This is a genomic window from Pseudomonas alkylphenolica (assembly GCF_000746525.1).
Lineage (GTDB): Bacteria > Pseudomonadota > Gammaproteobacteria > Pseudomonadales > Pseudomonadaceae > Aquipseudomonas > Aquipseudomonas alkylphenolica.
In genome coordinates this window covers 4975035-5030695 of sequence record NZ_CP009048.1, presented here as the reverse complement: position 1 = coordinate 5030695, position 55661 = coordinate 4975035, and the positions used below count along the sequence as shown (strand labels likewise).

The following is a 55661-nucleotide window of genomic DNA, read 5'->3' as shown; positions in this document are numbered from 1 at the left end:
AGTGACGAGTAGCCGGTACCGAAGTCGTCGACCGCAATGCTCAAGCCGAGCTTCTTCAGGCTGTCGAGGATCACCATCGCCTCGTTGACTTCACGCATCAGAATACTTTCGGTCAGCTCCAGCTCCAGGCATGCCGGTGGCAAGCCAGTATCCTTGAGGATGGTGGCAATCCGCGTGCCGAGCTGGCCGTCGGAGAACTGCCGCGCCGAGATGTTCACCGAGACCTTGGGCACCCGCACCTTGTCCTGGTGCCAGACCTTGAGCTGGCGGCAGGCCTCCTTGAGCACCCAGTCGCCGACATCCACGACCAGCCCCAGCTCTTCGATCACCGGAATGAAATCGCCTGGTGGCACCAGCCCGCGACGCGGATGACGCCAGCGCAGCAGAGCCTCGGCACCGGTCAGGCGCTTGCCGTCACCGCTGAACTGCGGTTGGTAATAAAGAATGAATTCATTCTGCTCCAGGGCATGGCGCAGGTCGCTTTCCAGTTCCAGACGCTCGAGGGCGCTGGCGTTCATGTCGGCCTGGTAGAACTGGAAGTTGTTCTTGCCACGCTCCTTGGCGTGGTACATGGCCGTGTCGGCGTTTTTCATCAGCTGGCTGAGCTCGCTGCCGTCCTGCGGGCTCAGGGCGATGCCGATACTGGCGGTGACGAAGAACTCGCGGTTTTCCAGGACGAACGGTCGTATCAGGCTGCCAAGGATCTGCTCGGCGACGTTGATGGCGCGGTTCAGGGCCATTTCCCGGGTCGCCCGCGGTTGCAGCAACAGGGTGAACTCGTCACCGCCCATACGCGCCACGGTGTCATCATCATCGACACAGTCGAGCAGGCGCTCGGCCATGTCCTTGAGCATGCGATCGCCAGCGGCATGGCCGAGGGAGTCGTTGATCGGCTTGAAGCGGTCGAGGTCGAGGAACATCAACACCACCCAGGCTTTTTGCCGGTCAGCCTGCTGCAGGGCCGTGTGCAGACGGTCCTGGAACAGGGTGCGGTTGGGCAGGTGAGTCAGGGCGTCGTAGTAGGCCAGGCGGTGAATGCGCTGCTCACTGGCTTTGCGTTCGCTGATGTCGGTGAAGAAGCACACGTAGCTGGCCAGGTCGCCTTCGTCGTCGAGCACTGCGGTGATGCCGACCCAGGCCGGGTAATGCTCGCCATTGCGACGCTTGAGCCACACTTCACCTTCCCAGGTGCCGCGCTGGTTGAGCTGCTTGAGCACATAGCGCAGGTGCGCTTCCTGGTGTTCGTCCACCGTCAGCATGCTCGGCAATTGATCGAGCACATCGGCCACGGCATGGCCGCTGACCCGGCTGAACGCTTCGTTGGCCTGGACGATATAACCGGCCGGGTCGGTGATCAGGATCGCCGATGTCGAGTGTTCGAATACCGTGGCGGCCATGCGCAGGTCTTTCTCGGCGCGGCGCTGCTGGCTGATGTCGCGGCCGACCCCGAGGATCCCTTCGAAACGCTCCTGATCGTCCCAGACCAGCACCAGACGCAATTCGATCGGAATCTTGCGGCCATCGGCGCGCAGGCAATCGAACAGGAACAGCTGGTTGGGCAGTTGAGTGCGCAGTTGCTCCAGTTGCTCTGGGTTGCTCAAGGCCCGATTGACGCGTTCGACCAGATTATAAATGCCGGTCAGCTGCGCCGGGTTGGCGATGGTCGAATGCCAGCCGTTGTCGAAGATCCAGTCGACCTCATAGCCCAGCACAGCCTGTACCGATGGGCTGACATAGTTGAGCTGCAACCGGTTGTCGGTGGAGAAGATCACATCGCTGATGCTTTCGGCGAGCATGCGATAACGCTGTTCACTGTCGCGCAGCGACTCGCTGGCCTCGATCTGATCGGTCACGTCCTTGCCAACGCCGATGATGCGGGTGACAACGCCGTTGCCATCGCGGGTCAGGGCTTGCTCACGAATGTCGAAGCGCCGCCAGCGTTGATCGTAATGACGAAAACGCAGTTGGCAATGCAATTGCTCGACACCACCTGTGTCGAGCAATTGCTGGCGAATTCGCCAATACAGCTGGGCATCGTCCGGGTGCAGGAGGATCTCCCAGAAGCGTTCGCCCATCTGTGCCAGTTGGCTACGGTCGTAACCCAGGGTCTGGCCGAGGTTGCGGTTGCTGAAGATCATTTGCTGGCTTTGTACATCTTGTACGTACAACTGGTCAGGCACCGTACGCACAACGTCCGACCAGAAACTTTCGCGCTCGAGCAATGACAGCTCGACCTGCTTGCGGCTGGTGATGTCGCTGATGCTGAGGATCACCGCCTCATAGTCGCGGCGCTGCTCGGGGAATTTCACCATCAGCCAGAGGTGCAGGTCCTGGCCGTTGGCGATCGGCAGGTGGACTTCCAGTTCCAGTTGCTGCTGGTTGTCCAGCAGCGCTTCAACCAGCTGCACACCGATGCCTTCGATACCGGCTTGCGTGCCCTCGATCAGGCAGTTCCAGGCAGCATCGCAGCAGTTGACCCCCAGCAATTGCAGGGCCTCCTGGTTGACCTCGGTGACCTTGAGTTCCTGCAGCAAGACCCGCCGCAGTGCCCGGTCGAAGGCCAGGCGTTGCTGTAAGGCCTGGCGGCTGCGCAGACGATGACGCTCCAGCTGCACAGGCAAGCCGGAGAGGTCGAGCACGCACAGGGCAACGCCAGTGCCTTCGAAAATATCGTGATAGCGCCGACGGCTTTCCTGCAGCATGCGGTGCCGGCGACGCATATTGATCAGGGCAAGCAAGGGCAGCAGGGCGCAGAACAGGCCGAGCAGACACTTGCCGATCAGTGCCGGCAGCAGTTGTTCGCGGGCCAGTCCTGCGTCGAACAGGCCGCGTAGTTGCCAGGTACTGTTGTCGAGGAACGCGAGCATTACGCTTTGCAGCGGCTCGTCACTGCCCGGTGCCGGTTGATGGCGATTGATGATCTCGCCGGTGCGGCTGTTTTCCAGGAGCCACAACGGGTGGTTGGGGCGGTCCAGGTGTGAAGTCAGTTCGCTGTAGTAGGCCGGGCCCAGGCGCAGCAGCCAGTAACCCGGGGTATCGCCCGGCTGGCGCAGCAACAGGTAGATCAGACGATTGTCCGCGCTGTTGCTGTAGTAATGGTCGTGGCCCTGATTGAGTCGCAGCAGCTCATCCACAACATGACGATCCGGGGTGTCGCCGAGGCTGTCGCTGAGCACCTTGCCTTGGGAATCGATCCACACCAGGCTCTGCAAGGCCGGCAGTCGGGCCTGCAGTTTCGCGAGGATGTCCGGCAGTTGCGCAGGGCTTGGCGACGAACGGTAAGGCTGGACAATGTTGTGGGCCACCTGCGCCTTGAGCGACATGCTCAAGGCCATGTGATCGGCCAGTTCGGTGCTGGCGTCAAGGCTGTGCTGGTACTGGTCGGCCTGGGTGTGGCGGTACTGGTCGACCAGTTGCCAGAGCAGCAAGCCGAGCAACAGCAGGACCAGCAGGGCCAGTGCGCTTTTCAGAGAACCGCGTAATGCAGAGCCGGGTGCGCTGGACGGCGTGCGCAGGGATGTCGGCTGAGTGAGATTGGTCAAGCGATGATCCTGCGGTATGGCTGGATGGCAGGTTTAGAGCTGCTGGCTTGCAAGCGCCACGGTCCCTGGCGGCTACTCTGGTCACGCACTATAAGCCTGACGCCCGAAGGGCGGCTAGCATGCCCGCAAACGTGGCAAAGTGCCAGCCCTGTTCGTCGGCGGTTTGCCCAACAAGGCGCATTGCGGTAGCTTTGGCCCTTTCCTGGGGGCTGCGGCTCCCTTCATCTGTTTCGCGCTCATTTTTTCGTCTCTGACGCTAGGTTTTTCCATGGCTCAATACGTCTACACCATGCATCGGCTGGGCAAAGTTGTCCCGCCGAAGCGGGAAATCTTGAAGAACATCTCCCTGTCGTTTTTCCCCGGCGCCAAGATCGGCGTGCTCGGCCTGAACGGCTCGGGTAAATCCACCCTGCTCAAGATCATGGCTGGCGTCGACAAAGAGTTCGACGGTGAAGCCCGTCCGATGCCGGACCTGAACATCGGCTACCTGCCACAGGAACCGCAGCTGGACCCGAGCAAGACCGTCCGTGAAGTGGTCGAAGAAGCGGTCAGCGTGATCAAGGACGCCCAAGCGCGTCTGGACGAGGTCTACGCCGCTTACGCCGAGCCGGATGCCGACTTCGACAAGCTGGCCGCCGAACAGGCCAAGCTTGAAGCCATCCTGCAGGCCAGCGACGGTCACAACCTCGAGCGCCAGCTGGAAGTCGCGGCCGATGCCCTGCGCCTGCCGGCCTGGGAGGCCAAGGTCGAACACCTGTCCGGTGGTGAAAAGCGCCGTGTGGCGCTGTGCCGTCTGCTGCTGTCGGCCCCCGACATGCTGCTGCTCGACGAACCGACCAACCACCTGGATGCCGATTCCGTCGCCTGGCTGGAGCACTTCCTCCACGACTTCCCGGGCACCGTGGTAGCGATTACCCACGACCGTTACTTCCTCGACAACGTCGCGGGCTGGATCCTCGAGCTCGACCGTGGCGCCGGTATTCCGTACGAAGGCAACTACTCGGGCTGGCTGGAAGCCAAGTCTGATCGTCTGGCCCAGGAATCCAAGCAGCAGTCGGCCCACGAAAAGGCCATGAAGGAAGAACTGGAGTGGGTGCGCAAAGGCGCCAAGGCTCGTCAGTCCAAGTCCAAGGCCCGTCTGCAACGCTTCGAAGAAATGCAATCGCAGGAATTCCAGAAGCGCAGCGAAACCAACGAGATCTACATCCCGGCCGGTCCGCGCCTGGGCGACAAGGTCATCGAATTCAAGAACGTCACCAAAGGCTATGGCGACCGCGTACTGATCGACAACCTGTCGTTCAGCATGCCTAAAGGCGCCATCGTCGGTGTGATCGGCGGTAACGGTGCCGGTAAATCGACCCTGTTCCGCATGCTCATGGGCAAGGAACAGCCGGACTCGGGCAGCATCGAGATCGGTGAAACCGTGCAACTGGCCTGCGTTGACCAGAGCCGCGAAGACCTGGACGGCAACAAGACCGTGTTCCAGCAGATCTCCGACGGTTCCGACCAGCTGCGTATCGGCACCTACGAGATCCCGTCGCGGACCTACGTCGGTCGCTTCAACTTCAAGGGCGGCGATCAGCAGAAGTTCGTCAAGGACCTCTCCGGTGGTGAGCGTGGCCGTCTGCACCTGGCCCTGACCCTGAAAGAGGGCGCCAACGTCCTGCTGCTCGACGAACCGTCCAACGACCTTGACGTAGAAACCCTGCGTTCGCTGGAAGAAGCCCTGCTGGACTTCCCGGGCGCCGCCATTGTGATCTCTCACGATCGCTGGTTCCTGGACCGTGTGGCGACCCACATCCTGGCGTACGAAGATGATTCGCAAGCGGTGTTCTTCGAAGGCAACTACACCGAGTACGAAGCCGACCGCAAGAAGCGTCTTGGCGAAGCTGCTGCCCAGCCACATCGGGTACGGCACAAAAAACTGGCATAACCCTTCGGGTTTTGCACTGAAACGGGGCCTTCGGGCCCCGTTTTTTTTTCGCGGGGCAAGCCCGCTCCCACAGGGTTTTCAGCATTCCGGTGGGAGCGGGCTTGCCCCGCAATAATGTATACACTTATACAAATGCACCATTTAATTTCATAAAAACGACATCTCGCTCTGTTCCGGTGCGACTGGTTCTTGGTAGAGTCTGGAAAAAAACCAATAAGTCCAAATCTCTATCTGGTGAAGTGTCTATGATCGAATCCGTCGAAGATTTCCTTGCGCGCCTGAAACAGCGCGACCCTGCCCAGCCTGAGTTCCACCAGGCAGTCGAAGAAGTGCTGCGCAGTCTCTGGCCATTCCTTGAGGCCAATCCGCATTACCTTCAGGCCGGCATTCTTGAACGTATGGTCGAGCCTGAGCGGGCAATCCTGTTCCGCGTGTCGTGGGTTGATGACGCGGGCAAGGTCCAGGTCAACCGCGGCTACCGTATCCAGATGAGCAGCGCCATCGGCCCGTACAAGGGCGGCCTGCGTTTCCACCCCTCGGTGAACCTCGGCGTGCTGAAGTTCCTGGCCTTCGAGCAAGTGTTCAAGAACTCCCTGACCTCGCTGCCCATGGGCGGCGGCAAAGGTGGCTCGGACTTCGATCCGAAGGGCAAGAGCGATGCCGAAGTCATGCGCTTCTGCCAGGCCTTCATGAGCGAGCTGTACCGCCACATCGGCGCGGATCTGGATGTGCCAGCCGGTGACATCGGTGTCGGCGCTCGCGAGATCGGCTTCATGTTCGGCCAGTACAAGCGTCTGGCCAACCAGTTCACCTCGGTGCTGACCGGCAAGGGCATGACCTACGGTGGCAGCCTGATCCGTCCGGAAGCGACTGGCTACGGTTGCGTGTACTTCGCCGAAGAGATGCTCAAGCGTCAGGACCTGCGCATCGACGGTCGCCGCGTGGCGATCTCCGGTTCCGGCAACGTTGCCCAGTACGCCGCGCGCAAGGTCATGGACCTGGGCGGCAAGGTCATCTCGCTGTCCGACTCCGAAGGCACCCTGTTCTGCGAAGCCGGCATGACCGACGAGCAGTGGGATGCGCTGATGGAGCTGAAAAACGTCAAGCGCGGCCGCATCAGCGAGCTGGCCGAGCGTTTCGGCCTGGAGTTCCGCAAGGGCCAGACGCCATGGAACCTGCCATGCGATATCGCCCTGCCGTGCGCCACCCAGAACGAACTGAATGGCGAAGACGCCCGCACCCTGCTGCGCAACGGCTGCATCTGCGTGGCTGAAGGCGCGAACATGCCGACCACCCTCGACGCTGTGGATATCTTTATCGAGGCGGGCATCCTGTTCGCTCCGGGCAAGGCCTCGAACGCCGGCGGTGTTGCGGTGAGCGGTCTGGAAATGTCGCAGAACGCCATGCGCCTGCTGTGGACCGCTGGCGAAGTGGACAGCAAGCTGCACAACATCATGCAGTCGATCCACCACGCCTGTGTGCACTATGGCGAGGAAAACGGCCGGATCAACTACGTCAAAGGCGCCAACATCGCCGGCTTCGTCAAAGTTGCCGACGCCATGCTGGCCCAGGGCGTGGTCTAAACCTCAGGCTCGATGGCGACGATCTCGATCGACAGATCCCCTGCCGGTCGTCGCCACAGCACCTCGTCACCGGGCGCAGCTCCCAGCAGTGCCCGGCCCAGTGGTGAGCCCCAGTTGATCAGGCCCTTGCCAGCATCGGCCTGATCTTCACCGACCAACTGCACCTGGTGTTGCTGGTTCTGTTCATCGATAAAAATCACCCGACTGCCAATCTGCACCTTGTCTGATGCGCTCGCCTTGGCAACGACCTGGGCGCTCTGTACGCGGGCGTTGAAGTAGCGCAGGTCGCGCTCTGTGTCAGCCAGACGTTGCTTGTCGGCGTGTTCGCCCTGGGCCTGCAGCTCGCTGTGCAGGGCATGCAGTTCGCCTAGCCGTTGTTGCAACTGGGCCAGGCCCAGGGCAGTGACGTAGTTTGGCTGCTCGCTGATCTTGCGTTCTACCGGCTGGTCGGCCTGGGCGGCAGCCTGGTCTTCATTGACGAATGCTCGGCTCATTGATGGCCTCCTATACATAGAGACCATGCTGACAGATCAAGAGGTGTCGGGGTTGTCCGTTCGCGACCTATTTACGTCGGTAGGCGCGTGCTGCGTCGCGGTCTTTCTCTTCCTGCCACTGTTCGTCGCGTTCATCCCAATGACGCGCACGGTAGTCCTGCAAGTCCTGGTTTTCCTGCATGGCATGGCACTGGCGGAAGCCGTCGTCCCAGCCGGTTTCGTACTGGCGGTTGTGCAGGTAGCGCGGCACGTCCTTGCGAAAGTCTCCGGCCATTACCCCGGCTGCCTGGCGACCGCTGCTGCAGCCGTCCTGGAAACCATCGGCATAGGCGGGTGGATAGCCTTGGTTGATCAATTGTTCGTGGGTTGATTGGCAACCTGTAAGTAACATCATTATGCCCAACAACCACCCACACCGCTGCATGTCCGGACTCTCCGCAATCTATGGATAAGTCTAGGTGAGCAGTTGTCGGTGATGCGTCAAAACGGTGTGAAGCTATCGCGGGGCAAGCCCGCTCCCACAGTGCTTGTGGGAGCGGGCTTGCCCCGCGATAGGGTCAGTAGTGATACCACTTCAACTCCAGCATCACCTCGTTCTGCGCCGTCGCCAGCTGACTGAATTCACGCTTGGCACTCAGGCGCAAACCCAGATCACGGGACAGCTCCCATTGCTGGTTCAGGCTCAGGCTACGGCGCACTTCGCCATTGGTGAAGTAATCGGCCTTCGCCTCGACACTCAGGTTGCCCAACGGATTGCGCCACAGCAGGCCGGTGTTGAAGCCGGCAGCCGGAGCAATGAATTCGGCGAAGTCGTTGTTGTGTTCGACCCTCACCGTACCCAGGGCAAAGCCGAGCATTTCGTCGGCCAGTTGCCAGGTGCCGCCCGCGCCGCCATTGACGTGGCTGACCAGCACTTCATCGTCATGCTTGCCCAGCACCCGCTCAAGGCCGCCGGTCACCTGCCACGACCAGGGTTGCAGCAGGTCGTTGCGCGGCGTCAGCGAGCGAATGGTGGCCAGGTCCAGGCGCTGGACCTGCCAGTCGTTGTTCTCGTACTGGCGCACCTTGAGCTGGAGGATCTCGATCTGTGCGCCGAGGGGAAAGCCATAGGCGTTGTCGTTGAGATCGTGGTAGGCCATGCGCAAGCCGTATTCGGCAAAGGCGCGGTCTTCGCGGGTACCCGCGCCAAGCTGCCAGGTGCGTGACTGATGGCCATCTTCAGGCAGGCCCGGGCGTTCGATATCCAGTTCTGGCGCCGGGTTGCGGTTGATCGCCCGCAGCAGCTCGAAGCTGCGTTGGGTGCGTGCCGGGTCGCGCTCCTGACCGTTGGCGCGGTAGCGTTCGAGGCGGTATGCAGCATCCTGGACCAGCGCCTGGCGCTCGCGCGGCAGGGCGCTGAACTCGGCGCTGTGCAGATGCGCCGTATCGGCACTGACCGCCAGCACTTGTTGCTGCTCCCCGGCGTCCAGCGGCTTGGCGCGCTCCAGCAATTCGCGCTCGCGCGACGGCCGATAGTCGATGCGTTCCACCAGGCCCGACTGCTTGACCGCCTTGACCGTGTCGGTGGGAATCGCGGTCAGGGGAAACTGTGAAGTGAGGTCCAGGCCCGGGCGCGCGACCTGAAGCAATTCGAGCAGCCGGTAGGAGCAGTTTTCGTCGAAGAAGAAGTAGTCGAACTGGATCTGTTTGAGCTCCCAGACATGTTCGACCATGCGCCCGGTTTCTTCCGGCGTCAGGTTAAGCCGGTATTCCCACAGGTCGCGGTTTTCCAGGCTGCGGTACTCGGAGAGTTTTTCCTGGTACGGCACCAGCGCGAACAGTCCCGGATAGCCGCCCATCAGGCCTTTCCAGGCGTAGAGGATGCTGTTGTCGTTGCCTTCGATATAGGCGCCGAAGTTGATCGCGTAGCTGAGCAGGGCCGTCTCGTTGCTCTGCACATCGGCCTGGTCGATGCGCAGCAGGGTGTGGCCGAACATCGACGAGGGGCTGTTGAGGTAGGCGGCAGGGAAGATCATTACCGCACTGTGCGGTGAGACGTCCTTGTACCACTGGGTGTATTCCTTGCAGTCCGGCGCCGGCAGGTCATCGAGCTGCAGTTGTTCGCGCAGCCAGCGGGTGCGTGCCGGGAATACACATTGTGCATGTTTGTCGCCCAGACTGGCCGGTGCATACAGGGCCTGCAGCGTGGCACGCAGCTCCTGGTCGGGATGGTGGGCACCGTCCTCGGCGAGGAAGAAGCGTCGGTCATCGACATAGCTGCGCCAACCGCCGAGCTTGGCGGTCTCGTAGTGGCCCAGGGAAATCCAGTAACGGTCGGCGGCCAGTTGCGCAAGGCGCGTGTCATCGAACGAGGGAGCAGCTTGCAGCGGGGCGCAGGCACAGAGCGCCAGGTAGGCAAGGCGTTTGAGCATGTCGGGCAACTACGTCTGAATGATGCCGATAGAGGCAGGAAACAACCCGCCCCGGCCTGGGGCGGGTGGGCCGAACTTAAGCCTGGGTCGCGTATTTGGCCAGACGTGGATCGCTTTTGAGTACCGCCAGGGTGTTGCTGTGAACGTCTTCGGCGGTCACATCCGCCGTCTTGAAGATTTCCTGGAAGTGCTGGTGGGTGACAGCGGCAAAGTGCGCACGGTCTTCCGGGGCGACGCCAAGTACCACGGCGTAGGTGGTCAGCGCTTCGCCCTGACCTTTGGCCATGTCTTCGGAGAGCTCGTTCATCATGCCGTTCATGGCGATCCAGGATTTACCGCCATAGGTCAGTGCTGCATTGGTTGAGCAGCCGTTGGTGCCCGAGGTCATGCCGAACGTAGCGTTGCCGGATGTACCGTTGGTGGTGGAGGCGAGGAAGTGGGCCGGTGTGCCGCGCTGGCCCTCGAACAGCATGTTGCCCCAGCCGCAGTCCGGTCCACCAGGGGCCTGGGCCATGGCGTTGAGCGAAACCGCGGTGAACAGAGTACCCAGAAGAATCCGTTTCATAGCTTTGTTCTCTTTCTAGTCGTCGATAGCAAAGGTCAGGGTTGTCTGGCATGTCTGTCAGCAGAGTTGCCAGGGGCGGGTCGGTTGTTTACCCAGCCGCGCAGTAATGGAGTTTAGGCACGATCTAAGGGTTCCGTGATTTATTGCGAAAAATTGCTGAGGAAGGTTGATCTGGCGCGGGTTTTCGGCCCTGCGACATATTGTGCCGATGAGCCTTGCAAGGCGCGGGCAGGCGGCGCCAGAATGCCGTCATCTGCCCCGCCGAAGTAAGGAAGCCCGATGCCCGATCCTGTCGCTGCGAGCCTGCGTCTTGCGCCAGAAGCCTTGACCCGGCCGTTTTCCGCCGAACAGTTCGCCTTTTCCACCACCAATGATCTGGAGCCTTTTCGCGGTGTGCTTGGCCAGGAACGTGCTGTCGAAGCCTTGCAGTTCGGCGTCGCCATGCCCCGTCCCGGTTACAACGTGTTTGTCATGGGTGAGCCCGGTACCGGGCGATTCTCGTTCGTCAAACGTTACCTCAAGGCCGAAGGCAAGCGCCTGCAAACGCCGTCGGACTGGGTTTACGTCAACAATTTCGACGAGCCGCGCGAGCCGCGCGCCCTGGAACTGCCGCCGGGCAGCGCCGGGGCGTTCATCAGCGATATCGGCGGTCTGATCGACAACCTGCTGGCCACCTTCCCGGCGGTGTTCGAGCACCCGTCCTATCAGCAGAAGAAAAGCGCCATCGACCGCGCCTTCAATCAGCGCTATGACCGTGCCCTGGATGTCATCGAGCGGGCTTCGCTGGAAAAGGACGTGGCCCTGTACCGCGACAGCAGCAACGTCGCCTTCACGCCGATGGCCGATGGCAAGGCGCTCGACGAGGCGGAATTCGCTCAGTTGCCGGAGGCCGAGCGCGAGCGCTTCCACGAAGATATCGCCGTCCTTGAAGAGCGCCTCAATGAAGAGCTGGCCAGCCTGCCGCAGTGGAAGCGCGAATCGAACAATCAGCTGCGCCAGCTGAACGAAGAAACCATCACCCTGGCGCTTCAGCCTTTGCTCGCGCCGCTGTCTGAAAAGTACGCGGAGAATGCAGCCGTGTGCGCCTACCTGCAGGGTATGCAGGTTTATCTGCTGCGTACCGTGGTCGAGCAACTGGTCGATGACAGCAAGACTGACGCCCAGGCGCGCAAGCTGCTGGAAGAGCAATACGCACCGAGCCTGGTGGTCGGCCACCACATCAGTGGTGGCGCTCCGGTGGTGTTCGAGCCGCACCCGACTTACGACAACCTGTTTGGCCGGATCGAATACAGCACCGACCAGGGCGCGCTCTACACCACCTACCGCCAGCTGCGCCCTGGCGCTCTGCACCGGGCCAATGGCGGCTTCCTGATCCTCGAAGCGGAGAAGATGCTCGGTGAGCCGTTTGTCTGGGATGCGCTCAAGCGCGCCCTGCAATCGCGCAAGCTGAAGATGGAGTCGCCGCTCGGTGAATATGGCCGCCTGGCCACCGTCACGCTGAACCCGCAGATGCTGCCGCTGAACATCAAGGTGGTGATCATCGGCTCGCGCCAGCTGTACTACGCCTTGCAGGACCACGATCCGGACTTCCAGGAAATGTTCCGGGTGCTGGTGGACTTCGACGAAGACATCCCGATGGTCGACGAGAGCCTGGAGCAGTTCGCCCAGTTGCTCAAGACCCGCACCAGCGAGGAGGGCATGGCACCGCTGAGCGCCGATGCGGTAGCGCGTCTGGCGACCTACAGTGCGCGCCTGGCCGAACATCAGGGGCGTTTGTCGGCGCGCATTGGCGACCTGTTCCAGCTGGTCAGCGAGGCGGACTTCATCCGTCACCTGGCCAACGACGAGATGACCGATGTCGGTCATATCGAGCGGGCGCTCAAGGCCAAGGCGACTCGCACCGGCCGGGTCTCGCAGCGCATCCTCGACGACATGCTGGCCGGGATTATCCTCATCGACACCGAAGGCGCTGCGGTCGGCAAGTGCAACGGCCTGACCGTGCTGGAAGTCGGCGATTCGGCCTTCGGTATCCCCGCGCGTATTTCCGCCACGGTTTATCCCGGTGGCAGCGGCATTGTGGATATCGAGCGTGAGGTCAACCTCGGCCAGCCGATTCACTCCAAAGGCGTGATGATCCTCACCGGATACCTGGGCAGCCGTTATGCCCAGGAGTTCCCCCTGGCGATTTCCGCGAGTATTGCCCTGGAGCAGTCCTACGGTTACGTGGACGGTGACAGTGCGTCGCTGGGCGAGGCCTGCACGCTGATCTCGGCGCTGTCGAAAACCCCGCTCAAGCAGTGCTTTGCCATCACCGGTTCCATCAACCAGTTCGGCGAGGTGCAGGCGGTTGGCGGGGTCAACGAGAAAATCGAAGGCTTCTTCCGCCTGTGCGAGGCCCGCGGACTGACGGGCGAGCAGGGCGCGATCATTCCGCGCGCCAACGTCGCCACGCTGATGCTCGACGAGCGCGTGTTGCAGGCGGTGCGTGCAGGCATGTTCCACGTCTATGCGGTCAGCCAGGCCGACGAGGCGTTGAGCCTGCTGGTCGGCGAACCGGCCGGTGAGCCGGATGCCGAAGGCGAATTCCCCGAGGGCAGCGTCAACGCCCGGGTGGTAGAGCGCCTGCGGGTGATTGCCGAGATGATCAGTGAAGAGGAGCTCAAGGAGGCCGAGAAAGAGCATGCCGAGCAAGCCCTGGCTCAGGTGAAATCGTCCTGAGTCAAATAATCGGCGTCGCAGCGGTCATGACCGCTGGGCGCCGGTTTTTCCACGCGGCAGCGGATTTCTTCTATTCTTCAATTCAGGGATCGTAGTCATTACAGGATCGAAACAGCCTTGCCCGCAGGGCTGAACCAGGGTTTACCGAGGATCGTCGCCATGCCGCGCAGCCTCAGCCTCACCCGCCAATGCCTGGGCCTGGTGACCCGCATTGAATGCAGCATTCGCCCACTGGCCGGCGACAACGGCATGTGGACCCTTTTATTTGCCGCCGGCATGGCTGGCGAGCAACCTTCCGCGATCAAAGCCCAGGGGCCTTTTCACGGGCCGTTTGTGGCCGAGTCGGTGCTCGACGCGATTGTCGACAGCCTGACCCTGCATGGCTATCAGGTGGCCGACGATCCGCAGATCTGGTGCGTGCATTTGCAGGCCCAGCTACGCCGGATCAATGGTGAGCGTGTCCATCACGTCGGCGACTTCCAGTTCAACCCGGAAACCTGAAGCGTCGATCCGCAGGCGCCGCAACAACGCCCGGCGCTGCCCCTGTGGCAGCGTGCCACGGGCTTTTTCTGTCATGGCTGGCTGTTATACTCGCGCTCGCTTTTTTTGCCACCTGACGAGTTTTCAATGGAACGTATTATCGAAAATGCGATGTATGCCTCGCGCTGGCTGCTCGCCCCGATCTATTTTGGTCTGTCGTTGGGCCTGCTGGCGCTGGCACTGAAGTTCTTCCAGGAGATCTTCCATGTGCTGCCCAATATCTTCTCGCTGGCCGAGGCTGACCTGATCCTGGTGATCCTTTCGCTGATCGACATGGCCCTGGTCGGTGGTCTGCTGGTGATGGTGATGATTTCCGGTTACGAGAACTTCGTTTCCCAGCTGGACATCGACGAGGACAAGGAAAAGCTCAACTGGCTGGGCAAGATGGACTCGTCTTCGCTGAAGATGAAGGTGGCGGCGTCGATCGTGGCGATCTCCTCGATCCATCTGCTGCGGGTGTTCATGGATGCCCGCAACATCGAGACCGAGTACCTGATGTGGTACGTGATCATCCACATGACCTTCGTGGTATCGGCCTTCGCCATGGGTTACCTGGACAAGCTGACCAAGCACTGATCGACCCGCTCAGCCCCCCATATGACCGCCCGTACGTTGCAAAACGGACGGGCGGTTGCATTTTTGTCTTGTGCTTTGACACATGCTGTACAAAAAATGAACCGTCACTTGAAGTGCCTGCTCAACGTTCCAGTAGCGAGGTATCACCATGAACCTTCAACAACTGAACACCGAGGCCAAGGCCGGTCATGTCGAAGAGCTCAACCTGATCGCCCTCGAAGGCGGCGATTTCATCATTGAGGCACGGGTAAAAGGTCATGCCCATCCTCTGGATGACAAGCATGGGCAACGCGTGAAAGTACATTCAGTGGTCGATGCCCAGCGTCTACTCAACGGTTTGCCAGCCGTGCCGGTGCACATGGTGCACTGGTCGATGGATGACGAGATGTGCGGCGCAGGCAGCGCCGGTGACGGCGACCTGAAAATCCCGATGCCACGCCGCTCTGCCTGGTAGCTGAACAGCTTTGCCGCAGTGTGCTAGGCTGCTCGCCCTTTTCATAAAGGGCGCGGTTGTCGTGCGCCCTGCAGCGGAGCAAGCAAATGTCCGAAATCAACCTGTCTACCGACGAAACTCGCGTCAGCTACGGCATCGGCCGTCAGCTGGGTGGCCAACTGCGTGACAACCCGCCACCGGGTGTTAGCCTGGACGCCATCCTGGCCGGCCTGACCGACGCTTTCAACGGCAAAGACAGCCGCGTCAGCGAAGAAGACCTGTCGGCCAGCTTCAAGGTCATCCGTGAAATCATGCAGGCTGAAGCCGCGGCCAAGGCCGAAGCTGCTGCTGGTGAAGGCAAGGCCTTCCTGGTTGAAAACGCCAAGCGTGACGGCATCACCACTCTGGCTTCGGGCCTGCAGTTCGAAGTGCTGACCGCCGGTGAAGGCGCCAAGCCAAGCCGTGACGACAGCGTGCGCACTCACTACCACGGCACCCTGATCGACGGCACTGTGTTCGACAGCTCCTACGAGCGTGGCCAGCCAGCAGAGTTCCCGGTCAGCGGCGTGATCGCTGGCTGGACCGAAGCCCTGCAACTGATGAACGCCGGCAGCAAATGGCGCCTGTACGTTCCGAGCGAGCTGGCTTACGGCGCTCAGGGCGTTGGCAGCATCCCGCCGCACAGCGTACTGGTGTTCGACGTCGAGCTGCTGGACGTACTGTAAGGCCTGTCGCGGGGCAAGCCCGCTCCCACAGAGATTGCACAATCCTGTAGGAGCGGGCTTGCCCCGCGATGCTGTTCAGTTCCACTCGGCTCCACCGCCAGGGCGCAACGCCCGCGCATAGCAGAACAGGAACAGGTTCCTCACCAGTTCCTTGAGCACAATCGGCTCACTTGAATTCAAACCGTTAAGGTCCAGGTCACCCTGATCGCGCAGTTCGTCCAGTGCTTCTTGTTCGAGCACGGCACAGACTTCACCGGTTTCCCGGTGCAGGATGCGCAGGTAAGGATGCGGGCGGTCAAGCCAGGCGTCTATCAGATAAGTCATGGCTATTCTCCTTGGAGGTGTCCAATGAGAATAATTCTTATTATCAAAATAGCAAGAGACTATTGGGAAAAAATCGCCCAATGGTGTTTGGCGGGATGTTTCGAGGCTGGCTGGCAGCCCCGAAACCACCGGAACTCAGACCTTGCGGACGAACTCGGATTTCAGCTTCATCGGGCCGATGCCGTCGATCTTGCAGTCAATGTCGTGGTCGCCATCGCACAGGCGGATGTTCTTGACCTTGGTGCCGACCTTGACCACCAGCGAGGTGCCTTTGACCTTCAGGTCCTTGATCACGGTGATGGTATCGCCGTCCTGCAGGACGTTGCCCACCGAATCCTTCTTGACCGCTTCATCGCTCACTGCCTCGGCTTCACCGGCGGCGGACCACTCGTGTGCGCACTCGGGGCAGATCAGCTGGGCGCCGTCTTCGTAGGTGTATTCGGAGTTGCATTTAGGGCAGGGTGGCAAAGTGCTCACTAGGGTTCCTCAAGACGTACAGGTACAAAACCTACATTGTATAGGGTTTTGTTGAGGAAGGGCGAATGCAATCGCGGGGCAAGCCCGCTCCCGCAGGGTTAACTGCTGTGGGAGCGGCGGTGCGACGACTCGACTTGCCCCGCGATCGGGGAGATGGCGAATCAGTGAGTACGGGCGACCGCGAATTCGCTCAGTTCCACCAGGGCATCGCGGTATTCGCTGGCTGGCAGCACGTCCAGGCAGGCGATGGCGCGGGCCACGTAGTCGCGGGCCAGTTGCGCGGTGTACTCCAAAGAACCGGAAGCTTCGACCGCCGCACGGATGCTTTCGAGGTCTTCGATACCGCCTTTCTGGATCGCCTGGCGCACCAGTGCAGCCTGCTCGGCGGTGCCTTCACGCATGGTGTAGATCAGCGGCAGGGTTGGCTTGCCTTCAGCCAGGTCGTCGCCGACGTTCTTGCCCAGGGTTTGCGCATCGCCTTTGTAGTCGAGCAGGTCGTCGACCAGCTGGAAGGCTACGCCCAGGTGATCACCGAAGGTGCGCAGCGCTTCGCTTTGCTCAGGGGTGGCCTGGGCCAGGGCGGCGGCACTGTGGGTCGAGGCCTCGAACAGCATCGCGGTCTTGCCGCGAATGACGTCCATGTAGACTTCTTCGGTGGTGCTCGCGTCGCGGACCTTGGACAGCTGCAGGACTTCGCCCTCGGCGATGACCCGGGTGGCCTTGGAGAGGATCTGCATAACCGGCATCGAGCCCAGTTCGACCATCATCTCGAACGAGCGCGAATAGAGGAAATCACCAACCAGCACGCTCGGCGCGTTGCCCCACAGGGCATTGGCGGTGGACCGGCCGCGGCGCATGCCGGACATGTCGACCACGTCGTCGTGCAGCAGGGTGGCGGTGTGCAGGAATTCGATAGTGGCGGCCAGCAGGCGCACGTCGTCGCCTTCGCGACCCAGGGCCTTGCCACACAGCAGCACCAGCAGCGGGCGCAAGCGCTTGCCACCGGCTGAAGTGATGTAGTCGCCGATTTTCGATACCAGCGGTACACGCGAAGTCAGCTGTTTCTTGATAATCTCGTCAACGGCGCTGAAGTCGTCCGCTACCGCTCGGTAGAAAGCTTGGGGTTGCATCGGCCACAGGTGCTCCATAAAGGTTGCGCGGCATGCTAGGTCGCGGGTCCCGGCGTGTCAAGGCGCGGTCCCCGCAGGCCGGGGGCGGGACTTGCAAGGGGCGAGCGGCTTGCGTACAATCGCGCACCCTGAACTTCCTGGGCAGCACCTGCCTTACGCAATTGCACTGGGCCGTTCCAGCCCTATGCAGCCATGCCAGCCAATACTCTTCCTATAAAGAGCTGGGTGAGCAGGATTATCGGAGAAATACCCATGTACGCAGTAATTGTTACCGGTGGCAAGCAGTACAAAGTCGCCGAAGGTGAATACCTGAAAATCGAAAAACTGGAAGTCGCCACTGGCGAATCCGTGACTTTCGACCGCGTTCTGTTGGTTGCCAATGGCGACGACGTGAACATCGGCGCTCCAGTCGTTGCTGGTGCCAAAGTTGTTGCTGAAGTGATCTCCCAAGGTCGTCACGACAAAGTTCGCATCATCAAGTTCCGCCGCCGTAAGCACCACATGAAGCGTATGGGCCACCGCCAGTGGTTCACCGAAATCAAGATCACCGGTATTTCGGCTTAATCGCCTGAATCCATTTCTGGAGAATTGAACCATGGCACACAAAAAAGCTGGTGGTAGTACCCGTAACGGTCGCGACTCAGAAGCCAAACGCCTTGGCGTGAAGATGTATGGCGGCCAGGCTATCATTCCTGGCAACATCATCGTGCGTCAGCGCGGCACCCAATTCCACGCTGGCTACGGCGTTGGCATGGGCAAGGATCACACCCTGTTCGCCAAGATCGCGGGTAAGATCAAGTTCGAAGTAAAAGGCGCCTTCGGTCGTCGTTACGTGAGCGTTGTCGCCGAGTAATCGCGCGAACGCTGGAAAAGCCCTGTCTCGCGACGGGGCTTTTTCGTTTGTGGGGTGAGTCTCTTGCAAAACTGTTTGTATGGGCTGCCGGCGTGGGTTGTTACTGTCGTGACGGGGCCGCCGCGCTCACTTTTGCAAGAGCCTTATGTCTTTGTGTCACTCAGCTCGTCCAGCTGACGAGAGGCGGTTTTTATGAAGTTTGTTGACGAAGTATCGATCCGGGTCAAAGCCGGTGATGGCGGTAACGGTTGCATGAGCTTCCGCCGCGAAAAATTCATCGAGAACGGTGGTCCCAACGGCGGTGACGGTGGTGACGGCGGCTCGGTATTCATGGTTGCCGACGAGAACCTCAACACTCTGGTCGACTACCGTTACACCCGCCATTTCGAAGCCCAGCGCGGCTCCAACGGTGGCAGTACCGACTGCACCGGCAAGAAAGGCGACGACCTGATCCTGCGCGTGCCGGTCGGCACCACGGTGATCGACTCCGCCACCCAGGAAGTCATTGGTGACCTGGTCAAGCCTGGCCAGAAACTGATGGTGGTTCAGGGCGGCTGGCACGGCCTGGGCAACACCCGTTTCAAATCCAGTACCAACCGTGCGCCACGCCAGACCACCCCAGGCAAGCCGGGTGAGCAGCGTGACCTGAAACTGGAAATGAAAGTGCTGGCCGACGTCGGTCTGCTGGGCTTGCCGAACGCCGGCAAAAGTACCTTCATCCGTTCGGTGTCGGCCGCCAAGCCGAAAGTCGCCGACTACCCGTTCACCACCCTGGTGCCAAACCTGGGCGTGGTCAGTGTCGACCGCTGGAAGAGCTTCGTCATCGCCGACATTCCCGGCCTGATCGAAGGCGCCTCCGAAGGTGCCGGCCTGGGTATCCGTTTCCTCAAGCATCTGGCGCGTACCCGCCTGCTGCTGCACCTCGTCGACCTCGCGCCGCTGGATGAAAGCAGCAGCGCCGATGCCGCCGAAGTGATCGTCAACGAGCTGGTTCGCTTCAGCCCGTCGCTGGCCGAGCGTGACCGCTGGCTGGTGCTGAACAAGACCGACATGCTGATGGACGACGAGCGTGACGAGCGCGTCAAGGAAGTGGTCGAGCGTCTGCAGTGGGAAGGTCCGGTCTATGTGATCTCGGCGATCTCCAAGCAGGGCACCGAACAGCTCAGCCGCGACATCATGCGCTATCTCGAAGACCGCGCCGACCGCCTGGCCAACGACCCGGCCTACGCCGAAGAGCTGGCTGACCTTGATCAGCGTATCGAAGACGAAGCCCGTGCCCAGCTGCAGGCGCTGGACGACGCGCGTGCCTTGCGCCGCAGCGGCGTCAAAAGCGTGCACGACATCGGCGACGACGATGACGACGATTGGGATGATGACGACGAAGACGGTCCGGAAATCATTTACGTGCGCGACTGATTCGTTGCAGTACACTAAACGCCGCTCTCTGGAGCGGCGTTTTAGTATCTAAAGATCTATATAGGTTGGAAGAAGATGCGGAGCAAGGTGACGGGTGCGCAGCGCTGGGTGGTGAAGATCGGCAGTGCCCTGCTGACAGCAGATGGCAAGGGCCTGGATCGCGCCGCCATGGGTGTCTGGGTCGAGCAGATGGTGGCGTTGCATGAGGCGGGTGTGGAACTGGTATTGGTGTCGTCCGGGGCGGTTGCCGCCGGGATGAGCCGTCTGGGCTGGGCCAAGCGACCGAGTGCGATGAACGAGCTGCAGGCTGCGGCTTCAATCGGCCAGATGGGCCTGGTGCAGGCCTGGGAGTCGAGCTTTGCCGAGCATGGCCGGCACACCGCGCAGATCCTCCTGACCCACGATGACCTCTCCGACCGCAAGCGTTACCTCAACGCCCGCAGTACCTTGCGCACGCTCGTCGAGCTGGGCGTGGTGCCGGTGATCAACGAGAACGACACGGTGGTCACCGACGAAATCCGTTTCGGTGACAACGACACCCTGGCCGCGTTGGTGGCCAACCTGGTCGAAGCCGATCTGCTGGTGATCCTCACCGACCGCGACGGCATGTTCGATGCCGACCCGCGCAACAACCCTGATGCAAAGTTGATCTACGAAGCCCGTGCCGACGATCCGAGCCTGGATGCGGTAGCCGGTGGCACCGGTGGCGCCCTCGGCCGTGGCGGCATGCAGACCAAGCTGCGTGCTGCGCGTCTGGCTGCACGTTCCGGTGCCCACACGATCATCGTTGGCGGGCGTCTGGAGCGCGTGCTCGACCGCCTCAAGGCCGGCGAGCGTCTTGGTACCCTGCTGTCGCCTGAGCGCGGCATGCTGGCGGCACGCAAGCAATGGCTGGCCGGCCACCTGCAGACCCGAGGCACCCTGGTGCTCGACGACGGCGCGGTGAAGGCCTTGCGCAAGGACAACAAGAGCCTGCTGCCGGTCGGGGTCAAGACCGTGCAGGGCAGCTTCCGCCGTGGCGAGATGGTGGTTTGCGTCGGCCCTGATGGCCTGGAGGTCGCCCGCGGTCTGGCCAATTACAGCGCCCTTGAGGCGCAGAAAATCATCGGGCAGTCGTCCGAGGCGATCGAAAGCCTGCTGGGTTATAGCGCCGAGCCGGAGCTGGTGCATCGCGACAACCTGATTCTGGTCTGAGGAAACAACCGTGCTCAAAGGGATAGTGACTGCTGCACTGCTGGCGCTGCCGGTGCTGGCCTCGGCCGAGGAAATCGGTCAGGTGTCGACCGTGTTCAAGTTTGTCGGGCCGAACGACCGTATCGTCGTCGAGGCTTTCGACGACCCGAAGGTGGAAGGGGTAACCTGCTACCTGTCGCGGGCCAAGACCGGTGGCGTCAAGGGTGGTCTGGGCCTGGCCGAGGACCGTGCCGAAGCCTCGATCGCCTGTCGCCAGGTGGGGCCGATTCGCTTCAAGGAGCAGCTCAAGGATGGTGATGAGGTGTTCAAGGAGCGCACCTCGCTGGTGTTCAAGACCATGCAGGTGGTGCGCTTCCTCGACAAGAAGCGCAATACCCTGGTCTATCTGGTGTACTCGGACCGCTTGATCGAAGGCAGCCCGCAGAACGCCGTGACGGCGATTCCGATCTTGCCGTGGGCCCAGCAGTAACACCGGGTTGAATTCATCGCGGGGCAAGCCCGCTCCCACTGGTGGGAGCGGGCTTGCCCCGCGATTAGCTTCAGGCTGAAGCTTCTTCCTCTTCTTCTTTGCGCACCACCGCCTTCTCCACATCCCGGCGGCTGATGTACTTCCAGTCCGCCTCGTCGATGTAGATCCCGTTCGGCCCGCTGCCGCCTTCCAGGTCGATGGCGACATGCGCCGAGACCTGCGGCTTCACACTCGCCAGAATCGGCACGAAGCCCAGCTGCAGGCTGGTTTCCAGCAATGCCGCCTGGTTGCGTTCGTCGATGTCGGCCGCCTCGTCCAGGTAGTACGGCAGGCGCACGCGACCGGCCAGGTCGCGGTCCATCAGGTGCAGCAACAAGTACATGTTGGTCAGCGCCTTGATGGTCATGGTGGTGCCGTTGGACGCCGCACCGTCGATGTCGGTGTGGATCACCGGCTGGCCACCGACCTTGGTGATCTCGAAGGCCAGTTCGAACAGGTCCTTCAGGCCCAGCTGGTTGTGGTTGGCCGCTACCAGGCGCGCCAGGTACTCCTTGGCCTCTTCGTTCTTGTTGTCCTGCTCGGCGCTGGCGCTCAGGTCGAACACCGACAGGGTCTCGCCTTCTTCGTACTGGCCGGCGCTGTGGATGATCTGGTCGATGTGCTTGAGCGCTTCCTTGTTCGGCGCCAGGACAATGCGGAAGCTCTCCAGGTTGGACACCTGACGCTTGTTGATCTCGCGGTTGAACAGCGCCAGCTGGTGCTCGAGGCTGTCGTAGTCGCTGCGGATGTTGCGCAGGGTCCGGGCAATGTCGGTGACGGCCGCGCGGCGTGCCTTGCCCAGGGTCAGGGCTTCTTCGGTACGGTGCGAGTAGGCGTTGATCAGCAGTTGCAGGCGGCGCTCCATGTCGTCTTCGCTGTCGAACTTGGCCACGCCCTTGAGGCGCACCTGGGCGTACAGCGCTTCGATCTGGCCGTCGACCCGCAGCAGGCCCTGCCAGCTGTCCTGATAGTCGTTGAGCAGGGGCAGCAGGTTGTCCATCGAGTCGTCGACCGGCTCCATGAACGGCGTGCCGAACGGCAGGTCGGCCGGCAGCAACTGGCGGCGGCGCAAGGCGTCGTCGAGGGTGCGTTGCTTGGCTTCCATGTCGGCGATCTGGCGGCCGACCAGTTGCAGCTTGGCCGACAGTTGCTGGACGCGTTCGGTGAAGGCGTCGCTGGAGCGCTTCAGTTCGTCCTGGGCCGCTTCCATCTGCGCCAGTTGCTCAAGCTTGTCACCTTCTTCGGCGGCCAGGGTTTCGCTGCGGCGGAAGTCTTCCAGGGCCTTTTGCGCGTCCAGTACCTGCTGGTACAGGGCTTCGGTCTGGGTCTTGCTCGCGGCACGGTCGGCGGCCACGGCTTGCTGGGTCTTGAGTTGCTTGAGCTCTTTCTCCAGGCGTTCCTTCTGGTCGCGCAGGGCGGCACGGTCGGCCAGGGCCTGCAGGGCAGGCGGCTCGATGTGCGACAGGTCGATGGACAGGCCTGGCGCTTCGAAACGCTCGCCCTTGAAGCCGTCGAGCACCGCTTCCAGGGATTTGACCCAGACGTCGCTGTCATCCAGCTCGATGCCGCGCTCGCCCAGTGGCAGGCTGAACAACGCGCCGTTGAACAGGCGCATCAAGCGCTCGACGTCCTGCTGCGAGAACTCTTCGCGCAAGCGCGCATAGCTGTTGTTGTCGGCATGATCGAGCTGCTGCTTGACCGACTTCAGGCGTTTTTCCAGGTCGCGCAGACGCTCTTCGAGGTCTTCGGCGCTGAACTGACGGGATTGGGCCAATGCACCGGCGAGTTCGTCGTGGGCGTCCTTGGCGGCCAGCAGTTGCTGCTCCAGAACCTTGACGTCGTCGACCAGGGCGAAGCGGTGCTTGAGCACCGACAGCTCGCCGAGCCAGCGCTGCACGCCAGTGATTTCGCGTTCCAGGCGCATCAGCTCCTGGGTACCGCCGCGCTGGTCGTTCTGCAGGTGGTCCTGTTCGTTCTTATAGTGCTCGGCCTGGATCACCAGTTCTTCTTTACGGGCACTGGCGTAGTCCTGCCAGGTGCCGAGCAACGAATCGAGCAGCGGCGACAGGCGATGTAGCTTGCCGCGCAGGATGTCGCGCTGGGCCACGCCGTTGGCCAGGGCCTCGACCAGCGGGCCGGCAGCGACCAGCGAGTTGTAGTCCTGCTCCATGCGGCGCACGTCGCGGAAGGCCTCTTCGCAGGCGGCGATGTAGTCGACGCTACCCGAGCGCAGGCTGTGCTCGAAGGCATCGAGGAACAACTGCTTGAGCTTGGCCGCAGTGATTTCACGCATGTGCAGCAGGTTGATGAACAGTGCGCGGAAGGTTTTCAGGCTCTGCTCGCTGGTGGAGCGCAGCGGGATCAGGGTGAGGTCGAGCGGGATTGTGGTATGGCCGCCGACCAGCAGGCGTCGCAGTTCGTCAGGCTTGAGCTCGTAGGCTTTGAGGCCATTGCGCTCCAGGTTGTTGAACAACTCCTTCTGGCGCAGGCAGGTGTCGTCCTTCTGGTAGTGCGCCAGGTCCAGCTCGCCGGCGTAGGCGAAGAACTGGTGGCCGAAACCGCCGCCCGGGCCGCGACCGACCACGCCGATCACGTGCGGGCCGTGGGGCAGGTTGACCTCGCAGAGGATGTAGCTGGTGTCGCTGGCAAAGTAGAAACGGCGCGACTGCTCCAGGCTGTATTTGCCGAAGCTCATGTCGGACATGCGCGCCAGGATCGGGAACTGCAGGGCGTTGATCGAGGCGCTCTTGCCCAGGTTGTTGGCACCGTAGACCGACAGCGGGTGTTCCAGGGGGAACAGGCCGAGGCTGTAGCCGGCGGTGTTGAGCAGTGCGAAGCGGCGAATGCCGTAGCGTTCCTGGCTCATGCGTCAATCTCCTGTTGCTCTTCGGCGATGGCTCGGGCCAAGGCGTCTTCTTCGCTTTCTTCGAACGGGCTGAGGTCGAGCGGGTCGTCGGTGCGGTTCAGTTCTTCAGGGCTCTCTTCCTCGACCAGTACCGGCGTTGGCAGCGGCAGGGCGCTGTGCAGGCTGGCGGCCAGGTCGCGGTCCTGCTGGACCGACAGACAGACATCGAGGAAACGGTGCATCGGCGGCAGGAAGCGGTAGATACCGTTTTCTTCGTGAGCAAAGCCGAGCTGGGTCATGCGGCGCATGATCTTCTCTTCCAGCTCGTCCGGGGTTTGCACTTCGGCCTGAATGAACAGGTCGCGGTATTTTTCCAGCATCGATGGCAGTTCATCGCGGCCGAGGCTGCCGCCATCAAGGACCGACATCGGATCGCGGCCCTGGTCGGCCAGGTGTTCAACCAGGATGAAGGTGAACAGCGACAGGCGCTGGGCGGTCTTGTTGACCTGCGCGGCGGCCAGCTCCGGGACGAAATAGTAGAAACCACGGGTGTCGCACACCAGTTCGAAGCCCAGGGCCTTGAACAGGCCGCGGTACTGGTCCTGGAAGTTCGACAGTTGGGCGTACAGCTCCGGGTCGCGGCGGCTGATGTGGAAACCCTTGAACAGCTCGCGGAAGATCGGTGCGAGCTGAGGCAGTTCGGAAAGATCAAGATGCATGGGCAGGGCTCGCAGTAGGCTCAGGCGATGGTTCGCGGCTCGATGTCAGGGCGAAGGAGCGCAGGCTGACCAGGTGTTCGCGGGTGAGGTATTCGCGGCGCTCGAGGCGCTCGCGGGTAAAGCGTTTTTCCCGCGACAGGCGCGAGAACCAGTACAGCAGCTCGTCGGTGGCGCCTTCGGGCTCCTGGTCCAGTAGCCAGACCATCAGGTCCGGCAGCGGCAGGGCGCCTTCGCAGCGCTCGAGCATTTCCTTGACCGTACGCGGCGCGCGCGGGGCCTCGCCCTTGTGGCTCTTGTGCGCCTTGGGGAACTTGGCCGGCTTGGGTTCGAAGCGGGCCAGGGCATACACGTAGGCTTCGACCTGGCTGGCACTGCCGAGGAAGGTGCTCTGCGGGCGGGTGAACATCGGCATGGCCGCCTGCGGGACCGCATCCAGGCCTTTGCGGCGGATCACCGAGAGGGCCAGGGCGGCGCCACGGGTCACGGCGTTGTGGCGGCGGGCTTCTTCACGCAGCGGCAGCAGCAGTTCGCGGGCATGGCGCAGGGTCAGCTGGGCGCTGGTCTGCATCTCGAGGATGCGCGCATGGGTACGCAGCAACATGTCGTCATCAACCAGGTGGCCGAGGCGGGCCTGTTCGCCGAGCAGACGCAGCAGCACGGTTTCGACCTTGCGCACGCCCTGTTCGAAGGCGCCATCGGCATTGACCAACTGGATCATCGGCTCGACGTATTCGTCCCAGGTCGCCAGGACCTCGGCATAACGCTGGCGCAGGGGGATTTGGCGGTCGCTGGTCTTGGCCCGTTCGGCCACGGCGACCAGCGCCTGCTCATCGTTGTCGAGCTTTTTCAGGACATCGCGCACGCGCATGTCGAGCAGGCGCAGCTGGCGCGCCAGGTCGTTGCCATCGCGAATCTCGAAGGCGTCCTGGATGTGTCCGGCCAGGCGCTCGAGGTGACGCAGGTAGGCCTCGATCTCCAGGCACAGGCCCAGGCGGTGCTCGCGGCGCAGGTAGGCGAGGAAGTCGTGGATCTGTGCGTTGAGCTCGAAGCGGTTGGGGCTTTTCGCCACCGGCACGAGGATATCCAGGCGGATCCAGACGTCGAGCAGGCTGGTGATGTCTTGGGGCGTGCTCTCCAACTGCTGGTTGGCCAGTTGCTGGCGCAGTTCGCTGAGGCTCAGGGTGCCCCCGTCGAAGCGCTCGCACAACGGCTCAAGCAAGGCCCAGTGTTCGGCTAGGGCGCGCAGGACGCGCTTGGGTTCGATCATTGGCGGGTCGACTCGTTGCCAAATAAAAGCGCCGATTGTACTGCATCAGGTGCCTGTCGATTCACCCCCTGATCGTTTGAACCTGCTGTCGGGCGGTTTTCTGCCGATCAACAGCGGCGCCGAGCGGCGAACAACGTTAGAATATCGGCCCTGACTTATCCACAGATGGCCGATCCTTCTTGTTAATCGAGTCCCGCCGCCGCGCTTACCTCAACGCCATGCAAGTGGTGCACTGGCTGCCGCGTACCGAACTGCCGTTCGCCGCCCCGTCGCGCCCGGAGCTGTTGCTGCCGCTGGCACCCGAGGTGTTGCCCGAGTTCGACGCGCCGCAGGCGGAGCCGGTGCGGGCGGCGGTCAATGCGCCGCAGGCGCGCAGTGGCGAGCGACCGAAGATCGAGATCCCGCGACCCGGCAGCACGCCCAAGGTCGCCAGCAAGCCCGCTGAAACCGCTGAAGCGACCCCGGTGGTCGCCAAGCCGGCACCGGTGCCGCCACCGCGTTTCGCGCTGCAACTGCTGCGTGCCGGCAGTTGCCTGGTGCTGGTGGAATTGGCCACCGGTCAGCCGTTTCAGAGCCGCGACCCTTCGTATCTGTTGCTCAAAGACATGCTGCGCGCCGCCGGTCTGCCCGACAGCCCGCAGATCGTCGGTGAGCCGGTGCGTTGGCCATTGCTGGTACGCGGCAACCTCGACCAGGGGCCGCAGGCAGCAACCGATTTTGTCCAGGGCTTCATTCAGGCCCGGCTTGAAGAGGCCCCCTGTGTCTGTTTATGGCTGATTGGCCTGCCTGCCGTGCGTTTTGCCGGTGAGGCGGACGCCGAGGCTTATTACCGCGAGTTGCCGGTTGAGGGGCTGGGCACTGCCTGGGCCTTGCCTGGCCTTGAACTGTTGATGGACGAGCCGCAACGCAAGGCGGACGTCTGGCAAGCCATGCGCCGGCTGATGGCGCGCTGGAAACCAAGCGATGAGTGACACGATCAGTTTCCGCCGGATGACCGAGGCGGATCTGGATGCCGTACTGAAGATCGAATACGCCGCCTTCAGCCACCCCTGGACCCGGGGGATTTTCCTCGACGGGCTAAAATCCTATGAAATCTGGCTGATGTTCGAAGGCGAGCAGCAGGTGGGCCACGGCGTGATCAACGTGATCATCGACGAAGCGCACCTGCTCAACATCACCGTCAAGCCGGAAAGCCAGGGCCGCGGCCTGGGCTTGCGCCTGCTGGAAGAACTGATGAAACGCGCCTACGAGATGAACGGCCGTGAGTGCTTCCTTGAAGTGCGCGCCAGCAACCAGTCGGCGTATCGCCTGTACGAGCGTTACGGCTTCAATGAAATCGGGCGGCGCCGCGATTACTACCCGGTTGCCGGTGGTCGCGAAGATGCGCTGGTCATGGCCTGTACCTTGTTCGAGTAAGTGAGCGTCACTGTAGCCCGGCAACATCCAACTGATGAGAAGCGAACATGCACGATCTACAAGAACTGATTGATAACAACGCACGCTGGGCTGATGCGATCAAACAGGAAGATCCGGATTTTTTCGCCAAGCTCGCCCGCCAGCAAACCCCTGAATTCCTCTGGATCGGTTGTTCCGACGCACGGGTGCCGGCCAACGAGATCGTCGGCATGTTGCCGGGGGATCTGTTCGTGCACCGTAATGTCGCCAACGTGGTGCTGCACACTGACCTGAACTGCCTGTCGGTGATCCAGTACGCCGTGGATGTACTCAAGGTGAAGCACATTCTGGTGACCGGGCATTACGGTTGCGGTGGTGTCCGCGCCTCGATGCAGGACCGGCAACTGGGCCTGATCGACGGCTGGCTGCGTTCGATTCGCGACCTGTATTACGAGAATCGGGTGGAGCTGGCCAAGCTTGCCACCGAAGAGGAGCGGGTTGATCGCCTGTGCGAGCTGAACGTGATTCAGCAGGTGGCCAACGTTGGTCACACCACCATTGTCCAGAATGCCTGGCACCGCGGTCAGAGCCTGTCGGTCCATGGCTGTATCTATGGCATCAAGGACGGTCGCTGGAAGAGCCTGAATGCGACCATCAGTGGCCTGGACCAGTTGCCGCCGCAGTATCGGTTGCGTCCTCAAGATTGAGTTGGCTTTTATCGCGGGGCAAGCCCGCTCCTACCAGATTTACCTCCACTCGGTGGGAGCGGGCTTGCCCCGCGATAATTACCGGCGTCCATGCTTAACTTCTTGTGACTCTTAGAGCGGCCAAGGAGTGAGACTAATGGCCTCATGGCGCACAATCGGACTCTTGCTGACACTACTGTGCAGCGCTCAATCGCACGCCGATGAGCGCGACCTGTACATGTTTGCCCAATGGGCTGGCGACCATGAAACCCGGGCGTTTCGCCAGATGCTGGTGGATGCGCGGTTGTATGGCGTGGTGCCGATCTATCAGCTGTTGCGTTCGGCCAGTGACTGGCGCCTGTGTTCGGCACAGCCCTTTGCGGTGGCACCAGCGGCGCAGTGGCCGGCGGTGCGTTCGACCCTGCAACTGCTCAAGGCCCTGGGGGATCAGGGCCTGCTGCAGCGTTATGAAGTGGTTTCGAGCTACCGCGATCCGCGCCTGAACCGCTGCGCTGGCGGCGCCGTAGACAGTGCGCATACCCGGGCGTTTGCGGTGGATGTGTTGTTGCCATCCTGGGCCGATCCCAATCCGTTGTGCCAGTTCTGGCAGACCCAGGGCAAGGCCTGGAACATGGGCCTGGGCCGTTATCCATCAGGGCGCATTCATATCGACACGGCGGGCTTTCGCACCTGGGGCGGGGACTTCAGCGCCGGCTCGTCTTTCTGCGCCTTGCCAACGGCCTATAAGCCTCAGAGCAATTGAGCCAGGCAGGCTTCGGCCTGCGCGCTGACCCACTGGGCAAAGCGTCGGCATTTGTCGTCGTCGGCCATTGCTTGCTGACAGAGCAGGTAGTAAGCCGATTGGTCCTGGACGAAGCTGCGCGGCGCTTGCAACTGACCGCTATCGATTTCGTCCTGAACCATCAGGAATGAAGCCATCGCCACCCCCAGACCGGCCACGGCCGCCTGGATGCACAGGTAGAAATGTTCGTAGTCGGCGCGCTGGGTATCTCGGGCCGACTCGCCGCTCAGGCGCAGCCAGGTACTCCAGGCGTTGGGCCGTGATGCGCTGTGCAGCAAGCGCTGGCCGTCCAGGCCCTGACTCGCGATGGTCAGGTTGACGCTGCTTACTGGCCCCACCCATTCGTCACAGATCTTCAGCGCATGCAGGCTGGCGTCCCAGCGAAAATCATCGCGGCGCAAGGCCAGGTCGACGCCACTGCGGGAAAAGTCGATGGGGCCACCGGCAGCCACCAGGTGCAGGTGAATATCGGGATGGGCGGCATGAAAGGCCGGCAGCCTCGGGATCAGCCATTTCATCGCGATGGTCGGCTCGCATGACAGCACCAGCACGTTTTCCCGCGCCTGTTGTTGCAGGCGATGGACTGCGCCTTGCAACTGTTCGAACACCGACAGGGTAGTGCCATGCAGGGCGCGGCCGGCCGGGGTAAGGAAGATTGCGCGATTGCGCCGCTCGAACAACTCCACCCCCAAAGACTCTTCCAGCAGGCGCACCTGACGGCTGACGGCGCCATGGGTGACGTTCAGTAATTCGGCGGCGCGCACAAAGCTCTGAGTCTGCGCGGCGACGTCGAAATAGCGAAAGGCGGAGAGTGCGGGAAGTTTCATATCTGTGAGGAAAACTAGCGGATTTAGCGCACTATAAATCGCTTTTGGTCGTAGACGAAGCTTTCGATAATGGCGGCGTGTGCAGAGTGATCGCGGGGCAAGCCCGCTCCTGTCTGTGCGATTTTTTAGCAGATCGAGGAGCTTTTCGTGAACGAACTCATTGCCGTTGCCGTGTTCACCGTCCTGGCGGTGATCAGCCCGGGCGCGGACTTTGCCATGGTCACCCGCAGCAGTTACGCCTTTGGCCGCCGTGCCGGTTTGTCCGCCGCGCTGGGCATCGCCCTGGGCGTGCAGGTGCATGTGTTGTACACGGTGCTGGGCATTGCCCTGATCATCAGTCAGACCCCGTCATTGTTTCTGGCAATGAAAGTGCTGGGGGCGGGCTACCTGATCTACCTGGGTTACAAGTCGTTGACCAACACCACGCGGATTTCCCTCGATGGCGGCACCGCTTCCAGCCAGCTTGGCGTGTTCGCCGCCTTTCGCTCGGGTTTTCTGACCAATGCCCTCAATCCCAAGACCATGCTGTTCGTGGTCAGTGCCTACACTCAGGTAGTACAACCGGGCAGTTCGCTGGCGACCAGTCTTGGTTATGGTCTGTTCATGTCTGTGGCCCACTGGCTGTGGTTCAGCCTGGTCGCGCTGTTCTTCTCCTCGGCATCCTTGCGTCGGGTCATGCTTGATCGGCAGTTGCTGGTCGATCGGGTGATCGGTGTGGCCCTGATCGGTCTGGGGCTGGCGGTGGTACTGGCCAACGTGCGCTGAGGAGCAGGATTGTCCGCACAACACTGCGGACATGGCGCAGGAAACCTTCATGCGTCTGCTCGGTGCCGGTGCCTATGAACAAATCACCTTCTGCACAAGTGCTGCAAGAGGCGGCTGAATGGCTGGTGCGCCTGGATGGCGAAGTCGGCGCGGCCGAGCGCAATGCCTTTCGTGACTGGCTCGACGCCGACCCTGAGCATCTGCAGGCTATCGAGCGTTTGCAGGACAGCATGGCGGCGCTGCGCGATCTGCCGCATGAACCGGCGCGGGCGGTCCTCGACAGCCTTGCCCGGCGGCGTGCCGCCCGACAGCCGATCAAGGCACTGGCGCTGGCCGCGTTGCTGCTGTTGCCGATCGGCTTGGCGTTGCAGCAGTTTCCGCCGTCTTACCTGTTGGCTGACATCCGCACCGGCAGCGGCCAATGGAGCACCCGGCAGCTACCCGATGGCAGCCGCATCAGTCTGGATGGAAGTACCGCCGTTGATCTGCAGTTCGATGGTCAGCGCCGCACGGTGCGCCTGGTGCAAGGGGAAATCCGGCTGGATGTGGCCAAGGATGCCGCGCGACCGTTTCTGGTGCTGACCGAACACGGCAGTGTGCGAGCGCTGGGCGCCCGTTTTGTCGTAGAGCAACTGCCTGACTCCAGCCGGGTGGCGATGATCGAATCGACTACCGAAGTCGATAGCGCCGGCAAACGCGTAGTGGTTCAGGCCGGGCAGGCGGTGCGCTTCGATGCGGCGGGGCTGGGGGCGCTGCAGTCTATCGATGCGGCAGGGATTGAACAGGCCTGGGAGCAACATCAACTGCTGGTGCGTGATCAGCCCCTGGACCAGGTGCTTGAGCGCCTGGCGCGCAATCATCGGGGCTACTTGATGTATGACTCCAAGGACCTGGAGTTGCTGCGGGTCACTGCGGTGCTGCCCGCCGACGACAGTCAGCGGGCGCTGCGCATGCTGGCGCGCAGCTTGCCGATCAGGATTGAGCATTACACACCCTTGATCACGCGTGTGTCACTTGAGCGGCCTTGAAGGCATCCGTCGATTGCACAAGGCAAAAAAATGGCCTACCTTGCGGTAAGCCATTTTTCGGTACTTGGTGGCTACACAGGGACTTGAACCCCGGACCCCAGCATTATGAATGCTATGCTCTAACCAACTGAGCTATGTAGCCAAGTGGCGCGCATTATTCGCTTTAAACGGATACCTGTCAACACTCTTTTTTAAAAAAATTCATCGTGCGATCAACTGCTTAGCGGACAGGTAGCTCAGCAGCACCAACTACGTGGTGTGGCAACGGTGCTGATCAGCGGACGATGATCAATTGCCCGGCAAGGTTGTGGCTGCGCAACTGCTCAGTGGTGGCCAGGGCAGCGAAGGCATCGGCGGCCTGATTGAGGTTGAAGTTACCACTGACCAGGCGTCGGCCGGCCTGTTCATCAAGCAGCAGCAGGCGGCTGCCCTGGTAGTCGGCCAGCCGTTGCAAGACATCGCGCAATGGCACATCGCGAGCACGCAACTGGCCGTCACGCCAGGCCAGCAGGCGTTCGGCATCGACACGCTCGACCTGGCCCAGGTTGTTGCCGCGCAAACTCAGGCGCTGGCCAGGGGCGAGCATGCGCTTTTCGCCGAAAGCGCTGCTGACCTCCACTTTGCCCTTGAGCAGGATCACCTCATTGCGGTCACGGCCACGGCTGACCGCGAAACGTGTGCCAAGCACCTGAATCCGGGTGTCATCGACTTCGACCACAAAGGGGCGGCCATCATGGATCACGTCGAGGAACACCTGCCCCTGAACCAGACGCACCTTGCGTACCGGTCCGCGCAGGTCGACATCCACCGCGCTGGCGCTGTCGAGCATCAGTTTCGAACCGTCGGCCAACTGGATCTGCCGACGCTCGCCAGCGGCGCTGGCCACGTCGCTGTTCAGTCGTTGCAGGTAAGGCAGCTGCACCATCAACACCAGCGCGCCCACCAGTAAAACACAGGCGGCGACGGTCCAGCCCAGCCAGGAGCGCGGGGCCTCGCGCCGTTGCGCTTTGTGCGCGCGGTAGCCAGGCTCGGTCGGTAGTACTGAGGTGGGGGAAGAGTTCATGGCAGTGCGATGCTCTGAGCGGGAAGCAAGGGCTGGGAAACGCATAAAATGCTATAGCTATTGAGAATCATTAGCAAGAAAGTCGAAATCACGTTCGTCGAAAAGAATAGTGCGCTTGCTAACGAATTCTGGATAATTGGATCCCAACCACCGGATGGAAGACCTTGTCATGGCTGTAAGCAGTGCCTCGTCCATTTCGCCCGCCAGCGACACGCCTGCCCAGAGCAGCCCGCTGGTCATGCGGATCATCGCCGCTTGCGCCCTGGCGCACCTGATCAACGACCTGATCCAGGCGGTGCTGCCGTCGATCTATCCCATGCTCAAGGCCAACTACGGGCTGAGTTTTGCCCAGGTTGGGATGATTACCCTGACCTTCCAGATCACCGCCTCGCTGCTGCAGCCCTGGGTGGGTTTCTACACCGATCGCAAGCCGATGCCGAACCTGCTGCCGCTGGGCACCCTGTGCACGCTGGTGGGGATCGTCATGCTGGCGTATGTCGGCAGCTTTCCGATGATTCTGCTGGCGGCGGCGCTGGTGGGTATCGGCTCTTCGACGTTCCACCCGGAAACCTCGCGCATTGCCCGACTGGCCTCGGGCGGGCGCTTCGGTCTGGCGCAGTCGACCTTTCAGGTGGGGGGTAATGCCGGCTCTGCGTTTGGTCCTTTGCTGGCCGCGGCGATCATCATTCCGTTCGGCCAGGGCAATGTCGCCTGGTTCGGTCTGTTCGCGGTGTTTGCCGTCCTGGTGACCTATGGCTTGAGCCGCTGGTATCGCGAACACCTGAGCCTGTTCAAGGCCAAGGCCGGCCAGGCGGCAACTCACGGCCTATCGCGCGGGCGCGTGACCGGTGCGTTGGTGGTGCTGGGGCTGCTGGTGTTCTCCAAGTATTTCTACATGTCCAGCCTTACCAGTTACTTCACCTTCTACCTGATCGAGAAGTTCGACCTGTCGGTGGCCAGTTCGCAATTGCACCTGTTCCTGTTCCTCGGTGCGGTGGCCGCCGGGACGTTCTTCGGCGGGCCGATCGGTGACCGCATCGGGCGCAAGGCAGTGATCTGGTTCTCGATTCTCGGTGTGGCGCCGTTCACCCTGTTGCTGCCATACGCGGATCTGTTCTGGACCAGCGTCCTGAGCGTGATCATCGGTTTTATCCTGGCGTCGGCGTTCTCGGCCATCGTGGTGTATGCCCAGGAGCTGGTGCCGGGCAATGTCGGCATGATCGCCGGGATTTTCTTCGGCCTGATGTTCGGTTTTGGCGGTATCGGCGCGGCGTTGCTGGGCTACCTGGCCGACCTCAAGGGCATCGAGTACGTCTACAGCCTGTGCTCGTACCTGCCGCTGTTTGGCCTGCTGGCGATCCTCCTGCCTTCTACCGGTAAGCGTTGAAGGCTCAAGGACGGGCTATTGACGGGTGGCATGGCTTCTCCTAGAGTGCCGCCCATTACTTTCTGTGTAACTGACGTATGAGCCGCCTCCGCCTTACATTCGCGCCCTCTCAGCCGGTCATCCTGACCCGTGGCTGCGACTGGCCGAGCGATACCGTGCTCAAGCGTCGGCGCAGTGTGCTGTTCGCCTTTACCTTCTCGCCTCACCTTCACACCTCCTGACCTGGCGGCTGATTGCCCGGCGTCCTGCCGTGGCCGAGCTCGCCTGTAGTGCACTTGATTTGGTCATGTATGCGCCTGCGCGGGTGCGATGTCGCACCTGCGCCGGTGAGTCTGGAGTTGTAATGAATACGCGTTTGTTGCTGGGCTTGTTGTTCGCGGTATCGGTTGTTGGTTTCAGCCTGGGCGCGAGCCTGCCGTTGGTGTCTCTGCGTCTGCTCGATACAGGCGCCAGTACATTACAGATCGGTATCCTCTCGGCCATTCCGGCAGCGGGGATGATGCTCTCGGCGTTCATGGTCGATGCCTGCTGCCGGCACCTGACCCGACGCACCATCTACCTGCTGTGCTTTGGGCTGTGCACCTTGAGTATCGGCCTGCTCGAGTGGGCCTTTTCCTCGATCTACCTGCTGGCGCTGCTGCGTTTGGGCCTGGGCATCGGTATGGGCATCGCGATCATTCTTGGCGAGTCCTGGGTCAATGAACTGAGCGAAGAGCACAACCGCGGCAAGGTCATGGCGCTGTACGCCACTGCGTTCACCGGCTTTCAGATGCTCGGCCCGGCCATGTTGGCGCTGGTCGGTGCGCAAAGCGCCTGGGTGACTGCAGTGGTTACCGCCTGCTATGGCCTGGCGCTGCTGTGTATCGTGCTGACAGTGCCCAACGATCACGTCGAGCATGGCGAGGAGGGCGGCAAGAGCTTCTCCCTGGCAGGCTTCTTCCGCGTGGCACCGGCGTTGTGCATGGGGGTGCTGTTCTTCTCGTTCTTCGATGCGGTGATTCTCTCGCTGATGCCGGTGTACGCCTCAAGTCACGGTTTTGCCGTGGGGGTGGCGGCGTTGATGGTGACAGTGATCCTCACCGGCGACATGCTGTTCCAGCTGCCCCTGGGGTGGTTGGCTGACCGCAGCGAACGGACCCTGGTGCATCTGGTGTGTGGCCTGGTGGCGATGCTGATCGGCCTGGCCTTGCCCTGGCTGCTGCAGGTGCAGTGGCTGCTGTGGCCGGCGCTGGTGTTGCTGGGGGCGGTTGCCGGTGGGGTCTATACCCTGGCGCTGGTGTTGATCGGCCAGCAGTTCAAGGGGCAGGACCTGGTGACCGCCAATGCCAGTGTCGGGCTGTTGTGGGGCGTTGGCAGCCTGATCGGGCCGTTGCTCAGCGGTGCGGCCATGGATGTTGCGCCCCATGGCCTGCCGATGGCGCTGGCGATCATGGCCGCGCTGTTCGTGTGTTTTGCCCGCAGCGCCAACCGCAAGGCTCGGCGCCTTGCGGTGGCGGGTTAAGCCTCAGAAGCGTTCGGGAATCATCCGGGACGGGTAGTGGCTGCTCTTGTACTGCCCGATCTTGCCGCGCTTTGGCAGCTTGATCTTCTGTTCCTGGGTGATGTCCTCGTAGGGGACCTGTCCAAGCAAGTGGCTGATGATGTTCAGGCGTACCCGCCGCTTGTCTTCGGAGTGCGCCATGTACCAAGGGGCCCAGGAGGAGTCGGAGGCGGCAAACATCTCATCGCGTGCGCGCGTGTAGTCGTCCCAGCGGCTGAACGACTTCAGGTCCATAGGGGACAGCTTCCAGATCTTGCGGCCATCGGTGATGCGTTCTTCCAGGCGCCGCTGCTGCTCTTCGGCGCTGACTTCCAGCCAGTACTTGATGACGATGATGCCGGACTCGACCAGCATCTTCTCGAAGTGCGGGACCACGCTGAGAAACTTTTTCGCCTGGTCGTCGGAGCAGAAGCCCATCACCCGTTCAACGCCTGCGCGGTTGTACCAGCTGCGGTCGAAGATCACCACTTCGCCCGCCGACGGCATGTGCTGGATGTAGCGCTGGGCATACATCTGGCTCTTTTCCCGCTCGGTCGGTGCCGGCAGTGCGACAACACGGAACACCCGCGGGCTGACCCGCTCGGTGATGGCCTTGATGGTGCCACCTTTGCCAGCGCCATCACGTCCCTCGAAGACGACGCAGACTTTCAAACCCTTGGCCACCACCCACTGCTGTAGCTTGACCAGTTCGATGTGCAGGGCTTTTAGCTGCTCTTCGTATTCCTTGCGGGGTAGACGCTCTGCGCTACGCTGCTTTTCTTTCTTTTTTGCCATGCGCCGATACCTCGTCAGTGAAAGTGGATCTGAGTATAGACAGGGTGGTCTCAGAGGGACCTGACGCGGCTCAATGGAAAAGAAAAACCCCTTGAGGCGGATATCCTCAAGGGGTTTTGTGTGCATCGGAGCCCGGCAGGGCCCGCAGACGGCTTAGACGTTAAAGCGGAAGTGCATCACATCACCGTCCTTGACGATGTAGTCCTTGCCTTCCAGACGCCATTTGCCGGCTTCTTTCGCACCGCCTTCACCCTTGTACTGGATGAAGTCGTCATAGGCGACCACTTCGGCACGGATGAAGCCTTTCTCGAAGTCGGTGTGGATCACGCCTGCCGCCTGAGGGGCGGTGGCGCCGACACGCACGGTCCAGGCGCGGACTTCCTGAACACCGGCAGTGAAGTAGGTCTGCAGGTTGAGCAGGCCGTAGCCTGCGCGGATCACGCGGTTAAGGCCGGGCTCTTCCAGGCCCAGGGCCTCGAGGAACATGTCCTTTTCTTCGCCTTCGTCGAGCTCGGCGATTTCCGCTTCGATCTTGTTGCACACCGGTACCACGACAGCGCCTTCTTCTTCGGCGATGGCGCGCACGATGTCCAGGTGCGGGTTGTTCTCGAAGCCGTCTTCAGCAACGTTGGCGATGTACATCACCGGCTTGCTGGTCAGCAGGTGGAAGCCACGGATCAGTGCCTTCTCGTCGTCAGCCATGCTCTTCATCAGGCTGCGCGCAGGCTTGCCTTCGGTGAAGTGCGGGATCAGTTTTTCGAGGATGGCTTTCTGGGCCAGGGCATCCTTGTCGCCGCCCTTGGCGTTACGCGCAACCTTCTGCAGTTGCTTCTCGCAGCTGTCGAGGTCGGCGAAGATCAGTTCCAGGTCGATGATCTCGATGTCGCGCTTGGGGTCGACGCTGTTGGAGACGTGAATCACGTTCTCGTCTTCGAAGCAGCGCACCACGTGAGCAATGGCGTCGGTTTCGCGGATGTTGGCCAGGAACTTGTTGCCCAGGCCTTCACCTTTCGAGGCACCGGCAACCAGGCCGGCGATGTCGACGAATTCCATGGTGGTCGGCAGCACGCGGTTCGGCTTGACGATGGCCGCCAGCGCATCCAGACGCGCATCAGGCATCGGCACGATGCCGCTGTTCGGCTCGATGGTGCAGAAGGGGAAGTTCTCAGCCGCGATACCGGATTTGGTCAAGGCGTTGAACAGGGTGGACTTGCCGACGTTGGGCAGACCGACGATGCCGCAATTGAAACCCATGGTGAATCCCTCTTCGTGGAGTCAGGCCTTCTGGCTGTGCAGCTCTCTCATCGCACGCGTCCAGTCGCCGGCGAGGATGTCCGGCAGCACGCCGAGGGCAAAATCGATACTGGCGTCCAGCTTTTCCTGTTCGGCGCGCGGCGCCTTGCCCAGGACAAAACCGGAGACCCTGCTGCTGTCACCCGGGTGGCCGATGCCAAGCCGCAGACGGTGAAAGTCTTGGTTGTTGCCGAGCTGCGCAATGATGTCGCGCAGGCCGTTGTGCCCACCATGGCCGCCGCCTTTCTTGAGCTTGGCGACGCCAGGGGGCAGGTCGAGTTCGTCGTGGGCCACCAGGATGGCATCTGGCGGGATGCGGAAAAAGTTCGCCAGTGCGGCAACGGCCTGGCCGCTGCGGTTCATGTAGGTGGTCGGAATCAGTAGACGAACGTCTTTGCCCTGATGGCTGAATTTAGCCGTCAGGCCGAAATACTTGCGGTCAGCAGTCAGATTGACACGCTGGGCGCTGGCAATGCGTTCTACGAAAAGAGCCCCTGCGTTATGCCGGGTCTGTTCGTATTCGGGGCCAGGGTTTCCCAGGCCGACGATCAGTTGGATGGCGGTCACGTCAGGGGCTCTTCCTTGGAGTTGGGGGTTACAGTGCGGGGCACTGTAACCCGATCAACGCCGGCGTGCTGAGTAGATTACTCGGCAGCGCCTTCTGCAGCTTCAGGCGCAACACGCGGAGCGTGAACGTTGGCAACAGCTTTGTCATCACCGTGGGCCAGAGCAACGAACTCAACGCCTTTCGGAGCTTTGAGGTCCGACAGGTGAATGATGGTGCCGACTTCGGCTTTGGCCAGGTCGACTTCGATGAACTCAGGCAGGTCTTTGGCTTCGCAGGAAACTTCGATCTCAGCCACTACGTGGGAGATTTCGCCGCCTTTCTTGACCGGAGCTTCTTCGTTGATGAAGTGCACAGGAACGATAGCGGTCAGTTTCTGGCCAGCAACAACGCGGACGAAGTCAGCGTGCATGATGAACTGCTTGGCTGGGTGACGCTGCATGGCTTTAACAACGACGTTTTCTTTCTTGCCGTCGATGTTCAGCTCGATAACGTGGCTGTAAGCAGCTTCGTTTTCGAACAGCTTGGCAACTTCTTTAGCCAGCATGGTGATGGAAGCTGGCTCTTTGTCGCCGCCGTATACAACGGCAGGGACTTGGGCGGCGAGACGACGCAGGCGGCGGCTCGCACCTTTCCCCAGGTCGGTACGCGCTTGGGCGTTCAGGATGAAATCAGTCATTTTGTATCTCCAAAATAGCCATCTCCCGCAGGCGTTTGCGACCAGCGCCAAACGGGGTGGGCAAAAAGCCCCGCCCCAACAACAGGTGTTGGGGCGGGGCGCTTTTCGTCAACGAAAGGTTCGCGAGGGCAAAACCCTCAGCGGAACATCGCGCTGATCGATTCTTCATTGCTGATGCGGCGAACCGCTTCAGCAACTACCGGTGCGATATCCAGTTGACGGATACGGTCACAGGCTTGTGCGGCTGCGGACAACGGGATGGTATTGGTAACCACCAGTTCGTCCAGCACGGAGTTCTCGATATTCTCGATCGCCCGACCCGACAGGACAGGGTGCGTGCAGTAGGCGTAAACCTTGGCAGCGCCGTGTTCTTTCAGGGCCTTGGCCGCATGGCACAGGGTGCCGGCGGTATCGACCATGTCGTCGACGAGAATACAGGTACGTCCTTCGACGTCGCCGATGATGTGCATCACTTCGGAGTGATTGGCCTTTTCACGGCGTTTGTCGATGATACCCAGATCGACGCCCAGGGACTTGGCAACAGCACGTGCACGCACAACGCCGCCGATGTCCGGGGACACGATCATGAGATTCTCGAAACGCTGGTCTTCGATGTCATCCACCAGAACGGGGGAGCCGTAGATGTTATCTACCGGAATATCGAAGAAACCCTGGATCTGGTCAGCGTGCAGGTCGACAGTGAGAACACGGTCGATACCAACGACGGTGAGCATGTCAGCGACGACTTTGGCGCTGATAGCTACACGCGCCGAACGCGGACGGCGATCCTGGCGGGCATATCCGAAGTAAGGAATCACGGCAGTGATTCGAGACGCTGAGGAGCGGCGGAAGGCATCAGCCATCACTACCAGTTCCATCAGATTATCGTTGGTTGGCGCGCAAGTCGGCTGAATAATGAAAACGTCTTTACCGCGAACATTTTCATTGATCTCAGTGCTGATTTCGCCGTCGGAGAATTTACCGACAGAGACGTCACCGAGAGGGATATGCAGCTGACGTACGACACGCCGAGCCAGATCGGGGTTAGCGTTCCCCGTAAAGACCATCATCTTGGACACGCGCAGTACCTGAAGGCTGAGGGTATACCTGGATGAGTATAAGGAAAATGGCAGGGGCGGCTGGATTCGAACCAACGCATGGCAGGATCAAAACCTGCTGCCTTACCGCTTGGCGACGCCCCTGTATTTGTTGCTGCGAGTACCTTGTACTCGATTCCTAGAGCAGACTTTGCAGCTTGCGATGCAACATTGAAATGTTGCTTCCCTTTGCTACAAATCCTGTTTGGGTATCTGCAAGAAGGGCCAAAACTTTATCAGCTTCAGCTTTGCTTGGGAAGGCCCCAAACACACAACTTCCAGTTCCGGTGAGCCTAGCATCAGTGAATTTGCTTAGCAAACTCAGTGAGTTACGTACTTCTGGGTAACTCTGCTCTACTACCGGTTGGCAGTCATTTCGACTGTTTCCCTTGGGAACGGGGCGCATCTTAAGGGGCAAGGAATCACGTGTCAACTGCGGATGTGAAAAAATTTCTGCTGTACTTACAAATACTTGTGGCACCAGCACGACATACCAGGGTTCTTCCGGGTCTGCCGGGGTGAGGATCTCGCCGACGCCTTCGGCGAATGCCGCGTGGCCACGGACGAAAACCGGCACGTCGGCGCCCAGGCTCAGGCCCAGTTCTGCCAGTTGGTCTTCGCTGCAACCGAGCTGCCACAGGTGATTGAGGCCGAGCAGGGTGGTGGCGGCATCCGAACTGCCACCGCCGATGCCGCCGCCCATGGGCAGGATTTTTTTCAGCCAGATGTCGGCGCCTTGCTTGCAGCCGCTCAGGGCCTGCAGTTTACGGGCGGCCTTGACGATCAGGTTGCTGTCATGGGGGACGCCTTCGATGTCGCTGTGCAGGCGGATTTCGCCGTCTTCGCGCACGGCAAACGACAGCTCATCGCCATAGTCGAGAAACTGGAAGAGGGTTTCCAGCAGGTGGTAGCCATCGGCACGGCGACCAAGAATGTGCAGCATCAGGTTGAGCTTGGCCGGGGCCGGCAGGGTCAGCTGGGTCATATCAGTGCCCCAGCTGGCGCGGCTGCCAGTCCTTGACCACCAGGGTCACGTCGATATTTTGCCCGTGCAGCTTGAGGCGCTCGGGCAGCCAGTAGCCGTTCTGCTCGGTATAGCTCAGGTACTGTACGTCCCAGCCATCCTGCTTGAGGCTGGCCAGGCGGCTGTCGCGGCCCAGGGTCAGCTGGCTCTTGCTGTCCGGTGCGGGCAGGCCGCGTACCCACCAGACCAGGTGCGATACCGGCAATTCCCAGCCGAGCTGTTCTGCGAGCAAGGCCTCCGGGTTTTTCGCTTCGAAGCGGCCCTGGTTGGCAACCTCAAGCACAACCCCGCCCGGGCGACCGGTCAGGCGTGCGGCGCCACGGCCCAGCGGACCGGACAGGCGAATGTCGTAGTAATCCTGGCGCTGCAGCCAGAACAGGGTACCGCTGCCGGAATCTTTGGGCGCGCGGATCCCGACCTTACCGTTGATCTGCCAGCCGTCGAGGGTGCTCAGCTGTTGTTTGTGCTCGCGCCACAATTGTGGGCTGCCCTGGCCCTGGAGGGCTTCACGGGAGCCGAAGCCGGCACAACCGGCGAGCAGGGCGATCAGGCTGAAGGTGATGCAGTGGCGCAAAAACATAGGCTTAAAGAGTCTCGGAACCGGTCAGGCGCAAGACGGTCTTGCGCAGGATAGGGCTGTCGGGTTGGGCTTCGAAAGCTTTGGCCCAAATCTGGCGTGCTTCGCGGCGCTTGCCGTTGGCCCAGAGCACTTCGCCCAGGTGCGCGGCGACTTCGTGGTCGGGGAAGCGCTCCAGGGCCTGGCGCAGCAGGCGCTCGGCTTCGTCGAGATTGCCCATGCGATAGTTGACCCAACCCAGGCTGTCGAGCACCGCGGGGTCGTCCGGGTTGATCTGGTGAGCCTTGTCGATCAGCGCCTTGGCTTCGGCATAGCGCGTGGTGCGGTCGGCCAGGGTGTAGCCCAGGGCGTTGAGGGCCATGGCGTTTTCCGGCTCGCGGGCAATGATGCTGCGCAGGTCCTTTTCCATCTGGGCCAGGTCGTTGCGCTTCTCGGCCAGCATGGCGCGGGTGTACAACAGGTTGTTGTCGTCTGGATACTGCTTCAGGGCTTGTTCCAGCACTTGCAGGGCCTGGGCATCCTTGTCGTTGTTGCCCAGTGCCTCGGCTTCGATCAGGTACAGCTGGATGACGTAGTCCGGCTGGGTGTCGCGGGCCAGCGCCAGGCGCCGTGAAGCTTCTGTGCTACGGCCATTGGCCACAAGGATGTCGGCCTGACGCAGTTGTGCTGGCAGATAGTCGTTGCCCGGTCCGACCTGGGCGTATTCGTCCAGGGCTGCCTGCGGCTGGTTGCGCTCTTCATGGATGCGCCCCAGGTTCAGGTGTGCCGAGTCGACGTGGCTGTCGCGCTCGATCAGTTCTTGCAGGTATCCGGTCGCTTCATCCCAGTTCTTGGTTTCCAGGCAGATCAGCGCCAGGGAGTAACGCAGCTCGTCGTCATCCGGGTATTGCTCAAGCAGGCTGGCAAACTCGACCTTGGCGTCGTCCAGGCGATCCTGTTCCACCAGGGTGCGGGCGTAGGTCAGGCGCAGACGCTTGTCGTCCGGGTTCTGGCGGATGGTTTTCTGCAGCAATGGCAGGGCTTCTTCACCGCGGCCCACGCTTTGCAGCAGGCGCGCGCGCAGCAGCACCGGAGCGATCTCGCCTTCTTCGGGCGGATGCGCTTCAAGCAAGTCCAGTGCCGCCTGGGAATTACCGTCCTGCTGCAGAAGCAAGGCCTTGCCGAATACCAGCTGGCCATTGTCCGGGTATTTCTGCAGCAGGCGATCGAAGCTCTTCTGCAGGCCGTCGCGGGTGTCCTGGTCGGTTTCGGCGGCCGACAGGGCGAGGAAATCGAAATGGGTGTCGCCTTTGCCCTGCAACACTTTCTCCATATAGACCATGGAGTCGTCGTAGCGGCCGCCGCGTGCCAGCTGGATGGCAGCAGCGCGTTGCGCATCAAGGTTGTCCGGAGCGTTTTTCGCCCAGATCAGTGCGGTATCCAGGGCGGATTGATCGGCGCCCAGGTATTCGGCAATGCGGTAGGCGCGCTCGGAAATGCCGGGATCCTGGGTTTTGATTGCCTCACTGACATAGTTGTCCAGGGCTATATCAAAGCGATTGCGCTGGCCTGCCAGTTCCGCACTCAACAGGTTGTACACGGTTTCCTGGGTAAACGACCCATAGACCACCGGCTTGTCCGCCGGCTTTTGTGCTGCATCGAGGGCAGGCGCCTGGGCATCCGTCGAGTCGGGGGCCAGGGTCTGGCAGCCCTGGAGCAGGGCCAAGGCAAGGAACAACGCGTAGGATCTATTCATAATGAGGATTTGGGCGGCTTACCGGCGGTCGGATCATCATGACACAAGCGCCGGGGCAAACCCATAAGCGAAGGTCTCGGTAGAGGTAGACTATAGAGACAATAGCGAGCGGAGGTTGTTCTGAAACCTGCGAAGTAGGACAATTATCGGCTTCTCGTCATAATCAGCGACCTTGCATGGCCTTTCTTGCCCTCGGTATCAACCATAAGACTGCCTCGGTAGACGTACGCGAGCGCGTGGCGTTTACACCTGAGCAGCTGGTGGACGCCTTGCAGCAGCTCTGCCGACTGACCGCCAGCCGTGAGGCTGCGATCCTTTCGACCTGTAACCGCAGCGAGCTCTATATAGAGCAGGACCACCTGGCAGCAGAGAGCATTCTGCGCTGGCTGGCCGAATACCATAAGCTGAGCCTCGATGAACTGCGCGCCAGTGCCTACATTCATGAGGACCATGATGCGGTCCGGCACATGATGCGGGTGGCGTCCGGGCTCGACTCGCTGGTGCTTGGCGAGCCGCAGATTCTCGGGCAGATGAAGTCTGCCTACGCCGTGGCGCGCGAAGCCGGGACCATCGGTCCGCTGCTTGGCCGGCTGTTCCAGGCGACTTTCAGTGCCGCCAAACAGGTGCGCACCGATACCGCCATCGGCGAAAACCCGGTGTCGGTGGCTTTTGCCGCTGTCAGCCTGGCCAAGCAGATCTTCAGCGATCTGGGTCGCAGCCAGGCGCTGTTGATTGGCGCCGGCGAAACCATCACCCTGGTGGCGCGGCACCTGCACGAGCAGGGCGTACGGCGTATCGTGGTCGCCAACCGCACCCTGGAGCGGGCCAGTACCCTGGCCGAGCAATTTGGTGCCCATGCGGTGTTGCTGGCGGATATTCCGCAGGAACTGGTCAACAGCGATATCGTCATCAGCTCCACAGCCAGCCAGTTGCCGATCCTTGGCAAGGGCGCGGTGGAAAGTGCGCTGAAGCTGCGCCGGCACAAGCCGATCTTCATGGTCGATATCGCGGTGCCGCGCGACATCGAGCCAGAAGTCGGTGAGCTGGACGACGTCTACCTGTATACCGTCGATGACCTGCACGACGTGGTCGCCGAGAATCTCAAGAGCCGCCAGGGCGCTGCCCAGGCCGCCGAAGAGCTGGTCTCGGTGGGCGCCGAAGACTTCATGGTGCGCCTGCGCGAGCTGGCGGCGGTGGATGTGCTCAAGGCATACCGTCAGCAGAGCGAACGCCTGCGCGACGAAGAACTGCAAAAGGCCCAGCGCATGCTGGCCAATGGTGGCAGCGCCGAAGAGGTGCTGGTGCAACTGGCGCGCGGGCTGACCAACAAATTGCTCCATGCACCCAGTGTGCAACTGAAAAAGCTCTCTGCCGAAGGCCGCCTCGATGCGTTGGCCATGGCTCAGGAACTCTTTGCCCTCAATGAGGGTTCGACGGATAAAACCCCGCAATGAAAGCGTCGCTGCTCAATAAGCTGGACACCCTCCAGGACCGTTTCGAGGAATTGACCGCCCTGCTGGGTGATGCTGAAGTCATTTCCGACCAGACTCGCTTTCGCGCCTATTCCCGCGAATATGCCGAAGTCGAGCCCGTGGCTGCGGCTTACGCCCAGTGGCGCAAGGTGCAGGACGACCTGGCCGGTGCCCAGGCGCTGCTCAAGGACAGCGATCCCGACCTGCGCGAAATGGCCGTAGAGGAAGTGCGCGAAGCCAAGGAGCAACTGGCCGAACTGGAGAACCAGCTGCAGCGCATGCTGCTGCCCAAGGATCCCAACGACGGGCGCAACGTGTTCCTGGAAATTCGCGCCGGTACCGGTGGTGACGAGGCGGCGATTTTCTCCGGCGACCTGTTCCGCATGTATTCGCGCTACGCCGAACGTCGTGGCTGGCGCCTGGAAATTCTCTCGGAAAACGAGGGCGAACACGGCGGCTACAAAGAAATCATCGCCCGGGTCGAGGGCGACTATGTCTATGGCAAACTGAAGTTCGAGTCCGGTGCCCACCGTGTCCAGCGCGTGCCGGAAACCGAATCCCAGGGCCGTATCCACACCTCGGCCTGCACCGTGGCGGTACTGCCCGAGCCCGACGAGCATGTGGCGATCGAGATCAACCCGGCCGACCTGCGCGTGGATACCTACCGTGCCTCCGGTGCCGGTGGTCAGCACATCAACAAGACCGACTCGGCGGTGCGCATTACCCACTTGCCTACAGGTATTGTGGTCGAGTGTCAGGAAGAGCGTTCCCAGCACAAGAACCGTGCACGGGCGATGTCCTGGCTGTCGGCCAAGCTCAACGACATGCAGACCAGCGCTGCGCAGAATGCCATTGCCAGCGAGCGTAAGCTGCTGGTCGGCTCGGGCGACCGCTCCGAGCGGATTCGTACCTACAACTATCCACAGGGCCGGGTTACGGATCACCGTATCAACCTGACCTTGTATTCCCTCGATGATGTCCTGGCCGGTGGCGTGGACGCGGTGATCGAACCGCTGCTGGCCGAGTATCAGGCTGACCAACTGGCTGCACTGGGTGAGTAAATGACGATTATCGCCAGCCTGCTCCGCGCCGCGGAGCTACCGGATTCGCCAACCGCGCGCCTGGATGTCGAGCTGCTGTTGGCGGCCGCCATCGGCAAGTCGCGCAGTTATCTGCACACCTGGCCTGAGCGGATCGTCAGCAGCGAAGCGGCGCTGGTCTTCGCCGAGTACCTGCAGCGCCGCCGTAGCGGCGAGCCGGTGGCCTACATCCTCGGGCAGCAAGGTTTCTGGAACCTGGACCTGGAAGTCGCACCGCATACCCTGATTCCGCGTCCGGACACCGAGCTGCTGGTTGAGACTGCCCTCGAGCTGTTGCCGCTGAGCCCGGTTCGCGTGCTGGACCTGGGCACCGGTACCGGCGCCATTGCCCTGGCCCTGGCCAGTGAGCGGGCGCAGTGGCAGGTCATGGCGGTGGACCGCGTGCTTGAGGCTGTGTCCCTGGCCGAGCGCAACCGCCAGCGCTTGCAACTGAACAATGTCCAGGTGCGCAGCAGCCACTGGTTCGACGCTCTCAAGGGCGAGCGCTTTGATCTGATCATCAGCAATCCGCCATATATCGCTGCCGAAGATCCGCACCTGGTGGCGGGCGATGTGCGCTTTGAACCGAGTAGCGCGCTGGTGGCGGGGGCCGATGGCCTGGACGACCTGCGTGTGATCATCAGCCAGGCGCCTGCGCATCTGCAGGCGGGTGGCTGGTTGCTGCTCGAGCACGGTTACGATCAGGCTGCAGCGGTGCGCGAGTTGCTGGCTCAGCACGACTTCGAACAAATCGAAAGCCGCATCGATCTCGGCGGCCATGAACGAATCAGCCTGGGGCGACTGTCGTGCTGAGTGATCAGGAACTATTGCGCTACAGCCGGCAGATCCTCCTGGCTCAGGTCGATATCGACGGGCAACTGCGGCTCAAAGACAGCCGGGTATTGATCGTCGGCCTCGGTGGCCTGGGTTCGCCCGTGGCGTTGTACCTGGCGGCGGCGGGTGTCGGTGAACTGCACCTGGCGGATTTCGACACGGTCGACCTGACCAATTTGCAGCGTCAGGTCCTGCACGACACTGCCTCGGTGGGGCTGAGCAAGGTCGACTCGGCGTTGAACCGCTTGCAGGCGATTAACCCCGAGGTGCGCCTGGTTGCCCACCGTAGCGCTCTGGATGAAGACTCCCTGACGGCCGCTGTGCAGGCGGTCGACCTGGTGCTCGACTGCACCGACAATTTCGCCACCCGCGAGGCGGTCAATGCCACTTGCGTGGCACAAGGCAAACCGTTGGTCAGCGGTGCGGCGATTCGCCTGGAGGGGCAGTTGTCGGTGTTCGATCCGCGTCGCCCTGAAAGCCCCTGCTACCACTGCCTCTATGGTCATGGCAGTGACGCCGAGCTGACCTGTAGCGAAGCCGGGGTCGTCGGTCCACTGGTAGGTCTGGTGGGCAGCTTGCAGGCCCTTGAAGCGCTCAAGCTTCTGGCCGGCTTCGGTGAGCCACTGGTCGGGCGCTTGCTGCTGATCGATGCGCTGGGCAGTCGCTTTCGTGAGTTGCGCGTCAAGCGTGATCCGGGGTGCAGTGTCTGTGGCGGGCACGATGACTGATCAGGTGGCAGCGCCGGTAGGCGTCTTCGATTCCGGTGTCGGTGGTTTGTCGGTGCTGGCAGAAATCCAGCGCTTGCTGCCCAATGAGTCACTGCTGTACGTCGCCGACTGCGGGCATATTCCCTATGGTGAGAAGTCTCCTGAATTCATCCGTCAGCGTTGCCGCCTGGTCGCCGAGTTTTTCCGCGAGCAAGGTGCCAAGGCCATGGTGCTCGCCTGCAACACCGCCACCGTCGCTGCGGTAGCCGACCTGCGTGAGCACTATCCAGACTGGCCGCTGGTCGGGATGGAGCCTGCGGTAAAGCCCGCTGCTGCCGCCACCCGGAGTGGCGTGGTAGGGGTGCTGGCCACTACCGGCACGCTGCAGAGCGCCAAGTTCGCGGCGCTGCTCGACCGCTTTGCCAGCGATGTACAGGTAGTGACTCAGCCGTGCCCCGGGCTGGTCGAGTGCATCGAGGCGGGAGATTTGAGCAGTCCGGCCCTGCGTGACTTGCTGCAGGGCTATTTGACGCCCTTGCTTGCAGCGGGCTGCGACACCTTGATCCTGGGTTGTACGCATTACCCTTTCCTCAAGCCGCTGCTGGCACAGATGGTGCCGCCATCCATTGCCATTATCGACACCGGTGCTGCCGTCGCCCGCCAGTTGCAACGGCTGCTGGGCGAGCGGCGGCTGCTGTCTGATGGCCCTGCGCGTGAGGCACAGTTCTGGACCAGTTCAAGCCCGGAACATTTGCGAAAGATACTTCCAATGTTGTGGAATAAATCTGACAGTGTGCGAAGCTTCTCAGTGTAAGAAGTGTGATGGGCACTGAACATTCTGCTGAACTAACGCCGCCGCACCGATTTCTATCATTTTGTCCGACGAGACAGAAGAGCCAACAATAGCATTAGGAAAAGGACGTTTCTCATGAAGAAACTGCTTTGTGTGGCTGCACTTGCAGCCGTAACCCTGGGGCAATCGTTTTCAACGCAAGCGGCAGATGTTTCTTTTTCAGTTGGACAGACCGGCGAATCGACCATGACCTATCGCCTGGGGCTGCAATCGAACTGGGATGCCAGTTGGTGGCAAACTAGTGTTGGTCGGATTACCGGTTATTGGGATGCGGGCTACACCTATTGGGATGGAGATGAGACGGCAAGTAACCACAGTCTTTCCTTCGCACCGGTGTTCGTCTATGAGTTTGCTGGCGAATCAGTCAAACCCTATATCGAGGCGGGTATCGGGGTAGCGGCATTCTCCAGCACAGAGATTGAAAACAATGAACTGGGATCATCTTTCCAGTTCGAAGACCGGATCGGTTTCGGTCTGCGATTCGCCGGCGGTCATGAAGTTGGCGTGCGCGCCATCCACTATTCCAATGGCGGGCTGCAAACACCTAACGATGGTACGGAAAGCTACGCACTCCATTACCGCATGCCGTTGTAAACCTGCTTCGGCCCTGCAGTGATTGCAGGGCTGAGAGGCTACCTGGGTAGTGGCCAGAGGTCGTTCAGGTGCAGGGCCTCCAGCACCAGGTTGGCGGGGCGATCAGGCAGGCGATCGAGGATGACCTCAGCGGCGGTGTGCGCCGTCCATTGTTCTGGAGCAACCTGCTCCGACACCTGCGCAAACTTCAGATCCAGTGGAGCAATGATCGTCAGGTCTATGGCCTGGGCGGCGAGGGCGGCGCGCTGGCTGTTGAGTAGCTGGATCAAACTATTGTCCACTGTCGCCGGTTGGCCGGGGTCATCCAGCTGCAGCACTGAATAGCGGCTGAGAATACCGACCACCTGAGGCGGGTTGTCGTGTTGCAACAGAGGCCAGGCACTTTCCAGGCAGTGCCGGGTGGCGCTAAGGTTGCTGCTGACAATCCCTTCGAAAATGGCCGGGGCCGGCGTATCGATCGCCAAGTAGTCGCAAGTTCCAGCGTTGAGAATCAGGCAGTCGAGCGCACCCCAGTGATCAGTGATCTGTCTGGCGGCTTCTTGTGCTGCATACGGCTCGCTCAGATTGCCGTCGAGTAACAGCAAACTTTCAGGATACTGCCGGGACAAGTCTTGCAGGAGTTCACAAGCCCGGCCACTGGCAGCTACTCGAGAGCCCTGTTCCAGTAACTGCTCGACCAGGGCAAGCCCTAAGCCGCTGCTGGCGCCGGTAACCCAAACACGATTGGTAATGGAGTTATTCAAAAGGTAATTCCTCAACCTGCCGCGTGGACAAATTCTTGAAAGCATTCAAGGCACGTTGGCGACTGCTACCGAGGTCCACAATGGGTTGTGGGTAATCATTTGTAGCAAATAACTGTGCAAGTGGCATTGGGTTATGAATGTTTTTTTCATCGGAGGCTGCCAGCTCTGGCAACCAGCGCTTGATAAACCAGCCTTGACTGTCGAAACGCCGGGATTGGCTGATCGGATTGAAGATCCGGAAGTAAGGCACCGCATCGGTTCCGGTGGAGGCGCTCCACTGCCAGCCGCCATTGTTGGCGGCCAGGTCGCCATCAATCAGGTGGCGCATGAAGAAGCGCTCGCCTTCGCGCCAGTCGATCAACAGGTTCTTGGTCAGGAACATCGCCACGACCATCCGCAGTCGATTGTGCATCCAGCCGGTGGCAAGCAGTTGACGCATGGCCGCGTCGATGATCGGAATGCCGGTACGGCCTTCCTGCCAGGCTTTCAACTCATCGGGTGCGTGGCGCCAGGGGAGTGCCTCGGTCTCCTGGCGGAAGGCGCGGTGGCGCGACACCCGCGGGTAGCCGTTAAGGATGTGCTTGTAGAACTCACGCCAGATCAGCTCGTTGATCCAGGTCACCAGCCCGGTGTTGCCACTGTCAAACTCGCCGTGGTTGTGCGCCAAGGCACGAAGCAGGCACTGACGAGGGGAGATGACGCCCGCTGCGAGATAAGGCGAGAGTTGGCTGGTGCCGGCAACGGCGGGAAAGTCCCGTTGCAACTGGTAGTCATCAACGGCTTCATCGATAAAGCGCTGCAGGCGGTCATGGGCTTCGGTTTCACCGGCAGGCCAGAGATCGCTCAGGCTGGCAGGTGGCACGGCGAAACCCAGCACCTGAGTGGGGAGCGCATCGTTGGCGACCGCCAGCGGTGCCTGGGGCATTAGCGGCGGCCGTAGACTGGGCAGGCCTAGGTGCAAGCGTTCGTAACAGACTTTGCGAAACTGGCTGAAGACCTGGAAGTAGCCACCGCTGCGGGTGAGGATGCTGCCGGGTTTGAACAACAATTGATCCAGATGGCGATGCACCGCAATGCCCGCCTGCGACAGCATCTCGCTGACAGCCTGATCGCGACGGCTTTCGTTGATACCGTACTCTTCGTTCAGGTGCAGTGCCTGAACCTGGTGCTCGCGACAGAGCTGCAGCAGCACATCAGGGGCCTGGTCCCAGGTGTCGGCTTCGCGCACCAGCAGCGGGATGTTCAACGTGGCCAGGCGCTCGCTCAATGCTGCCAGGTTACGCAACCAGAAATCGACTTTGCAGGGGGCGTCATCATGGCTGCGCCACTGTTGTGTGCTGACCAGCCAGACAGCCAGGGTCGGCCCCTGTTCGCATGCGGCGGACAATGCGGTGTTGTCGTCTACGCGCAGGTCGCTGCGCAGCCAGATCAGTTGCATGGTGTTTGTTCAGATTGCATTGCGCAGGCTCAAGTTTTCCGGGTGCGGTTGCAGGTAGACCTGTTGCAGCACGTAGGGATCGGGATGACCGCGCAAGTGATGCTTGAGCAGCGTCAGGGGCACCACCAACGGCACGATGCCGTCGTGGTACTGGTGGATCAGTTGCCGGATTTCCAGTTTGTCGTCTTCGCTCAGCACCTTGCGCAGATAACCGCTCAGGTGCAGCAGCACATTGCTGTGGTTGCCGCGGCTGGCGCAGCGGCGTAGCGCCTGCATCAACTGGCTGAAGTAACGGGGGCCAAGTTCCAGCGGATCATCGTCGCGGGTCATGCTGCCCAGCAGTTTGCCCAGTGCTTTGTACTGATGCGGGTTGTTGGCCATCAATTGGTACTTGTACCGCGCATGGAAGGCGATCAAGGCGCCACGGCTGAGTCCCTCGGCGAGTAGCTGCTGCCAAGCGGCGAAGGCATACACGCGGGTGATGAAGTTTTCCCGCAGGACCGGGTCGCACAAGCGGCCGTCTTCTTCGACCGGCAAGTCCGGGCGTTGCTGGCAAAAGGCAGCGGCATAAAGACCGCGGCCGCCTTCGTGGGCGGGATAGCCGTTGGCCTTGTAGACCTTGACCCGTTCAAGCCCGCAGGACGGCGATTTCTGCATGAAGATGTAGCCGCAGATATCTGTGAGGTCCGTGGCCATCTGCTGCCCATAGGCGCGCAGCGGGCCAGACAGGTCCAGTGCCGGATCATGACTGCTGACCGCTTGTGGGTCGGCGGGATCGCCTGTCAGGCGAATGGGCGCGCGTGGAACGCCGAGGCCAATGGCTATTTCCGGGCAGACCGGAATGAAATCGAAATACTGTCCCAGTACCTCGTTGCAGAGTCGAGAGGTCTTGTGACCGCCGTTGTAGCGAACCTCGGCACCGGTCAGGCAGGCGCTGACAGCGATTCTGGGTTTGCGAGCGGCGTGCGACGCGTCCATGGCGAACTCCGAATAATCTTGTACATAAGAATATTTATGTAAAGGTTTATCATAGGAGTAAATGTAGGCGAGTCAATTGTTTTGCATGATTCTCGTATAGGAATTATCCGCAACGCTGCGGCGCAGTCATTCCAGGTGCTCGAGCAATCTGCGTGCGGCTTCCTGGCCACTGAGCCAGGCGCCTTCGACACGTCCGGACAGGCACCAGTCGCCGCAGGCATAGAGCCCCAGGTCGGCGTCGGCCAGGGCGCCCCATTCGTGGTTGTTGGCCGGGCGAGCGTACAACCAGCGGTGGGCGAGGGAAAAGTTGGGGGCAGGAACCACACAGCCGACCAGCTCGGCGAAATCTCCCCAGAGCTGTTCGATCACCGCGTCCTTGCTCAGGTCGATGTGCTGTTTGCTCCAGTTTGAGGTGGCATGCAGGACCCAGGTGTCCATGTGTTCATCTCGTCCCGGTTTGCTGCGATTGCAAGCCAGCCAGTCCAGCGAGCTGTCCTGCACAAAGCATCCCTGCATCGGAGTGTCCAGCGGCGTATCGAACGCCAGGGCAATGGCCCAGGTCGGGTCCATCTGCACATTGGCGGCGGTGGCGGCGAGCTTGGGCGCTGCGGCCAGCAGCTGGGTCGCCTGCGGTGCTGGCACTGCAACGACTACCCGGCTGAAAGGGCCATGGCTGCAGCCGTCGGTATCCTGCAGATGCCAGTACTGCTGGCCGCGATAGACCTCTGCGATCCGGCAGCTGAAATTGACTGTCACATCCTTGAGCAGGCCGCGGGTAATGGCACTCATGCGCGGTACGCCAACCCAGCGGGTCTGTTCGTCCGGCGATGGGCTCAGGACGCCATTTTGGTAGTTGTAAAGTTGGGGTTTCCACTCTGCAGCCCAGCCGGCTGCGACCCACTGCTGGACCTGATCGACAAAGCGCCGGTCACGGGCAGTGAAATACTGGGCGCCGAGGTCCAGGGCGCCGGCATCGCTGCGTTTGCTGGCCATGCGGCCACCGCTGCCGTGCCCCTTGTCGAACAGGTGGACGGTCTGCCCGGCTTTTTGCAGTGCCTGGGCTGCTGACAGCCCGGCGATACCGGCACCGATGATGGCAATAGGTACAGTCATGATGGCCTCTTCGAACCTTATGGGAGCAGACTTCTCTTCTGCCGGGCAAACCTTTACATCCTGTAAGTTCTGTATAAGGTGCTTCCGTTCATTACCGCAGGTTGGCCTATGTTTATCCGAGAGTGATCGGTCAAAAAAGTGCCTTGATCTTAAAAATAGACCAGGGTGCGCCATGTGAGGACACAGCCATGCATATATTGCTGACCGGCGGTACGGGATTGATAGGCCAACAGCTTTGCCAGCGCTGGTTGGCGCAAGGTCATCGTTTGACGGTCTGGAGCCGGCGCCCTGAACAGGTGGGCAAATTGTGTGGGGTCGGTGTGCAGGGCATCGCCCGGCTCGAGGCTTTAGGCGCGGATGATCCTGTCGATGCGGTGATCAATCTGGCCGGCGCACCGATTGCCGATCGTCCATGGAGCGCGCGTCGGCGTGCGCTGCTGTGGAGCAGCCGGATCACCCTTACCGAGCAGTTGCTTGCCTGGCTCGAAAGCCGTCAGCAGCGCCCAGAGGTGCTGATCTCCGGGTCAGCGGTAGGGTGGTATGGCGACGGTGGTGAACGTGAACTGACCGAGGCCTCGCAGCCGGTCAAGGAGGACTTTGCCAGTCAGCTGTGCATTGCCTGGGAAGAAACCGCACAACACGCCCAGGCCTTGGGCATACGCGTGGTGCTGGTGCGTACCGGTCTGGTGCTGTCCAGTGAGGGCGGCTTTTTGTCGCGCCTGCGCCTGCCATTCAAACTGGGCCTGGGCGGGCCGATTGGCGATGGTCGGCAATGGATGCCCTGGGTTCATATAGACGACCAGGTCGCCCTGATTGATTTTCTCTTGCAGCACAAGGACGCCAGCGGTCCTTATAATGCCTGCGCCCCGGAACCTGTACGCAACCGCGAGTTTGCCAGGCGCCTGGGCCGCGCCCTGCATCGTCCTGCATTGATGCCGTTGCCGGCACTGGTGCTGAAGGCCGGGTTGGGCGAGCTGTCGACCCTGCTGCTGGGCGGACAGCGGGCACGCCCGGTGCGTTTGCTCGCTGCGGGGTTCACCTTCCGCTTCAATGATTTGCAATCGGCGCTGGATGATTTGTCCAGGCGCCTCTGAAATAGGACGTTGCATGACCGATCACGCTCTGCTGCTGGTCAACCTGGGCTCGCCGGCCTCCACTTCGGTGGCCGATGTGCGCCGCTATCTCAATCAGTTTCTGATGGACCCCTACGTCATCGACCTGCCCTGGCCGGTGCGTCGTTTGCTGGTGTCGCTGATTTTGATCAAGCGTCCTGAGCAATCGGCTCATGCCTATGCCTCGATCTGGTGGGATGAAGGCTCGCCGCTGGTGGTGCTGACCCGCCGTTTGCAGGCCGCCATGCGTGAGCATTGGCAGCATGGGCCGGTGGAAATCGCCATGCGTTATGGTGAGCCGTCCTTGCCGACGGTGCTGCAGCGTCTGGCCGCGCAAGGCGTGCGCAAGGTTACCTTGGCGCCGCTTTATCCACAGTTCGCCGATAGCACGGTGACCACCGTGGTCGAGCAGGCCAGGCAGGTAATCGCCGAGCACAAGTTGCCGGTGGAGTTGGCTGTGCTGCAGCCATTCTATGACCAGCCAGATTACATCGACGCCTTGGTGGAAAGTGCCCGGCCTTACCTTGAGCAGGATTACGACCACCTGCTGCTGAGTTTCCATGGCTTGCCCGAACGACATTTGAAGAAGCTCGATCCGACCGGTAAGCATGATTTTCAGGCTGAGGATTGCTGTCGCGATTCTTCGCCCGAGATGCTCGCTGTCTGCTATCGCGGCCAATGTTTGCGTACGGCGCAGGCGTTCGCGAAAAAAATGGGCATCCCCGACGGCAAGTGGTCGGTGTCGTTTCAGTCGCGCTTGGGCCGGGCGAAATGGATCGAGCCCTATACCGAAACCCGTCTGGACGAGCTGGGTAAGTCAGGGGTGAAAAAGCTGCTGGTGATGTGCCCGGCGTTTGTTGCCGACTGCATCGAGACGCTGGAGGAGATCGGCGATCGCGGGCGTGAGCAGTTTGTTGCGGCGGGCGGGGAGGAGCTGCTGCTGGTGCCGTGCCTGAACGATCACCCGCAGTGGGTGCAGGCGTTGAAAGGGATGTGCGAAAAGGCTTGAGGGCTGATCGCGGGTAAGCCCGCTCCCACAGGTTCTGTGATCTCCCTGTGGGAGCGGGCTTGCCCCGCGATGCTTTTAGTCCTGTGCCTTGTTCTTCCAGCCGTCATTGCCCGGCAGCAACAAGTTCAGGGCAATGGCGACCACCGCGCACAGCGCGATGCCCTTCAGACCCCAGTCGTCCGGGCCGGTACCGCTACCGATCAGTACACCGCCGATACCGAACACCAGCGTTACCGAAA

55 protein-coding genes and 2 tRNA genes (2 of these 57 cut by a window edge) are annotated in these 55661 nt (G+C 61.4%); 29 read left to right on the top strand and 28 right to left on the bottom strand.

Annotated elements, in window-relative coordinates; all coding sequences use genetic code 11:
• Positions 1–3542, bottom strand: partial view of a bifunctional diguanylate cyclase/phosphodiesterase gene (locus PSAKL28_RS23130; protein WP_038614838.1) — the 5' portion only. 286 nt of this gene lie to the left of the window's left edge; the window shows 3542 of its 3828 coding nt (coding positions 1–3542); its start codon is at positions 3540–3542; the stop codon falls past the left edge of the window.
• Between the two features lie 268 nt (positions 3543–3810).
• Between PSAKL28_RS23130 and ettA the strand changes: the two genes are divergently transcribed.
• Complete coding sequence (gene ettA / locus PSAKL28_RS23125; protein ID WP_038614835.1) at positions 3811–5475, top strand: energy-dependent translational throttle protein EttA; 1665 nt, start codon at positions 3811–3813, stop codon at positions 5473–5475.
• Positions 5476–5720: 245 nt separating this feature from the next.
• Positions 5721–7058, top strand: a complete 1338-nt coding sequence (gdhA, locus tag PSAKL28_RS23120) for an NADP-specific glutamate dehydrogenase (RefSeq protein WP_038614831.1) — start codon at positions 5721–5723, stop codon at positions 7056–7058.
• On the opposite strand, the gene PSAKL28_RS23115 is transcribed toward gdhA, so the two are convergent.
• The 4 genes from PSAKL28_RS23115 to PSAKL28_RS23100 form a co-directional block, all read right to left on the bottom strand.
• Complete coding sequence (locus PSAKL28_RS23115) at positions 7055–7552, bottom strand: GreA/GreB family elongation factor (RefSeq protein ID WP_038614828.1); 498 nt, start codon at positions 7550–7552, stop codon at positions 7055–7057. The two genes, gdhA and PSAKL28_RS23115, sit on opposite strands and share 4 nt — an antisense overlap.
• Positions 7553–7619: 67 nt before the next feature.
• Positions 7620–7976 (bottom strand): hypothetical protein, encoded by a 357-nt coding sequence (locus PSAKL28_RS23110; protein WP_038614825.1) that lies wholly within the window; start codon positions 7974–7976, stop codon positions 7620–7622.
• Between the two features lie 133 nt (positions 7977–8109).
• Positions 8110–9963 (bottom strand): Lnb N-terminal periplasmic domain-containing protein, encoded by a 1854-nt coding sequence (locus tag PSAKL28_RS23105; RefSeq protein WP_038614822.1) that lies wholly within the window; start codon positions 9961–9963, stop codon positions 8110–8112.
• Between the two features lie 76 nt (positions 9964–10039).
• Complete coding sequence (locus PSAKL28_RS23100; RefSeq protein ID WP_038614819.1) at positions 10040–10528, bottom strand: DUF3015 domain-containing protein; 489 nt, start codon at positions 10526–10528, stop codon at positions 10040–10042.
• Between the two features lie 279 nt (positions 10529–10807).
• Between PSAKL28_RS23100 and PSAKL28_RS23095 the strand changes: the two genes are divergently transcribed.
• The 5 genes from PSAKL28_RS23095 (at position 10808) to bamJ (ending at position 15520) form a co-directional block, all read left to right on the top strand.
• Positions 10808–13246, top strand: coding sequence for a Lon protease family protein (locus tag PSAKL28_RS23095; protein ID WP_038614816.1), 2439 nt, complete (start codon positions 10808–10810; stop codon positions 13244–13246).
• Positions 13247–13405: 159 nt separating this feature from the next.
• Complete coding sequence (locus PSAKL28_RS23090) at positions 13406–13747, top strand: PA4575 family protein (RefSeq protein ID WP_038614813.1); 342 nt, start codon at positions 13406–13408, stop codon at positions 13745–13747.
• A gap of 126 nt (positions 13748–13873) precedes the next feature.
• Positions 13874–14362 carry a TIGR00645 family protein gene (locus PSAKL28_RS23085; RefSeq protein ID WP_038614811.1) on the top strand — a complete coding sequence of 163 codons (489 nt, stop codon included), beginning with the start codon at positions 13874–13876 and terminating at the stop codon, positions 14360–14362.
• A 148-nt stretch (positions 14363–14510) separates the two neighbouring features.
• Positions 14511–14816 (top strand): DUF6482 family protein, encoded by a 306-nt coding sequence (locus PSAKL28_RS23080; protein WP_038614808.1) that lies wholly within the window; start codon positions 14511–14513, stop codon positions 14814–14816.
• Between the two features lie 86 nt (positions 14817–14902).
• The gene (gene bamJ, locus PSAKL28_RS23075) at positions 14903–15520 is read left to right on the top strand and encodes a BamJ family beta-barrel-assembly machinery protein (protein ID WP_038614805.1); all 618 of its coding nucleotides are present in this window, start codon (positions 14903–14905) and stop codon (positions 15518–15520) included.
• A 75-nt stretch (positions 15521–15595) separates the two neighbouring features.
• Here bamJ and PSAKL28_RS23070 read toward each other — a convergent pair whose 3' ends face one another.
• The 3 genes from PSAKL28_RS23070 to PSAKL28_RS23060 form a co-directional block, all read right to left on the bottom strand.
• A complete protein-coding gene (locus PSAKL28_RS23070; protein WP_038614802.1) occupies positions 15596–15844 on the bottom strand; it encodes a PA4570 family protein in 249 nt (82 codons plus the stop codon).
• 135 nt (positions 15845–15979) lie between these two features.
• Complete coding sequence (locus tag PSAKL28_RS23065) at positions 15980–16321, bottom strand: zinc ribbon domain-containing protein YjdM (protein ID WP_038614799.1); 342 nt, start codon at positions 16319–16321, stop codon at positions 15980–15982.
• Between the two features lie 161 nt (positions 16322–16482).
• Positions 16483–17451 carry a polyprenyl synthetase family protein gene (locus PSAKL28_RS23060; protein WP_038614796.1) on the bottom strand — a complete coding sequence of 323 codons (969 nt, stop codon included), beginning with the start codon at positions 17449–17451 and terminating at the stop codon, positions 16483–16485.
• 252 nt (positions 17452–17703) lie between these two features.
• Here PSAKL28_RS23060 and rplU point away from each other — a divergent pair, with 252 nt between their 5' ends.
• The 5 genes from rplU to PSAKL28_RS23035 all read left to right on the top strand — a co-directional run bounded on the left by rplU (position 17704) and on the right by PSAKL28_RS23035 (position 21383).
• On the top strand, positions 17704–18015 hold the full coding sequence (rplU, locus tag PSAKL28_RS23055) for a 50S ribosomal protein L21 (protein WP_038614793.1): 312 nt from the start codon (positions 17704–17706) through the stop codon (positions 18013–18015).
• A 31-nt stretch (positions 18016–18046) separates the two neighbouring features.
• Positions 18047–18304 carry a 50S ribosomal protein L27 gene (gene rpmA / locus PSAKL28_RS23050; RefSeq protein WP_010225698.1) on the top strand — a complete coding sequence of 86 codons (258 nt, stop codon included), beginning with the start codon at positions 18047–18049 and terminating at the stop codon, positions 18302–18304.
• A 192-nt stretch (positions 18305–18496) separates the two neighbouring features.
• Complete coding sequence (cgtA, locus tag PSAKL28_RS23045) at positions 18497–19720, top strand: Obg family GTPase CgtA (RefSeq protein WP_038614790.1); 1224 nt, start codon at positions 18497–18499, stop codon at positions 19718–19720.
• A 75-nt stretch (positions 19721–19795) separates the two neighbouring features.
• On the top strand, positions 19796–20914 hold the full coding sequence (gene proB / locus PSAKL28_RS23040; protein WP_038614787.1) for a glutamate 5-kinase: 1119 nt from the start codon (positions 19796–19798) through the stop codon (positions 20912–20914).
• Positions 20915–20924: 10 nt separating this feature from the next.
• The gene (locus PSAKL28_RS23035; protein WP_038614784.1) at positions 20925–21383 is read left to right on the top strand and encodes a CreA family protein; all 459 of its coding nucleotides are present in this window, start codon (positions 20925–20927) and stop codon (positions 21381–21383) included.
• A 70-nt stretch (positions 21384–21453) separates the two neighbouring features.
• Here the strand turns inward: PSAKL28_RS23035 and mksF are convergent, their stop codons facing one another.
• From mksF to mksB, 3 genes are read right to left on the bottom strand one after another with little or no spacing between them, the layout of a single operon-like run.
• Complete coding sequence (gene mksF / locus PSAKL28_RS23030; protein WP_038614783.1) at positions 21454–24288, bottom strand: Mks condensin complex protein MksF; 2835 nt, start codon at positions 24286–24288, stop codon at positions 21454–21456.
• Entirely contained in the window at positions 24285–24986 is a 702-nt protein-coding gene (mksE, locus tag PSAKL28_RS23025; protein ID WP_038614780.1) for an Mks condensin complex protein MksE, read from the bottom strand. Before mksE ends, mksF begins: the two co-directional genes overlap by 4 nt.
• Positions 24976–26253, bottom strand: a complete 1278-nt coding sequence (gene mksB / locus PSAKL28_RS23020; RefSeq protein WP_038614777.1) for an Mks condensin complex protein MksB — start codon at positions 26251–26253, stop codon at positions 24976–24978. The genes mksE and mksB overlap by 11 nt, the downstream gene beginning before the upstream one ends.
• Positions 26254–26432: 179 nt before the next feature.
• Between mksB and PSAKL28_RS23015 the strand changes: the two genes are divergently transcribed.
• The 4 genes from PSAKL28_RS23015 to PSAKL28_RS23000 all read left to right on the top strand — a co-directional run bounded on the left by PSAKL28_RS23015 (position 26433) and on the right by PSAKL28_RS23000 (position 29097).
• Positions 26433–27224 carry a hypothetical protein gene (locus tag PSAKL28_RS23015; RefSeq protein WP_038614776.1) on the top strand — a complete coding sequence of 264 codons (792 nt, stop codon included), beginning with the start codon at positions 26433–26435 and terminating at the stop codon, positions 27222–27224.
• Positions 27217–27669 carry a ribosomal protein S18-alanine N-acetyltransferase gene (gene rimI, locus PSAKL28_RS23010; protein WP_038614774.1) on the top strand — a complete coding sequence of 151 codons (453 nt, stop codon included), beginning with the start codon at positions 27217–27219 and terminating at the stop codon, positions 27667–27669. The genes PSAKL28_RS23015 and rimI overlap by 8 nt, the downstream gene beginning before the upstream one ends.
• Positions 27670–27716: 47 nt before the next feature.
• Positions 27717–28355, top strand: coding sequence for a carbonate dehydratase (can, locus tag PSAKL28_RS23005; RefSeq protein ID WP_038614773.1), 639 nt, complete (start codon positions 27717–27719; stop codon positions 28353–28355).
• A 136-nt stretch (positions 28356–28491) separates the two neighbouring features.
• Positions 28492–29097 (top strand): D-Ala-D-Ala carboxypeptidase family metallohydrolase, encoded by a 606-nt coding sequence (locus PSAKL28_RS23000; protein ID WP_038614771.1) that lies wholly within the window; start codon positions 28492–28494, stop codon positions 29095–29097.
• Here PSAKL28_RS23000 and PSAKL28_RS22995 read toward each other — a convergent pair.
• On the bottom strand, positions 29085–29963 hold the full coding sequence (locus PSAKL28_RS22995) for a LysR substrate-binding domain-containing protein (protein ID WP_038614769.1): 879 nt from the start codon (positions 29961–29963) through the stop codon (positions 29085–29087). The two genes, PSAKL28_RS23000 and PSAKL28_RS22995, sit on opposite strands and share 13 nt — an antisense overlap.
• Positions 29964–30110: 147 nt before the next feature.
• Here PSAKL28_RS22995 and PSAKL28_RS22990 point away from each other — a divergent pair, with 147 nt between their 5' ends.
• Positions 30111–30728: a LysE family translocator gene (locus PSAKL28_RS22990; RefSeq protein WP_038614768.1), complete on the top strand. Its 618-nt coding sequence runs from the start codon at positions 30111–30113 to the stop codon at positions 30726–30728.
• Positions 30729–30802: 74 nt separating this feature from the next.
• Positions 30803–31756 carry a FecR family protein gene (locus tag PSAKL28_RS22985; RefSeq protein ID WP_038614766.1) on the top strand — a complete coding sequence of 318 codons (954 nt, stop codon included), beginning with the start codon at positions 30803–30805 and terminating at the stop codon, positions 31754–31756.
• 65 nt (positions 31757–31821) lie between these two features.
• Here the strand turns inward: PSAKL28_RS22985 and PSAKL28_RS22980 are convergent.
• Positions 31822–31898 (bottom strand) — tRNA-Met (locus tag PSAKL28_RS22980).
• Between the two features lie 132 nt (positions 31899–32030).
• Complete coding sequence (locus tag PSAKL28_RS22975) at positions 32031–32819, bottom strand: FecR family protein (RefSeq protein ID WP_051939548.1); 789 nt, start codon at positions 32817–32819, stop codon at positions 32031–32033.
• Between the two features lie 169 nt (positions 32820–32988).
• Between PSAKL28_RS22975 and PSAKL28_RS22970 the strand changes: the two genes are divergently transcribed.
• The 3 genes from PSAKL28_RS22970 to PSAKL28_RS22965 all read left to right on the top strand — a co-directional run bounded on the left by PSAKL28_RS22970 (position 32989) and on the right by PSAKL28_RS22965 (position 35707).
• A complete protein-coding gene (locus PSAKL28_RS22970) occupies positions 32989–34206 on the top strand; it encodes an MFS transporter (protein ID WP_038614764.1) in 1218 nt (405 codons plus the stop codon).
• 77 nt (positions 34207–34283) lie between these two features.
• On the top strand, positions 34284–34427 hold the full coding sequence (locus PSAKL28_RS27940; RefSeq protein ID WP_167335106.1) for a hypothetical protein: 144 nt from the start codon (positions 34284–34286) through the stop codon (positions 34425–34427).
• Positions 34428–34549: 122 nt separating this feature from the next.
• The gene (locus PSAKL28_RS22965; RefSeq protein WP_038614762.1) at positions 34550–35707 is read left to right on the top strand and encodes an MFS transporter; all 1158 of its coding nucleotides are present in this window, start codon (positions 34550–34552) and stop codon (positions 35705–35707) included.
• 3 nt (positions 35708–35710) lie between these two features.
• Here the strand turns inward: PSAKL28_RS22965 and ppk2 are convergent, their stop codons facing one another.
• From ppk2 to PSAKL28_RS22920, 9 genes are all read right to left on the bottom strand, one after another.
• Entirely contained in the window at positions 35711–36520 is an 810-nt protein-coding gene (gene ppk2 / locus PSAKL28_RS22960) for a polyphosphate kinase 2 (protein WP_038614760.1), read from the bottom strand.
• Positions 36521–36673: 153 nt separating this feature from the next.
• Entirely contained in the window at positions 36674–37774 is a 1101-nt protein-coding gene (ychF, locus tag PSAKL28_RS22955) for a redox-regulated ATPase YchF (protein ID WP_038614758.1), read from the bottom strand.
• Positions 37775–37795: 21 nt separating this feature from the next.
• Positions 37796–38380: an aminoacyl-tRNA hydrolase gene (gene pth, locus PSAKL28_RS22950; protein WP_038614756.1), complete on the bottom strand. Its 585-nt coding sequence runs from the start codon at positions 38378–38380 to the stop codon at positions 37796–37798.
• Between the two features lie 77 nt (positions 38381–38457).
• Positions 38458–39057 carry a 50S ribosomal protein L25/general stress protein Ctc gene (locus tag PSAKL28_RS22945; RefSeq protein ID WP_038614755.1) on the bottom strand — a complete coding sequence of 200 codons (600 nt, stop codon included), beginning with the start codon at positions 39055–39057 and terminating at the stop codon, positions 38458–38460.
• Between the two features lie 137 nt (positions 39058–39194).
• Positions 39195–40136, bottom strand: a complete 942-nt coding sequence (locus PSAKL28_RS22940) for a ribose-phosphate pyrophosphokinase (RefSeq protein ID WP_009405962.1) — start codon at positions 40134–40136, stop codon at positions 39195–39197.
• A 48-nt stretch (positions 40137–40184) separates the two neighbouring features.
• A tRNA-Gln gene (locus tag PSAKL28_RS22935) sits at positions 40185–40259 on the bottom strand.
• A 34-nt stretch (positions 40260–40293) separates the two neighbouring features.
• On the bottom strand, positions 40294–41139 hold the full coding sequence (ispE, locus tag PSAKL28_RS22930) for a 4-(cytidine 5'-diphospho)-2-C-methyl-D-erythritol kinase (protein WP_038614752.1): 846 nt from the start codon (positions 41137–41139) through the stop codon (positions 40294–40296).
• A 1-nt stretch (position 41140) separates the two neighbouring features.
• Positions 41141–41758, bottom strand: a complete 618-nt coding sequence (lolB, locus tag PSAKL28_RS22925; protein ID WP_038614750.1) for a lipoprotein insertase outer membrane protein LolB — start codon at positions 41756–41758, stop codon at positions 41141–41143.
• A 4-nt stretch (positions 41759–41762) separates the two neighbouring features.
• Positions 41763–43490: a tetratricopeptide repeat protein gene (locus PSAKL28_RS22920; protein ID WP_038614748.1), complete on the bottom strand. Its 1728-nt coding sequence runs from the start codon at positions 43488–43490 to the stop codon at positions 41763–41765.
• A gap of 176 nt (positions 43491–43666) precedes the next feature.
• On the opposite strand from PSAKL28_RS22920, the gene hemA reads away from it, so the two are divergent.
• The 6 genes from hemA (at position 43667) to PSAKL28_RS22890 (ending at position 49029) form a co-directional block, all read left to right on the top strand.
• Positions 43667–44944: a glutamyl-tRNA reductase gene (gene hemA / locus PSAKL28_RS22915; RefSeq protein ID WP_038614746.1), complete on the top strand. Its 1278-nt coding sequence runs from the start codon at positions 43667–43669 to the stop codon at positions 44942–44944.
• Positions 44941–46023 carry a peptide chain release factor 1 gene (gene prfA / locus PSAKL28_RS22910; RefSeq protein WP_038614744.1) on the top strand — a complete coding sequence of 361 codons (1083 nt, stop codon included), beginning with the start codon at positions 44941–44943 and terminating at the stop codon, positions 46021–46023. Before hemA ends, prfA begins: the two co-directional genes overlap by 4 nt.
• Complete coding sequence (gene prmC / locus PSAKL28_RS22905; RefSeq protein WP_038614742.1) at positions 46024–46854, top strand: peptide chain release factor N(5)-glutamine methyltransferase; 831 nt, start codon at positions 46024–46026, stop codon at positions 46852–46854.
• Positions 46848–47603 (top strand): molybdopterin-synthase adenylyltransferase MoeB, encoded by a 756-nt coding sequence (locus tag PSAKL28_RS22900; protein WP_038614740.1) that lies wholly within the window; start codon positions 46848–46850, stop codon positions 47601–47603. Before prmC ends, PSAKL28_RS22900 begins: the two co-directional genes overlap by 7 nt.
• A complete protein-coding gene (murI, locus tag PSAKL28_RS22895; RefSeq protein ID WP_038614738.1) occupies positions 47596–48396 on the top strand; it encodes a glutamate racemase in 801 nt (266 codons plus the stop codon). Before PSAKL28_RS22900 ends, murI begins: the two co-directional genes overlap by 8 nt.
• A gap of 114 nt (positions 48397–48510) precedes the next feature.
• Positions 48511–49029, top strand: a complete 519-nt coding sequence (locus tag PSAKL28_RS22890; RefSeq protein ID WP_038614736.1) for an acyloxyacyl hydrolase — start codon at positions 48511–48513, stop codon at positions 49027–49029.
• Positions 49030–49067: 38 nt separating this feature from the next.
• Here PSAKL28_RS22890 and PSAKL28_RS22885 read toward each other — a convergent pair whose 3' ends face one another.
• The 4 genes from PSAKL28_RS22885 to PSAKL28_RS22870 all read right to left on the bottom strand — a co-directional run bounded on the left by PSAKL28_RS22885 (position 49068) and on the right by PSAKL28_RS22870 (position 53301).
• Complete coding sequence (locus PSAKL28_RS22885) at positions 49068–49772, bottom strand: SDR family NAD(P)-dependent oxidoreductase (protein WP_038614734.1); 705 nt, start codon at positions 49770–49772, stop codon at positions 49068–49070.
• Entirely contained in the window at positions 49765–51210 is a 1446-nt protein-coding gene (gene phrB / locus PSAKL28_RS22880) for a deoxyribodipyrimidine photo-lyase (protein ID WP_038614732.1), read from the bottom strand. The genes PSAKL28_RS22885 and phrB overlap by 8 nt, the downstream gene beginning before the upstream one ends.
• Positions 51211–51219: 9 nt before the next feature.
• Positions 51220–52188, bottom strand: a complete 969-nt coding sequence (locus PSAKL28_RS22875) for a YbgA family protein (RefSeq protein WP_038614730.1) — start codon at positions 52186–52188, stop codon at positions 51220–51222.
• Between the two features lie 126 nt (positions 52189–52314).
• Positions 52315–53301, bottom strand: coding sequence for an NAD(P)/FAD-dependent oxidoreductase (locus PSAKL28_RS22870; RefSeq protein WP_038614728.1), 987 nt, complete (start codon positions 53299–53301; stop codon positions 52315–52317).
• 188 nt (positions 53302–53489) lie between these two features.
• On the opposite strand from PSAKL28_RS22870, the gene PSAKL28_RS22865 reads away from it, so the two are divergent.
• Positions 53490–54395: a TIGR01777 family oxidoreductase gene (locus tag PSAKL28_RS22865; RefSeq protein WP_038614726.1), complete on the top strand. Its 906-nt coding sequence runs from the start codon at positions 53490–53492 to the stop codon at positions 54393–54395.
• A 13-nt stretch (positions 54396–54408) separates the two neighbouring features.
• A complete protein-coding gene (gene hemH / locus PSAKL28_RS22860) occupies positions 54409–55422 on the top strand; it encodes a ferrochelatase (protein ID WP_038614724.1) in 1014 nt (337 codons plus the stop codon).
• A gap of 75 nt (positions 55423–55497) precedes the next feature.
• Here hemH and PSAKL28_RS22855 read toward each other — a convergent pair whose 3' ends face one another.
• Positions 55498–55661 carry the final stretch of a uracil-xanthine permease family protein gene (locus PSAKL28_RS22855; RefSeq protein ID WP_038614722.1) on the bottom strand. It continues 1099 nt past the right edge of the window, so the window shows 164 of its 1263 coding nt (coding positions 1100–1263); the start codon falls outside the window, past its right edge; it ends in the stop codon at positions 55498–55500.

Bases quoted from the DNA above. Each gene is read 5' to 3' on its own strand.
- PSAKL28_RS27940 (WP_167335106.1), top strand. From the start codon at position 34,284: ATGAGCCGCCTCCGCCTTACATTCGCGCCCTCTCAGCCGGTCATCCTG.
- PSAKL28_RS22870 (WP_038614728.1), bottom strand. From the start codon at position 53,301: ATGACTGTACCTATTGCCATCATCGGTGCCGGTATCGCCGGGCTGTCA.
- PSAKL28_RS22945 (WP_038614755.1), bottom strand. From the start codon at position 39,057: ATGACTGATTTCATCCTGAACGCCCAAGCGCGTACCGACCTGGGGAAA.
- ppk2 (WP_038614760.1), bottom strand. From the start codon at position 36,520: ATGGCAAAAAAGAAAGAAAAGCAGCGTAGCGCAGAGCGTCTACCCCGC.
- PSAKL28_RS22875 (WP_038614730.1), bottom strand. From the start codon at position 52,188: ATGGACGCGTCGCACGCCGCTCGCAAACCCAGAATCGCTGTCAGCGCC.
- phrB (WP_038614732.1), bottom strand. From the start codon at position 51,210: ATGCAACTGATCTGGCTGCGCAGCGACCTGCGCGTAGACGACAACACC.
- PSAKL28_RS23105 (WP_038614822.1), bottom strand. From the start codon at position 9,963: ATGCTCAAACGCCTTGCCTACCTGGCGCTCTGTGCCTGCGCCCCGCTG.
- gdhA (WP_038614831.1), top strand. From the start codon at position 5,721: ATGATCGAATCCGTCGAAGATTTCCTTGCGCGCCTGAAACAGCGCGAC.
- bamJ (WP_038614805.1), top strand. From the start codon at position 14,903: ATGTCCGAAATCAACCTGTCTACCGACGAAACTCGCGTCAGCTACGGC.
- mksF (WP_038614783.1), bottom strand. From the start codon at position 24,288: ATGAGCCAGGAACGCTACGGCATTCGCCGCTTCGCACTGCTCAACACC.
- murI (WP_038614738.1), top strand. From the start codon at position 47,596: ATGACTGATCAGGTGGCAGCGCCGGTAGGCGTCTTCGATTCCGGTGTC.
- PSAKL28_RS23100 (WP_038614819.1), bottom strand. From the start codon at position 10,528: ATGAAACGGATTCTTCTGGGTACTCTGTTCACCGCGGTTTCGCTCAAC.
- PSAKL28_RS22985 (WP_038614766.1), top strand. From the start codon at position 30,803: ATGAACAAATCACCTTCTGCACAAGTGCTGCAAGAGGCGGCTGAATGG.
- rplU (WP_038614793.1), top strand. From the start codon at position 17,704: ATGTACGCAGTAATTGTTACCGGTGGCAAGCAGTACAAAGTCGCCGAA.
- PSAKL28_RS23080 (WP_038614808.1), top strand. From the start codon at position 14,511: ATGAACCTTCAACAACTGAACACCGAGGCCAAGGCCGGTCATGTCGAA.
- ychF (WP_038614758.1), bottom strand. From the start codon at position 37,774: ATGGGTTTCAATTGCGGCATCGTCGGTCTGCCCAACGTCGGCAAGTCC.
- mksE (WP_038614780.1), bottom strand. From the start codon at position 24,986: ATGCATCTTGATCTTTCCGAACTGCCTCAGCTCGCACCGATCTTCCGC.
- rimI (WP_038614774.1), top strand. From the start codon at position 27,217: ATGAGTGACACGATCAGTTTCCGCCGGATGACCGAGGCGGATCTGGAT.
- PSAKL28_RS22890 (WP_038614736.1), top strand. From the start codon at position 48,511: ATGAAGAAACTGCTTTGTGTGGCTGCACTTGCAGCCGTAACCCTGGGG.
- PSAKL28_RS23090 (WP_038614813.1), top strand. From the start codon at position 13,406: ATGCCGCGCAGCCTCAGCCTCACCCGCCAATGCCTGGGCCTGGTGACC.
- PSAKL28_RS23110 (WP_038614825.1), bottom strand. From the start codon at position 7,976: ATGCAGCGGTGTGGGTGGTTGTTGGGCATAATGATGTTACTTACAGGT.
- PSAKL28_RS23070 (WP_038614802.1), bottom strand. From the start codon at position 15,844: ATGACTTATCTGATAGACGCCTGGCTTGACCGCCCGCATCCTTACCTG.
- hemA (WP_038614746.1), top strand. From the start codon at position 43,667: ATGGCCTTTCTTGCCCTCGGTATCAACCATAAGACTGCCTCGGTAGAC.
- lolB (WP_038614750.1), bottom strand. From the start codon at position 41,758: ATGTTTTTGCGCCACTGCATCACCTTCAGCCTGATCGCCCTGCTCGCC.
- hemH (WP_038614724.1), top strand. From the start codon at position 54,409: ATGACCGATCACGCTCTGCTGCTGGTCAACCTGGGCTCGCCGGCCTCC.
- PSAKL28_RS23095 (WP_038614816.1), top strand. From the start codon at position 10,808: ATGCCCGATCCTGTCGCTGCGAGCCTGCGTCTTGCGCCAGAAGCCTTG.
- cgtA (WP_038614790.1), top strand. From the start codon at position 18,497: ATGAAGTTTGTTGACGAAGTATCGATCCGGGTCAAAGCCGGTGATGGC.
- PSAKL28_RS22970 (WP_038614764.1), top strand. From the start codon at position 32,989: ATGGCTGTAAGCAGTGCCTCGTCCATTTCGCCCGCCAGCGACACGCCT.
- PSAKL28_RS23085 (WP_038614811.1), top strand. From the start codon at position 13,874: ATGGAACGTATTATCGAAAATGCGATGTATGCCTCGCGCTGGCTGCTC.
- prmC (WP_038614742.1), top strand. From the start codon at position 46,024: ATGACGATTATCGCCAGCCTGCTCCGCGCCGCGGAGCTACCGGATTCG.
- PSAKL28_RS22920 (WP_038614748.1), bottom strand. From the start codon at position 43,490: ATGAATAGATCCTACGCGTTGTTCCTTGCCTTGGCCCTGCTCCAGGGC.
- mksB (WP_038614777.1), bottom strand. From the start codon at position 26,253: ATGATCGAACCCAAGCGCGTCCTGCGCGCCCTAGCCGAACACTGGGCC.
- proB (WP_038614787.1), top strand. From the start codon at position 19,796: ATGCGGAGCAAGGTGACGGGTGCGCAGCGCTGGGTGGTGAAGATCGGC.
- PSAKL28_RS22965 (WP_038614762.1), top strand. From the start codon at position 34,550: ATGAATACGCGTTTGTTGCTGGGCTTGTTGTTCGCGGTATCGGTTGTT.
- rpmA (WP_010225698.1), top strand. From the start codon at position 18,047: ATGGCACACAAAAAAGCTGGTGGTAGTACCCGTAACGGTCGCGACTCA.
- ispE (WP_038614752.1), bottom strand. From the start codon at position 41,139: ATGACCCAGCTGACCCTGCCGGCCCCGGCCAAGCTCAACCTGATGCTG.
- PSAKL28_RS23000 (WP_038614771.1), top strand. From the start codon at position 28,492: ATGGCCTCATGGCGCACAATCGGACTCTTGCTGACACTACTGTGCAGC.
- PSAKL28_RS23060 (WP_038614796.1), bottom strand. From the start codon at position 17,451: ATGCAACCCCAAGCTTTCTACCGAGCGGTAGCGGACGACTTCAGCGCC.
- PSAKL28_RS22865 (WP_038614726.1), top strand. From the start codon at position 53,490: ATGCATATATTGCTGACCGGCGGTACGGGATTGATAGGCCAACAGCTT.
- PSAKL28_RS22995 (WP_038614769.1), bottom strand. From the start codon at position 29,963: ATGAAACTTCCCGCACTCTCCGCCTTTCGCTATTTCGACGTCGCCGCG.
- PSAKL28_RS22975 (WP_051939548.1), bottom strand. From the start codon at position 32,819: ATGAACTCTTCCCCCACCTCAGTACTACCGACCGAGCCTGGCTACCGC.
- prfA (WP_038614744.1), top strand. From the start codon at position 44,941: ATGAAAGCGTCGCTGCTCAATAAGCTGGACACCCTCCAGGACCGTTTC.
- can (WP_038614773.1), top strand. From the start codon at position 27,717: ATGCACGATCTACAAGAACTGATTGATAACAACGCACGCTGGGCTGAT.
- ettA (WP_038614835.1), top strand. From the start codon at position 3,811: ATGGCTCAATACGTCTACACCATGCATCGGCTGGGCAAAGTTGTCCCG.
- PSAKL28_RS23115 (WP_038614828.1), bottom strand. From the start codon at position 7,552: ATGAGCCGAGCATTCGTCAATGAAGACCAGGCTGCCGCCCAGGCCGAC.